This window comes from Tenacibaculum caenipelagi (assembly GCF_004363005.1).
Classification (GTDB): Bacteria; Bacteroidota; Bacteroidia; order Flavobacteriales; family Flavobacteriaceae; genus Polaribacter; species Polaribacter caenipelagi.
Map to the genome: position 1 here is coordinate 173,015 of NZ_SNYH01000003.1, position 53,330 is coordinate 226,344.

Annotated in this window: 84 protein-coding genes (2 of these 84 running past the window's edge); 8 read left to right on the forward strand and 76 right to left on the reverse strand. The window is 31.2% G+C overall.

The genetic code is table 11. The features are described from left to right. The 23 genes from DFQ07_RS07195 to DFQ07_RS07290 form a co-directional block, all read right to left on the reverse strand. Positions 1–1,506 carry the start of a phage tail tape measure protein gene (locus DFQ07_RS07195; RefSeq protein WP_133535615.1) on the reverse strand. Its footprint begins 2,406 nt before the window's first position, so only the first 1,506 of its 3,912 coding nucleotides appear in the window; the start codon lies at positions 1,504–1,506; its stop codon lies off the left edge, out of view. Further along, the gene (locus tag DFQ07_RS07200) at positions 1,499–1,981 is read right to left on the reverse strand and encodes a hypothetical protein (RefSeq protein ID WP_133535616.1); all 483 of its coding nucleotides are present in this window, start codon (positions 1,979–1,981) and stop codon (positions 1,499–1,501) included. Before DFQ07_RS07200 ends, DFQ07_RS07195 begins: the two co-directional genes overlap by 8 nt. Positions 1,982–2,042: 61 nt before the next feature. Beyond that, entirely contained in the window at positions 2,043–2,501 is a 459-nt protein-coding gene (locus DFQ07_RS07205; protein ID WP_133535617.1) for a hypothetical protein, read from the reverse strand. Further along, the gene (locus DFQ07_RS15535) at positions 2,440–2,634 is read right to left on the reverse strand and encodes a hypothetical protein (RefSeq protein ID WP_166627740.1); all 195 of its coding nucleotides are present in this window, start codon (positions 2,632–2,634) and stop codon (positions 2,440–2,442) included. Before DFQ07_RS15535 ends, DFQ07_RS07205 begins: the two co-directional genes overlap by 62 nt. Position 2,635: 1 nt before the next feature. Then, on the reverse strand, positions 2,636–3,502 hold the full coding sequence (locus tag DFQ07_RS07210; RefSeq protein WP_133535618.1) for a hypothetical protein: 867 nt from the start codon (positions 3,500–3,502) through the stop codon (positions 2,636–2,638). Between the two features lie 12 nt (positions 3,503–3,514). Next, entirely contained in the window at positions 3,515–4,012 is a 498-nt protein-coding gene (locus DFQ07_RS07215) for a hypothetical protein (protein ID WP_133535619.1), read from the reverse strand. Continuing rightward, positions 4,009–4,593 carry a hypothetical protein gene (locus DFQ07_RS07220; RefSeq protein WP_133535620.1) on the reverse strand — a complete coding sequence of 195 codons (585 nt, stop codon included), beginning with the start codon at positions 4,591–4,593 and terminating at the stop codon, positions 4,009–4,011. The genes DFQ07_RS07215 and DFQ07_RS07220 overlap by 4 nt, the downstream gene beginning before the upstream one ends. 1 nt (position 4,594) lies before the next feature. Next, the gene (locus DFQ07_RS07225; RefSeq protein WP_133535621.1) at positions 4,595–5,608 is read right to left on the reverse strand and encodes a hypothetical protein; all 1,014 of its coding nucleotides are present in this window, start codon (positions 5,606–5,608) and stop codon (positions 4,595–4,597) included. 111 nt (positions 5,609–5,719) lie between these two features. Next, complete coding sequence (locus DFQ07_RS07230; RefSeq protein ID WP_133535622.1) at positions 5,720–6,544, reverse strand: hypothetical protein; 825 nt, start codon at positions 6,542–6,544, stop codon at positions 5,720–5,722. A 9-nt stretch (positions 6,545–6,553) separates the two neighbouring features. Beyond that, complete coding sequence (locus DFQ07_RS07235) at positions 6,554–6,898, reverse strand: hypothetical protein (RefSeq protein WP_133535623.1); 345 nt, start codon at positions 6,896–6,898, stop codon at positions 6,554–6,556. Continuing rightward, entirely contained in the window at positions 6,876–8,519 is a 1,644-nt protein-coding gene (locus tag DFQ07_RS07240; RefSeq protein ID WP_133535624.1) for a hypothetical protein, read from the reverse strand. Before DFQ07_RS07240 ends, DFQ07_RS07235 begins: the two co-directional genes overlap by 23 nt. Positions 8,520–8,595: 76 nt before the next feature. Continuing rightward, complete coding sequence (locus DFQ07_RS07245; RefSeq protein WP_133535625.1) at positions 8,596–10,014, reverse strand: terminase large subunit; 1,419 nt, start codon at positions 10,012–10,014, stop codon at positions 8,596–8,598. Beyond that, complete coding sequence (locus DFQ07_RS07250; RefSeq protein ID WP_133535626.1) at positions 10,014–10,601, reverse strand: terminase small subunit; 588 nt, start codon at positions 10,599–10,601, stop codon at positions 10,014–10,016. The genes DFQ07_RS07245 and DFQ07_RS07250 overlap by 1 nt, the downstream gene beginning before the upstream one ends. Then, positions 10,602–10,757, reverse strand: coding sequence for a hypothetical protein (locus DFQ07_RS15540; RefSeq protein ID WP_166627741.1), 156 nt, complete (start codon positions 10,755–10,757; stop codon positions 10,602–10,604). It abuts the gene before it with no gap. A gap of 8 nt (positions 10,758–10,765) precedes the next feature. Then, positions 10,766–10,990 carry a hypothetical protein gene (locus tag DFQ07_RS07255; RefSeq protein ID WP_133535627.1) on the reverse strand — a complete coding sequence of 75 codons (225 nt, stop codon included), beginning with the start codon at positions 10,988–10,990 and terminating at the stop codon, positions 10,766–10,768. 42 nt (positions 10,991–11,032) lie between these two features. Then, complete coding sequence (locus tag DFQ07_RS07260) at positions 11,033–11,365, reverse strand: hypothetical protein (protein ID WP_133535628.1); 333 nt, start codon at positions 11,363–11,365, stop codon at positions 11,033–11,035. A gap of 67 nt (positions 11,366–11,432) precedes the next feature. Then, positions 11,433–11,840, reverse strand: coding sequence for a transcriptional repressor (locus tag DFQ07_RS07265; RefSeq protein ID WP_133535629.1), 408 nt, complete (start codon positions 11,838–11,840; stop codon positions 11,433–11,435). After that, positions 11,833–12,219, reverse strand: coding sequence for a hypothetical protein (locus DFQ07_RS07270; protein ID WP_133535630.1), 387 nt, complete (start codon positions 12,217–12,219; stop codon positions 11,833–11,835). The genes DFQ07_RS07265 and DFQ07_RS07270 overlap by 8 nt, the downstream gene beginning before the upstream one ends. Positions 12,220–12,470: 251 nt before the next feature. Continuing rightward, positions 12,471–12,599: a hypothetical protein gene (locus tag DFQ07_RS15825; protein ID WP_262708956.1), complete on the reverse strand. Its 129-nt coding sequence runs from the start codon at positions 12,597–12,599 to the stop codon at positions 12,471–12,473. Positions 12,600–12,912: 313 nt separating this feature from the next. Continuing rightward, complete coding sequence (locus DFQ07_RS07275; protein WP_133535631.1) at positions 12,913–13,209, reverse strand: hypothetical protein; 297 nt, start codon at positions 13,207–13,209, stop codon at positions 12,913–12,915. A gap of 183 nt (positions 13,210–13,392) precedes the next feature. Then, a complete protein-coding gene (locus DFQ07_RS07280; protein WP_133535632.1) occupies positions 13,393–13,839 on the reverse strand; it encodes an ASCH domain-containing protein in 447 nt (148 codons plus the stop codon). A gap of 59 nt (positions 13,840–13,898) precedes the next feature. After that, complete coding sequence (locus DFQ07_RS07285) at positions 13,899–14,123, reverse strand: hypothetical protein (protein WP_133535633.1); 225 nt, start codon at positions 14,121–14,123, stop codon at positions 13,899–13,901. 35 nt (positions 14,124–14,158) lie between these two features. Then, on the reverse strand, positions 14,159–14,548 hold the full coding sequence (locus DFQ07_RS07290; protein WP_133535634.1) for a hypothetical protein: 390 nt from the start codon (positions 14,546–14,548) through the stop codon (positions 14,159–14,161). A 122-nt stretch (positions 14,549–14,670) separates the two neighbouring features. Between DFQ07_RS07290 and DFQ07_RS07295 the strand changes: the two genes are divergently transcribed. Next, positions 14,671–14,922, forward strand: coding sequence for a helix-turn-helix domain-containing protein (locus DFQ07_RS07295; RefSeq protein WP_133535635.1), 252 nt, complete (start codon positions 14,671–14,673; stop codon positions 14,920–14,922). Here the strand turns inward: DFQ07_RS07295 and DFQ07_RS07300 are convergent, their stop codons facing one another. The 34 genes from DFQ07_RS07300 to DFQ07_RS07445 form a co-directional block, all read right to left on the reverse strand. Next, positions 14,923–15,150, reverse strand: a complete 228-nt coding sequence (locus tag DFQ07_RS07300) for a hypothetical protein (RefSeq protein ID WP_133535636.1) — start codon at positions 15,148–15,150, stop codon at positions 14,923–14,925. It abuts the gene before it with no gap. Positions 15,151–15,273: 123 nt separating this feature from the next. Continuing rightward, a complete protein-coding gene (locus DFQ07_RS07305; RefSeq protein ID WP_133535637.1) occupies positions 15,274–16,086 on the reverse strand; it encodes a GIY-YIG nuclease family protein in 813 nt (270 codons plus the stop codon). A 101-nt stretch (positions 16,087–16,187) separates the two neighbouring features. Continuing rightward, entirely contained in the window at positions 16,188–16,595 is a 408-nt protein-coding gene (locus tag DFQ07_RS07310) for a hypothetical protein (RefSeq protein ID WP_133535638.1), read from the reverse strand. 57 nt (positions 16,596–16,652) lie between these two features. After that, positions 16,653–17,435, reverse strand: coding sequence for a DNA adenine methylase (locus DFQ07_RS07315; protein ID WP_166627743.1), 783 nt, complete (start codon positions 17,433–17,435; stop codon positions 16,653–16,655). Between the two features lie 135 nt (positions 17,436–17,570). Next, on the reverse strand, positions 17,571–17,822 hold the full coding sequence (locus DFQ07_RS07320; protein ID WP_133535640.1) for an ASCH/PUA domain-containing protein: 252 nt from the start codon (positions 17,820–17,822) through the stop codon (positions 17,571–17,573). Positions 17,823–17,849: 27 nt separating this feature from the next. Next, positions 17,850–17,999, reverse strand: coding sequence for a hypothetical protein (locus DFQ07_RS15545; RefSeq protein ID WP_166627744.1), 150 nt, complete (start codon positions 17,997–17,999; stop codon positions 17,850–17,852). Between the two features lie 3 nt (positions 18,000–18,002). Further along, positions 18,003–18,173: a hypothetical protein gene (locus DFQ07_RS15550; RefSeq protein ID WP_166627745.1), complete on the reverse strand. Its 171-nt coding sequence runs from the start codon at positions 18,171–18,173 to the stop codon at positions 18,003–18,005. Between the two features lie 50 nt (positions 18,174–18,223). Further along, positions 18,224–18,490, reverse strand: a complete 267-nt coding sequence (locus DFQ07_RS07325; protein WP_133535641.1) for a hypothetical protein — start codon at positions 18,488–18,490, stop codon at positions 18,224–18,226. Positions 18,491–18,501: 11 nt separating this feature from the next. Beyond that, positions 18,502–18,762: a DUF7352 domain-containing protein gene (locus DFQ07_RS07330; protein ID WP_133535642.1), complete on the reverse strand. Its 261-nt coding sequence runs from the start codon at positions 18,760–18,762 to the stop codon at positions 18,502–18,504. 12 nt (positions 18,763–18,774) lie between these two features. Next, positions 18,775–18,963 carry a hypothetical protein gene (locus tag DFQ07_RS07335; protein WP_133535643.1) on the reverse strand — a complete coding sequence of 63 codons (189 nt, stop codon included), beginning with the start codon at positions 18,961–18,963 and terminating at the stop codon, positions 18,775–18,777. Between the two features lie 12 nt (positions 18,964–18,975). After that, positions 18,976–19,173, reverse strand: a complete 198-nt coding sequence (locus DFQ07_RS07340) for a hypothetical protein (RefSeq protein WP_133535644.1) — start codon at positions 19,171–19,173, stop codon at positions 18,976–18,978. Positions 19,174–19,187: 14 nt separating this feature from the next. After that, positions 19,188–19,406: a hypothetical protein gene (locus DFQ07_RS07345; RefSeq protein WP_133535645.1), complete on the reverse strand. Its 219-nt coding sequence runs from the start codon at positions 19,404–19,406 to the stop codon at positions 19,188–19,190. A gap of 6 nt (positions 19,407–19,412) precedes the next feature. Then, positions 19,413–19,757, reverse strand: a complete 345-nt coding sequence (locus DFQ07_RS07350) for a hypothetical protein (protein WP_133535646.1) — start codon at positions 19,755–19,757, stop codon at positions 19,413–19,415. A 166-nt stretch (positions 19,758–19,923) separates the two neighbouring features. After that, positions 19,924–20,418 carry a DNA N-6-adenine-methyltransferase gene (locus tag DFQ07_RS07355; RefSeq protein WP_133535647.1) on the reverse strand — a complete coding sequence of 165 codons (495 nt, stop codon included), beginning with the start codon at positions 20,416–20,418 and terminating at the stop codon, positions 19,924–19,926. 119 nt (positions 20,419–20,537) lie between these two features. Then, positions 20,538–20,810 (reverse strand): hypothetical protein, encoded by a 273-nt coding sequence (locus tag DFQ07_RS07360; protein ID WP_133535648.1) that lies wholly within the window; start codon positions 20,808–20,810, stop codon positions 20,538–20,540. Positions 20,811–20,864: 54 nt separating this feature from the next. Next, positions 20,865–21,092, reverse strand: a complete 228-nt coding sequence (locus DFQ07_RS07365) for a hypothetical protein (protein WP_133535649.1) — start codon at positions 21,090–21,092, stop codon at positions 20,865–20,867. A gap of 113 nt (positions 21,093–21,205) precedes the next feature. Beyond that, positions 21,206–21,397: a hypothetical protein gene (locus DFQ07_RS07370; RefSeq protein ID WP_133535650.1), complete on the reverse strand. Its 192-nt coding sequence runs from the start codon at positions 21,395–21,397 to the stop codon at positions 21,206–21,208. Between the two features lie 2 nt (positions 21,398–21,399). Then, positions 21,400–21,723 carry a hypothetical protein gene (locus DFQ07_RS07375; RefSeq protein WP_133535651.1) on the reverse strand — a complete coding sequence of 108 codons (324 nt, stop codon included), beginning with the start codon at positions 21,721–21,723 and terminating at the stop codon, positions 21,400–21,402. A 136-nt stretch (positions 21,724–21,859) separates the two neighbouring features. Next, positions 21,860–22,042, reverse strand: a complete 183-nt coding sequence (locus DFQ07_RS07380) for a hypothetical protein (protein WP_133535652.1) — start codon at positions 22,040–22,042, stop codon at positions 21,860–21,862. Continuing rightward, positions 22,020–22,160: a hypothetical protein gene (locus DFQ07_RS15555; RefSeq protein WP_166627747.1), complete on the reverse strand. Its 141-nt coding sequence runs from the start codon at positions 22,158–22,160 to the stop codon at positions 22,020–22,022. Before DFQ07_RS15555 ends, DFQ07_RS07380 begins: the two co-directional genes overlap by 23 nt. 53 nt (positions 22,161–22,213) lie before the next feature. Continuing rightward, positions 22,214–22,912, reverse strand: a complete 699-nt coding sequence (locus DFQ07_RS07385) for a P-loop NTPase family protein (protein WP_133535653.1) — start codon at positions 22,910–22,912, stop codon at positions 22,214–22,216. After that, positions 22,905–23,654 (reverse strand): hypothetical protein, encoded by a 750-nt coding sequence (locus DFQ07_RS07390; protein ID WP_133535654.1) that lies wholly within the window; start codon positions 23,652–23,654, stop codon positions 22,905–22,907. The genes DFQ07_RS07385 and DFQ07_RS07390 overlap by 8 nt, the downstream gene beginning before the upstream one ends. Beyond that, the gene (locus DFQ07_RS07395) at positions 23,647–23,850 is read right to left on the reverse strand and encodes a hypothetical protein (protein ID WP_133535655.1); all 204 of its coding nucleotides are present in this window, start codon (positions 23,848–23,850) and stop codon (positions 23,647–23,649) included. The genes DFQ07_RS07390 and DFQ07_RS07395 overlap by 8 nt, the downstream gene beginning before the upstream one ends. Then, entirely contained in the window at positions 23,847–24,083 is a 237-nt protein-coding gene (locus tag DFQ07_RS07400; protein WP_133535656.1) for a hypothetical protein, read from the reverse strand. Before DFQ07_RS07400 ends, DFQ07_RS07395 begins: the two co-directional genes overlap by 4 nt. Further along, positions 24,083–24,253 (reverse strand): hypothetical protein, encoded by a 171-nt coding sequence (locus DFQ07_RS15560; RefSeq protein ID WP_166627749.1) that lies wholly within the window; start codon positions 24,251–24,253, stop codon positions 24,083–24,085. Before DFQ07_RS15560 ends, DFQ07_RS07400 begins: the two co-directional genes overlap by 1 nt. Before the next feature lie 32 nt (positions 24,254–24,285). Beyond that, positions 24,286–24,705, reverse strand: a complete 420-nt coding sequence (locus DFQ07_RS07405; protein WP_133535657.1) for a hypothetical protein — start codon at positions 24,703–24,705, stop codon at positions 24,286–24,288. Then, positions 24,702–25,307 carry a recombination protein NinG gene (locus DFQ07_RS07410; protein ID WP_133535658.1) on the reverse strand — a complete coding sequence of 202 codons (606 nt, stop codon included), beginning with the start codon at positions 25,305–25,307 and terminating at the stop codon, positions 24,702–24,704. The genes DFQ07_RS07405 and DFQ07_RS07410 overlap by 4 nt, the downstream gene beginning before the upstream one ends. 3 nt (positions 25,308–25,310) lie before the next feature. Continuing rightward, positions 25,311–26,258, reverse strand: coding sequence for a hypothetical protein (locus DFQ07_RS07415; RefSeq protein WP_133535659.1), 948 nt, complete (start codon positions 26,256–26,258; stop codon positions 25,311–25,313). A 4-nt stretch (positions 26,259–26,262) separates the two neighbouring features. Next, positions 26,263–27,069 carry a hypothetical protein gene (locus DFQ07_RS07420; RefSeq protein WP_133535660.1) on the reverse strand — a complete coding sequence of 269 codons (807 nt, stop codon included), beginning with the start codon at positions 27,067–27,069 and terminating at the stop codon, positions 26,263–26,265. Positions 27,070–27,205: 136 nt separating this feature from the next. After that, a complete protein-coding gene (locus tag DFQ07_RS07425; RefSeq protein ID WP_133535661.1) occupies positions 27,206–27,403 on the reverse strand; it encodes a hypothetical protein in 198 nt (65 codons plus the stop codon). A 92-nt stretch (positions 27,404–27,495) separates the two neighbouring features. Beyond that, positions 27,496–27,738 carry a hypothetical protein gene (locus DFQ07_RS07430; RefSeq protein WP_133535662.1) on the reverse strand — a complete coding sequence of 81 codons (243 nt, stop codon included), beginning with the start codon at positions 27,736–27,738 and terminating at the stop codon, positions 27,496–27,498. 99 nt (positions 27,739–27,837) lie between these two features. After that, positions 27,838–28,062 carry a hypothetical protein gene (locus tag DFQ07_RS07435; RefSeq protein WP_133535663.1) on the reverse strand — a complete coding sequence of 75 codons (225 nt, stop codon included), beginning with the start codon at positions 28,060–28,062 and terminating at the stop codon, positions 27,838–27,840. Continuing rightward, positions 28,062–28,349, reverse strand: coding sequence for a hypothetical protein (locus tag DFQ07_RS07440; RefSeq protein ID WP_133535664.1), 288 nt, complete (start codon positions 28,347–28,349; stop codon positions 28,062–28,064). The genes DFQ07_RS07435 and DFQ07_RS07440 overlap by 1 nt, the downstream gene beginning before the upstream one ends. 2 nt (positions 28,350–28,351) lie before the next feature. Beyond that, on the reverse strand, positions 28,352–28,669 hold the full coding sequence (locus DFQ07_RS07445; RefSeq protein ID WP_133535665.1) for a hypothetical protein: 318 nt from the start codon (positions 28,667–28,669) through the stop codon (positions 28,352–28,354). 146 nt (positions 28,670–28,815) lie between these two features. On the opposite strand from DFQ07_RS07445, the gene DFQ07_RS07450 reads away from it, so the two are divergent. Continuing rightward, on the forward strand, positions 28,816–29,178 hold the full coding sequence (locus DFQ07_RS07450; RefSeq protein WP_133535666.1) for a helix-turn-helix domain-containing protein: 363 nt from the start codon (positions 28,816–28,818) through the stop codon (positions 29,176–29,178). Here DFQ07_RS07450 and DFQ07_RS07455 read toward each other — a convergent pair. The 3 genes from DFQ07_RS07455 to DFQ07_RS07465 form a co-directional block, all read right to left on the reverse strand. Next, on the reverse strand, positions 29,159–29,365 hold the full coding sequence (locus tag DFQ07_RS07455; protein WP_133535667.1) for a hypothetical protein: 207 nt from the start codon (positions 29,363–29,365) through the stop codon (positions 29,159–29,161). The genes DFQ07_RS07450 and DFQ07_RS07455 overlap by 20 nt on opposite strands. Next, a complete protein-coding gene (locus tag DFQ07_RS07460) occupies positions 29,358–29,672 on the reverse strand; it encodes a hypothetical protein (RefSeq protein WP_133535668.1) in 315 nt (104 codons plus the stop codon). The genes DFQ07_RS07455 and DFQ07_RS07460 overlap by 8 nt, the downstream gene beginning before the upstream one ends. A gap of 223 nt (positions 29,673–29,895) precedes the next feature. Then, positions 29,896–30,117 (reverse strand): hypothetical protein, encoded by a 222-nt coding sequence (locus tag DFQ07_RS07465; protein WP_133535669.1) that lies wholly within the window; start codon positions 30,115–30,117, stop codon positions 29,896–29,898. A 387-nt stretch (positions 30,118–30,504) separates the two neighbouring features. On the opposite strand from DFQ07_RS07465, the gene DFQ07_RS07470 reads away from it, so the two are divergent. Beyond that, positions 30,505–31,131, forward strand: a complete 627-nt coding sequence (locus DFQ07_RS07470; protein ID WP_133535670.1) for a DUF4468 domain-containing protein — start codon at positions 30,505–30,507, stop codon at positions 31,129–31,131. A 254-nt stretch (positions 31,132–31,385) separates the two neighbouring features. Here the strand turns inward: DFQ07_RS07470 and DFQ07_RS07475 are convergent, their stop codons facing one another. The 11 genes from DFQ07_RS07475 to DFQ07_RS07525 all read right to left on the reverse strand — a co-directional run bounded on the left by DFQ07_RS07475 (position 31,386) and on the right by DFQ07_RS07525 (position 42,109). Beyond that, positions 31,386–32,516 carry an AMP-binding protein gene (locus DFQ07_RS07475; protein ID WP_133535671.1) on the reverse strand — a complete coding sequence of 377 codons (1,131 nt, stop codon included), beginning with the start codon at positions 32,514–32,516 and terminating at the stop codon, positions 31,386–31,388. A 23-nt stretch (positions 32,517–32,539) separates the two neighbouring features. Then, positions 32,540–33,484 carry a CPBP family intramembrane glutamic endopeptidase gene (locus DFQ07_RS07480; protein ID WP_133535672.1) on the reverse strand — a complete coding sequence of 315 codons (945 nt, stop codon included), beginning with the start codon at positions 33,482–33,484 and terminating at the stop codon, positions 32,540–32,542. A 2-nt stretch (positions 33,485–33,486) separates the two neighbouring features. Then, a complete protein-coding gene (locus DFQ07_RS07485; RefSeq protein ID WP_133535673.1) occupies positions 33,487–34,524 on the reverse strand; it encodes an o-succinylbenzoate synthase in 1,038 nt (345 codons plus the stop codon). Positions 34,525–34,535: 11 nt separating this feature from the next. After that, a complete protein-coding gene (locus DFQ07_RS07490; RefSeq protein WP_133535674.1) occupies positions 34,536–35,054 on the reverse strand; it encodes an SRPBCC family protein in 519 nt (172 codons plus the stop codon). Positions 35,055–35,080: 26 nt separating this feature from the next. After that, a complete protein-coding gene (locus DFQ07_RS07495; protein ID WP_133535675.1) occupies positions 35,081–35,758 on the reverse strand; it encodes a metal-dependent hydrolase in 678 nt (225 codons plus the stop codon). Positions 35,759–35,762: 4 nt separating this feature from the next. After that, positions 35,763–36,581: a DUF4349 domain-containing protein gene (locus DFQ07_RS07500; protein WP_133535676.1), complete on the reverse strand. Its 819-nt coding sequence runs from the start codon at positions 36,579–36,581 to the stop codon at positions 35,763–35,765. A 22-nt stretch (positions 36,582–36,603) separates the two neighbouring features. Beyond that, a complete protein-coding gene (menA, locus tag DFQ07_RS07505) occupies positions 36,604–37,554 on the reverse strand; it encodes a 1,4-dihydroxy-2-naphthoate octaprenyltransferase (protein WP_133535677.1) in 951 nt (316 codons plus the stop codon). 57 nt (positions 37,555–37,611) lie between these two features. Beyond that, on the reverse strand, positions 37,612–38,391 hold the full coding sequence (locus DFQ07_RS07510) for a (Fe-S)-binding protein (RefSeq protein ID WP_133535678.1): 780 nt from the start codon (positions 38,389–38,391) through the stop codon (positions 37,612–37,614). Positions 38,392–38,485: 94 nt separating this feature from the next. Further along, positions 38,486–39,805 carry a (Fe-S)-binding protein gene (locus tag DFQ07_RS07515; protein ID WP_243743947.1) on the reverse strand — a complete coding sequence of 440 codons (1,320 nt, stop codon included), beginning with the start codon at positions 39,803–39,805 and terminating at the stop codon, positions 38,486–38,488. Between the two features lie 42 nt (positions 39,806–39,847). Then, positions 39,848–40,813, reverse strand: a complete 966-nt coding sequence (locus tag DFQ07_RS07520) for an MlaD family protein (RefSeq protein ID WP_133535679.1) — start codon at positions 40,811–40,813, stop codon at positions 39,848–39,850. 66 nt (positions 40,814–40,879) lie between these two features. Further along, complete coding sequence (locus tag DFQ07_RS07525) at positions 40,880–42,109, reverse strand: N-acetylmuramoyl-L-alanine amidase family protein (RefSeq protein ID WP_133535680.1); 1,230 nt, start codon at positions 42,107–42,109, stop codon at positions 40,880–40,882. A gap of 94 nt (positions 42,110–42,203) precedes the next feature. On the opposite strand from DFQ07_RS07525, the gene DFQ07_RS07530 reads away from it, so the two are divergent. Both DFQ07_RS07530 and DFQ07_RS07535 read left to right on the forward strand, forming a co-directional pair. Next, positions 42,204–44,906, forward strand: a complete 2,703-nt coding sequence (locus DFQ07_RS07530) for a putative LPS assembly protein LptD (protein WP_208107680.1) — start codon at positions 42,204–42,206, stop codon at positions 44,904–44,906. 51 nt (positions 44,907–44,957) lie between these two features. Further along, positions 44,958–45,338, forward strand: coding sequence for a Rid family detoxifying hydrolase (locus tag DFQ07_RS07535; protein ID WP_133535681.1), 381 nt, complete (start codon positions 44,958–44,960; stop codon positions 45,336–45,338). Between the two features lie 59 nt (positions 45,339–45,397). On the opposite strand, the gene DFQ07_RS07540 is transcribed toward DFQ07_RS07535, so the two are convergent. From DFQ07_RS07540 to pfkA, 3 genes are all read right to left on the reverse strand, one after another. Then, a complete protein-coding gene (locus DFQ07_RS07540; protein WP_133535682.1) occupies positions 45,398–45,760 on the reverse strand; it encodes a methylglyoxal synthase in 363 nt (120 codons plus the stop codon). 68 nt (positions 45,761–45,828) lie between these two features. Continuing rightward, positions 45,829–46,821 (reverse strand): type I glyceraldehyde-3-phosphate dehydrogenase, encoded by a 993-nt coding sequence (gene gap, locus DFQ07_RS07545; RefSeq protein WP_133535683.1) that lies wholly within the window; start codon positions 46,819–46,821, stop codon positions 45,829–45,831. Positions 46,822–46,850: 29 nt separating this feature from the next. Next, positions 46,851–47,834 (reverse strand): 6-phosphofructokinase, encoded by a 984-nt coding sequence (gene pfkA / locus DFQ07_RS07550; protein WP_133535684.1) that lies wholly within the window; start codon positions 47,832–47,834, stop codon positions 46,851–46,853. A 129-nt stretch (positions 47,835–47,963) separates the two neighbouring features. Between pfkA and DFQ07_RS07555 the strand changes: the two genes are divergently transcribed. Continuing rightward, positions 47,964–49,691, forward strand: a complete 1,728-nt coding sequence (locus DFQ07_RS07555; protein ID WP_133535685.1) for a sodium:solute symporter family protein — start codon at positions 47,964–47,966, stop codon at positions 49,689–49,691. 20 nt (positions 49,692–49,711) lie between these two features. On the opposite strand, the gene DFQ07_RS07560 is transcribed toward DFQ07_RS07555, so the two are convergent. Continuing rightward, on the reverse strand, positions 49,712–51,082 hold the full coding sequence (locus tag DFQ07_RS07560; RefSeq protein ID WP_133535686.1) for a tetratricopeptide repeat protein: 1,371 nt from the start codon (positions 51,080–51,082) through the stop codon (positions 49,712–49,714). 211 nt (positions 51,083–51,293) lie between these two features. Between DFQ07_RS07560 and DFQ07_RS07565 the strand changes: the two genes are divergently transcribed. Then, entirely contained in the window at positions 51,294–51,635 is a 342-nt protein-coding gene (locus DFQ07_RS07565) for a DUF2853 family protein (protein WP_133535687.1), read from the forward strand. A gap of 89 nt (positions 51,636–51,724) precedes the next feature. Continuing rightward, positions 51,725–53,149, forward strand: a complete 1,425-nt coding sequence (locus DFQ07_RS07570) for an L-serine ammonia-lyase (protein ID WP_133535688.1) — start codon at positions 51,725–51,727, stop codon at positions 53,147–53,149. Positions 53,150–53,152: 3 nt separating this feature from the next. Here the strand turns inward: DFQ07_RS07570 and DFQ07_RS07575 are convergent, their stop codons facing one another. Next, positions 53,153–53,330, reverse strand: the end of a protein-coding gene (locus DFQ07_RS07575; protein WP_133535689.1) for a SanA/YdcF family protein. It continues 461 nt past the right edge of the window; only the last 178 of its 639 coding nucleotides appear in the window; the start codon falls outside the window, past its right edge; it ends in the stop codon at positions 53,153–53,155.

Sequence of the window (53,330 nt, forward strand, 5' to 3'; positions counted from 1 at the left end):
TCTACTTTCTAAGATTCTAAAATGAGCATCTAGGGATTGTAATTGTTCATTTACTAAGTCATTTAAAGCACCACTATTTTCTCTTATTGCATTAGCATTTTCTTCAATAAGATCTGTATTGTTAGACAAGACAACCCCCAATGCCGCCGATTGTTTTCCAAATAATTCAGAAGCTAGTTTAAGTAATTCTAACTCTCCAACATTTTTACTTTTAGCTTTATTTAACTCTTCTAAAGCATCATTCAAACTCTTACCTTTTGATGCCAGTTTTTGTTGAGAAGTACCAAGTAAACGACCAGCTCGTTCAGCTTTGATTCCGTTATCTGCTAAAATTCCAATTAATGAACCTGTATATGCTATATCCTTATTTAAAGCTTTAGATATAGGCGCAAGGTATTGGAATGAATCTCGCATTTTTTGGAAATCAAGAGATGTGGAAGTTCTGATTGTTGCAATTATATCAGCATATTTTCCTGCTTCATTAATACTCCCTCCAAAAGTGTTAAGCATTTGAACTAAAAACTCTCCTGCTTCATCAGAAGCAGCATTTAAACCAATAGATAAATTATTAACTGGCTCAAGTAAAGTTTCTATTTCTTTATCAGTTTTCCCTAAAGTAGCAAGAGATTCTGCTAGTTTTGCTACATCTGTTGCAGTGTTTACAGAAGCTCCAGCTACGGAGATAATTTTATTCTCTAATGACTCTAAAGACTTTCTATTTGTTCTGTAGATACCTGCAATATTGCTCATAGTTTTACTAAAACTTCTAACAATATTGTTTGCTTCTCGCATTGTTTGAACAAACAAAAACAAACCTCCTGTAAATCCTAAAGCAGAAGCCATACTTCTTGCAGCATTTGCTGCGGAAGCCATAGCCTTACCATAATTACCTACATTTCGTTGAAATTGCCCTACATTAGCATCTACACGTTTTAAGGTACTGTCTAACTTATGTATATCTGCTTGTAGTCTCCTTGCTTGATTACTACTTTCACCTTGTGTTAATGCAACATCTTTGTATCTTCTTCTTAATTGTAGAAGTCTTAAAGACTGTTTCTCGTACTCTGTTGATAAAGTAGAAGACAGAGTAGCAGCTTCTCTGGCTCTTTTATTTAACACACTCAATTCATATCTTTCTTGTACAGTTAATTGAGTGCTCTTTTTTTGAGCCTGTTGTTTCTTTTTTTCTATATCTAGGGCTAGTTTTTCAGTCCTTAATTTTTCTGTTTGAATTTTTTGTGCTTCTATTAAAGCTCTATTTCGTTCTTTTTCTGCTTCTGAAGTTAGTTTAGTTAATTTAATTTCTCTTTCTTTTAAATCAATAAACTCTTTATTGTTTCCTGCTTTTTTAAAACCTTTAGAAAGAGTATTAAACTCTAACGCATGCTTTTTTAGCTCCTCTGTTTTATCAATTGCTATTTGCAAGTTTTTAGCATAATCGACGCCCCAACGAATTACATCATCATTGGCGAGTTCTTTCCTAGTGATAGTTCCTCCTTTAGCCATTGTTGCTTTCTAAAAGTTTGATTTTGTTTTTTACTTGCTTTTTAAGAGATAAAAATTTAAAAACAGATACAGATTCATGGTCCAGATCATATCCTAGAATTATTGAATAGCTTGATAGAATATCATAAATATTGAATTTCTCTTTCGTTTCTTTAGGTAATTGAGAAGAGAAAGTATTTGCTCTAACAAGCAAGTCATTTGCTTCTTCTTTAATTGTTTCTAGATCTTCATCATAATTATCTTTTGAAACAACATACCCTTCACTCTTTAAGAAACTGACTAAATCGTTATCATAACCGCTTTTTAAACAATCAATAGCTATAACAACCGCTTTATACTTTGAAATTAAGTATTCTAATTTCTTTTTGATATTTAGTTGATTGTTCCCTGGTTCTTCACTTAATTCTGAATACTTTTCATATAGTTGGTTCCATATGTCTTTCAATTCATTTTCACTTAAGCCTTCATCAGACAATAGTTGAAAATTGTTTGTTTCGAGTATTTCAAAAAATACAACAACAGGTATTTTAAGCGTTCTATATACCAAGAGTTCTTCTAATTTCTTTTTGTAATAAAGGCAGTAACTTTTTTTGAATTACTGCCTCTAAATTCTTATCAGTTAATCCAAATATTTCTCCGTATTCAGCGACTAACAGAGGTGTTTTGCTATCTTTTGAACTAAAAACTGCTTTGTCTTTTTTGGTTTCAATAAAAAAGCCTTTATAAAAATCTCCAGTATCTTCTAATGTGTATGGAGTTCCTGCTTTTTTTCTTCCTCCACTTATTTCTTCAGTTAAAGGAGAATAAACACTTCTTTTAGTTCTTTTGTTAAATAACCTTTTACCTTCTGAATCAACTCCTTCTGAAAGTTGATTCTCTGTATTTATTTCAATTAAATCTTTCTCTATTGACCTTATCGAATCAAATAGTATTTTACTTATCCTTGTAGGATTTAGTTTTTTTACTCGATCTAGCTGCTCTTTTAGTGTCGCCATCCTTTCCTTGTGCTACGTTATATGCTTCTGTCATTTCATCTTCTGTAAAATGATTAGCAAATACTTTTGAAAATTCATCAAAAGAGTGCTTTTTAGCACTCTCTGTGAATTCTGTGTTTTTATACTTTGACATATTAAATCGTAACAGTTACTTTATCTGCCTGATACATTATGTTGGTTTTTTCAACAACAACCGTAGCAATTGTTCCTGAAACAAAACCAGTTCCATTAAGTGTATAGGTGTTTTCATTTGCTGTTAAACCAGAAACTGATTGAGGAGATCCATCATCTTTTAAAAATTCGAAATCTGCTTGAGCTAATCCAGTTACAGGAGTACCGGCACTTCTTTCAGTAGCTTTAACAACTAACTCTGTTGCAGTTGGTGTTCCAACAACTTCTAGTAAAACAGTGTAGATACCTTCAAAATCCTCTAAATCAAAATCAGGCTCCAGAATAACTCCGTTTTCTTCAAAATCTCGATAATTAGAATAGATGAATTCAATGTCAGTTGAAGCTGGAGCTTCAAAAGTTGCATCTTTTCTTATACCTACATTATAATTGCTTAGTAATTGTCCTTGTAATTTACCGTCTGGTGTTAAAACTCCTTTGATGTAACCATCATCTGTAAATTCTAATACTCTGGTGTATTCAGAATCTTCGTAAGATTTATAAGCAGAATGGCTGTGAATACCTAAGTGATGTGTAGCTTTTTTTCCTTTTCTTGCTGCTTTTGTTTCTAATTTAATTGTTCTACCTTCGTAATAGGTAGCTTCAGTATTAGAATTCTCTAAATTAGCTTCAATGCTTCCAAAAGGCACCACATCTTTATTTTTTTTGGCTGTATTCCAATTAGTCAAACTTTTTGCATCATCTAATGTGATCTCAAAGCCCCCTCTTGTTAGAGCATATCTAATTGTTGCTCCTTCCAAAACTTCTTTTGCAACCCCTGTGTTTTTGGTTGCTGAAGTTGTTACTCCATTTATTTTAATTAATGTTGCCACGTCTTTAAATTTTTAAAATATTGTAATATTATTGTTATACTTATGCTTAAATGAAAATTTGATAAAATGGTAAGGCTGCATATCTATTAGTTTAGTGTCAAAACCTTTCAGAACGTCTTGTCCTTTTAAAATTTCTATGCTTTTGTATACCTTCTTTTTAAGAATACTTAGTATTTCCATTTTAACCTCTTCATCTGCTCTATGAGAGATTTCAGGTTTTATTTTCTTGATGTTAAGTATGAATACTATATCTAAATCAGTTGTTAAATATTTAGATTGTTCTATTGAAAGATTTGAGTCTAAAAAAAAGAATCTACCATGGAATTTTTCATTTAATCCTAAAGCATTTTTATAATCTTTATTCTTTTTAAAAATCAACGGTTCTTTATTTACGATTTCAGCTCTTCCATAAGCCTCTATATTCCAGTCTGAAAGTTTATTACTCAAGAACTTTTGAAGTTTTTGAATTTCAAAATCAATTCCTACAGGTTTATCTTTTAAGTATATCATCCTAGAGTTACTGCTTCTAATGATTCTGCCTCATTATTATTAAATAATGTTTTTATATACTTAACTTCTCTTCTGTATCTGCTTGTGTATCCAGAATGAAAAGGGAAATTCGGGTTTTTATAACTACCTTCATCATTTGAACCATTGAGGTCTAGTCTCCATTGACTTATCATCTTATCTGTGAAGTAAGAAATCTCATTAATTCTTTTAGATGAAAGGATAATTTCTCCAACTTTCAAAACCATTCTCAGATATATTGCTTTATCAAAAGCAGCTATATTTCCAAGTATTTTTATTTCATCGATTTCACTTTCTCCTTGAAATACATCGTTCAACACTTCTAAAACATTAGATTCTCTTAAAATAGTTAAGTATTGATTAAACATAGTATCATCAATATCTTCAATAGGTTGTGTATCTCTGATATATAATATTGACACCATGGAATGAGCATCTTGATAAACTAAACCACTTTCAGTTTGAGTATTATCTGCATTCATTGCCTCAAATGTTTCATCAATTGGCTTTCTAAACCCTACTCTATTTTTTAAGAGAATCTTTATGTCGTTAAGTGTCGCCATCCTATAATTGTCCTACTTCAAAAATTGTAGATTCGTTTGCAGTACTTAATTCTGCTTTATTGAACGATAAATCAACAGAAAGTTCCCAGTTAATTACCACGTCTTGAGTATCTCCTCCTGAAGCTGAAGTATCTGCTCTATCAGCATAAGCATGAACAGCATAAGTAAGCCCTGTAAATGGATCAACAATACTTCCGTAACCTCCTAACGCACTTTCATAATCTCCTTTTCCTTGTCTGTTCTGTTTAGGAATCCAATCAACTACACCGATTGTTGCTTCTGGAATAAAGAAAGATATACCATTTCCATAATTAGCATCGGCTAAATCAACAGCTTCAAAATGGTTTAAACCACCAAATTGAAACCCGAAGTTTGTTGCGTTTGATTGCCCTTGTGATGCTAAGTACTCAGCTTGCGCATATAAAATAGGGTCTAAAATTACGTCTGCCATTCCTTTGTAGTGATTCTGGCGTAACATAGACTTACCATATTGGAAAAACCTGTCTTTGTTTGCTGCTGTAATCTCAAACACTTTATTTGTGTCATTCCAACCACCGTTTTTAGTTGCAGTATTGACTAATGATTTGTTTGTTGCTAAAAAAGCTTGAGAAGCGGCATCAGCATCTTCATGAATGTTCTTAAACATGTTCTCAAATTCATTTGCTAAAATTTGAGCTTCCTCGAAAATGTTGTTGTCTGCTCTTTTTAATGAAGTTTGAGCATTATCAGTAAAGGTTTGCCAATTAAAAGCTACTTCACTAGAATCTCCAACAGCACCAGTATGGTTATGGGTTCTTGAGTTAGTAGTGCTTCGTTTAGAACGATTAAAGAAATACCCTTTTTCTGGTCTTTCTTCTTTTGTTCTTAATTCTCCAATATTCGGGAGGGATAAATTTGTGTTTTTTCTAAATGCTCCAAATACGCCTGCTGATTTAAGTCTTTTTTCTGGTGCAGCAAAGCGTTCTGCTAAGATTAATTTTGCCTCTGCAAGCACAGAAGCTGCATAATTTGCCATTATATTTAATAGTTTAAATTAATAAATATGGCGGTATCTTGCCTTTCTTCTGTGCCTGTATCTTGGCTTAATTCTTTTTAAGATTTTAAGGTAATCTTGAACCTTTGATTTCTATTGCTCTGGGTTTTTATTTTCTTTTCTCCAAGCTGCATAGTCTTCTTGATATTTTGGATCGTTTAAAGACTTTTCTGGATTTTGCTTTTGCCATTGCTCTTGAAAACTAGAAGCTGATTTAGCAGAGTATCCTCCTGAACCTCCTTCGTTTCCTCCACCTCTACCTGGAGTGCCTGAAACATATTTGTTTTCTGCTGCCCAATTCATAAAAACAGTTTTTAATTCAAGTGGTGAAGCTGTTTTTTCATCCTTCATGGTTTCACCATTAAATTTAACAACAGTTTTCCCTTCTTCAACTGCAACTTGATGTTTTGAATTAAACAATGTTATTACATCTTCTTTAGGAATAACAGTATTAGCAGGAATAATATTCATTAAACTATTTGTAGTTTTCAATGAATTAACAGTTCCCTTTAAAGTGTCTCTTTCACCAGTAATTGTTTCCAATTCTACTTTATGAGCTTTTTTCATTTTCTCAATATCAGTTGTCAATTCGATTACTTTTTTATCTGGTTTATCAAAAGACTCTTTTACTTTGTTTGAGTGAAATTCAAATAATGAATCAAAATCTTTCCCTTCAAATTCATATCCTAATTCTTTCTTTTTGTTTTTAACTTCCATTTCTACTCCTGCCGTCTTACCTTCATTGTATGAAGTAGTTTTTTCGTTTTGAATCCTTTGATTCAATTCGTCATCCGAAAAAACATTTACTTTTTGTAAGGTAATATCCTCCTCTCTTTCACTTTTAATCTTTGCTTCTAAATCCGAAGCTGGAACACCTGCAAATTTTGCAAATGCTTCAATTGTCTCTTTTTTTAACATCTTGTTATTTTATTCTACGGTTAAATTGTTAATCCATTCTTTTACTACTTCTCTTATGTCTGCTACTTTTGTTGCTTCACCTAGATCAATGTTGTTTTCTTTAGCATACTTTTTAAGTTTGTCACCATTGGCATTGTCTACATTGAACTCTTCCTCTTTCTCAGATTCTTCCCAAATATCTAGGATTCTTAAGCCTTTGATTTTTTTTAACTCTTCTTCTGAAGTTGCTTTTTCTCCTTTACTTATTAGTTCTTCAGCAACATTATCTACAACAGGTCTTGGATTTCCAATTGTCTCTCTTTTTTCTTCTTTTCCGTTTCTAACGGTTATTTTAATCTTCTGAATTGTTTTCATTTTTTTTTGGTTTTGATTCTACAAATTTTTGAAACTCTTTTTTTAGCACTTCAATGTCTTTTGTCCAATCGATTTTAGTGACAATCCACTCAGAGAAGTACAGTTTTTCACTTATCTTATCAACTCCTACTTGATTTGAAGTAAGAGCATCTAATTCTTGTAATGTAAAATGAACTAAAGGCTCAATTTTGAATTCTTTAAGTTTTTGCTCGTACATTTGAGTGTCGTTTTGATACTCACTTAGCAAATATTGCTTGTACAAGTAATCTAATGTTGTTATTGGAGCTTTAGATTCTTTAGCTTTAGTGTATTTCTCCCAAATAACATCTGGATTTTCACAAACAAATCTTTTTCCGTTTTTGATTGATACACTTCCATACTCATTTCCAAACATCCATTTAGCGATATAATCAACAACTCTCTCTTTAATTGTTTCTTCTGTTACTGAAAAATTATGAAGCTGAGTATTTAATGGCTGAGTATCTATAAATCTTCCTGTTGCTGTCTCTGACTTTTCTGCTTCTGAATAAGTGTTTAAAATGGTGAATTCCATTTTTTTCTCTAACTTATCTAAGGATTCTTCCATTTTACCCCATGCCTCAATAGGTGGTGCAGCAAATCCTGCTACATTTGGAGCCAGTATAGGTGTTTCTTTATTCTTAGGCAGTGGCAACATTATGCCGTCAGAAACATCAAGTTTTAAGTTGAACTTTTTACCAGCACATGATGGGCAAGTTTTATGGTCTCCTTCTCCATCTTTTATTTTTCCTGACCCTTCACATCTTGTGCATTTACTAACATATTGCCAGTACTTAGGATAAGCGTGTAAAAACTTGAATATTGAAAGTACAGAGCATTCTCTAACATACTCTTTAAGTAAATCTTCTATTTTGTTTATGAATGACTTTCTTCCTCCTGTCTTTTTATCAATTATATCTGATACTAAAATTGCAGGAACAAAACCTTTGTTGTGGAATAAAGCATGTTGATTATCTTCGTTTTCAAACTCCTTCAAATTATCTCCTTCTAAATAATAAAGAGCATCTTTTTCATCATCAACAACTCTAAAAACATCTAATTGCTTTTTACCTATACTAAACTTTCCGTGTTTTAAAACTAAATAATCAAGTTTACCCCATTTTACAGTGTAATCGTGAATTACATTTATTGATTTGTATGTAGGATAAGAAACTGGAGTCTCATTTTCTTCTGCTTCAATAAAGATTAAACCATTTGGATCCGTAACATAAGCTTCAAACCAATAGTCTTGCATCCATTTGTTCAGTGATATTCCTTCTGGAAGTTTTGAGATTATTTCTATTAAATCTTTTTTGTTAGAATCAATTTCAATATCTAAAGTGCTGCTTCCTCCTTTTGCTGAAAACACTTTAGTAAATTGATTAAGTAATCTATGGATGAAGTCCTTTGGTGAACGCGCTATCTTTTGTCTTAGCTTTTTTTGACTTTCATTTTCAAAGTTTGTGATTTTCTCGATCTCACTTGTAATATCTCCACCGTTATAATACACATCTAACCTTGTAAAATCAGACTTGTAATCTCCAAGGTTTTTGTTTCTAGGCGTCTTGATTATTTCATGTATAGAATCAGTGTCTAATATCATCTTAATAGATTAGTTATCACAAATATAAAATCAAAGGCTTGCTGTTATTGGTACTAAATAGTTTATATTAGTAGTTTTAGTAGAATATGTCATATCCCGAATTATGACTCATGTGTCCATATCTAACAGCATCCCAAACGTGATTATACTTATCTATTGGTTGATTTATTTGAATACCATTAACTTCCTTGAACTTGTAGTTTTCTCTTTCTTTTTTGACATGCTTCCATAGCTTATTTTTAACACAATGAATTTTCTTTCTTTTCATAGAAAGAAGCCAGAACATAATAGATTTTGTTTTAGATATTTTAAAGGCTTCATCCCATCCTAAGTCAACAAGTCCTTGAACCATTTCAACTGTTCCTTTATTTTCTCCTGTATATTTATCTGAGCTATCACATGCTAACGGTAAATGTTTCTCCACACCACATTCCAACAGCATTTCGTCTAATCTATCAGGTGTTTCAACTGATTCATATATTAAAAGCTCAAACCAGATGTTATTTTCATCTTCAGCATATCTTACTGTTGCATTAGGGTCAGCCGTAAAACCGAAATCATTTGCGTAAGTGTAAGCGACATCAGGAAACTCTTCAATCCAAGTAAGCTGATTAAATACAACTCCTTTCATGGCTCCTCTTAGTCCTAAACCGTAAACTTTCCAATCAAACACACTAGCTGTTCCTTGTTTTACATTTTTGGGGTGAGGTGGTGGCTGGTTCTTTTCGCTAATAGATTCTCCATTATACAAAACATCGTCTTCTGTTACCTCATAAGAGCCAGGTAACCAAGGTTCATAAGCTAATATTTCATTTAACTCATTAGGTGAGATATATTTATTTTCTCTGAAAGTAGTTTTTAGGTAGTTTACATCTTCTCTTGGAATTACAGTATTGAAAACCCAATGGTCTGTAAAACATGGGTTAAAATCCATCCACCAAAATATTCTACATCTCATTTTAACCTGCTTAAACACCTCTTCTCTAATAAACATTACTTCATTAAAGAAAGCATAATCACAACCTCCTCCAAACTTACCATCTCCTAATAGATTTACTTTAGTGTTTAGTATTTTAAATGAGCTTATTTCTTTAGCTCTTTCAAATGGATTATCTAATCCAAAAAGATTTAAAATCCTCTTGAAATCATCATATAATGTTGTTTTGAATTCGTTGTATGTTTCCCGGTAGACATTTATTGTACATCCGTCCTCTTCATGCTTTATTGTAGCTAAGTAGATTATAATGAAAATAGAACCCCATGTCTTTGTACTTCTTGAAGAACCTTCTAAAACAGCACCGGTATAGCCAGATAAGAGCTTGGGCTTTCCTTCTTTATCAAAACCCCATTTCTGCCCGTTAATTGAATCATGAAGTATTTTGTAGTTAGGACTAGTTTTATCATTAAAAACTATCAATCCATCTTTTAACTCATCAATCTTTTCTTCTTCAAGTAATTGCTCTAATTCTAATATTTCATCATCTGTCAACCCCACTATTCAGATTGTATTTTTTTTCTTAATTCTTGTATTCTTGCTTTTCTTTCTTCTTTAGTTAGCTTTTCATTCTTTTGATAGTTGTGTTCTCCATAAAGACCTTTATGTTTAGCTAACATTTCGTAAGCTTTTTCTTTATTAAAAAACTCTATGTGAATACCATTTTTAGTTTCTTTTATTGATACTATTGACCTTCTTTGTACAGGGGTTAGTTCATCTAAGTTTTTTATAACAACCCCAGTTCTTGTCATTGTCTCAATTATATCATTCCCTTCTTCATCTTTTGTTTTATAAGGTATTTCAATAGAACCAACTGTTACAATGTTTGTGACATCCAACATTGCCATTGCTTCAAGCTCTTTGATTATGTCGTCTCCTTTTAATCGACTATTTTCTTCATTTTGTTTTTGTCTTTCTGAAACATACTCCAATACGTTAGTAATTGTTAGTATTTTAGAGAAATTAACTTTAGCAGTTTCTTCACTTACAGATGGATAAAACTTTTGATAAGCTTTAGTTCCGTTAAACCCATTGACAAACCACTCATCAATTATTAGCTTGTATTTTTCTAAAGTACTTTCCTTCATTTATTCTTGCTTTAAAAGTTTTCCTGTTTTTTTACAAAAAGTATATCCAAACTCATTTGCTAAGGGTTCAGCTTGTTTAAATGTTTTTTCTGTATCTTTTAACTGTTTCTGAATTAATGTAGATATTCTTTCTAATTTTTCTTTGATTTGAATCATCCTAAACTTTATTTATGAAATTTACTGGTTTGGATTAATCTTTGATTTTGGCTCAAATTGTTTATTGCGGATTTTGGTTTATCTATTGATTCTCTAGCTTTTTTACAAGCTTTCAAAAAATCTTGTTCTAACTTTTCCTTGTTATTATGAACTGTATTAACCTCTGTCTTTCCTGATGCTTCACGTAATATCTTTTCACGGTATGTTCCTACATAAACCTCTTTATTACTCATACTTTCATTGTTTTTAAAATGCCCCGAAGGGCATTGTGTTAATTAAAAATCTATCCTCCTAATAGTACTAAATGTCTTTCCGCTTTCTGTCATTATATAGTAAGTACTAGGACAGTAAATAGGCGTGATTACATGCTTAAACTTACCTTTCTCTTCTTTTTCAGAAATAATAAACATATGAATGTCTTTATGATTATCTTTTGGATGGTCTTTTAAAAGAAGGTTATACTGTTCACTCATTGGGGTTTTATAAGTCTTATCAATTTCCTCTTCTTTTGTCAATTTCCTATCATCATAAACCAAATGATAAACATCACCTAAAATTTCATTGCTTTGTCTGTTTTCTGACGTGACACGTCTTAAAATAAATGGCATATATGTATGTGTTTATGTATTGCTTACTCTTTAAAGGATTTTCGGCATTCTCCTATTTGTTTATTATTTAATTCTGTAATTTGAATATTACTTGCTTAAACGAATTGTTAACATATATAACACTATCCGATTTAATTATTCTACACTCTTTAAAAACCTTTAGAGTTTTATATAAAGTTGCTTTTGATACTCTATAAGTGTTTTCCATTTTGTATAGAAGCTCTTTACTTGTAAAAGGTCTTTCATACTCACATATCTTTTCTAGTATTGCATACTTCTCAGGAGTCTTTCTCAAACTATTATTCTCTAAATAATTATCTAAGCTCCTTTTGTGTTTATCAAATAAGCTACTTTTACTTTGATTAACTAATTTTAAAACAGTAGCCCCTATAAGGGTGCAGTCGTTTGTTTCTTTCATCTCTCCTCCTATATCTACAAAAACTTTATTTTCTCTTATTTCTATTAGTTTACTCATTTTTTTGAGAATTTTTTTCTATTCGATCATAAGGAGGCATGGTTTCTAATCTTATCGCTTTAATTGTTCTTTTACCTAGAACAATTGCTTTTACAACTCTATGGCACCCATCAGCTATTGTTCCATATCTATCTAGTATAATAGGATGCTTCAAGTCTGTATCTGTACATCTTTTGGCGTGGTGAATAAAATCATCTAAATCATTTATCTCCCAAGTACTACGTCTAAGATCTATTCCAGATAAAGGCATGTCAAATATTGGATATTGTTTTGAGTGTTCTATAAGCTTAGTGGCTGAATACACATAACCATCTGTATCTTCATAGTAATTTTCTTCTAAGCTTACTTTTTCAATAGGTACGGTAGGTATATTATTCATGACTCTTTTTCTTTTTATCTATTAAGGAAGCAAAAAATGACAATGTGATAAATGCAAAAAAGTTTATTACAAATACTATTAATCCATAGTCAGAATAACCAAAACATATAGTCCTTACTATTATCACTATTCCAAAAATTATTTGAAGCAAGAACACTACTCCAAATATTTGTAAAATTGTTTTTGTCATGATTTTTAAATTATTAGTGTTTATCGGGGCTTAATCTACTTGCTTCACCGTGTAAATACAATTAAATTTCGTCAAAAACAGAAGTTCCATTATACTCTGAAAAAGTGTAGTAGAAACCTGATATTATTTTATCTGAAACTCTATTGCACTCTTGCTTATAAACATCTTCTATTTGTTCATCTATAGTCATTTTATTTAGATACTCACACCTCTTTAATTACAAGAGTGGATAGATTTTTGGCTTGCGACTGTTGGCGTTAAACTGGCAAATACCTCACGTTACTTAATACCATCGAATACTGTCCAGTTCCTCTGATTTATCTAACTACGTGTTTTTAACCCTTGTATTGAGTTTTATAAATTTTTGAAGATTCACTTTTATTTTCTCCTGTGATGAGGATAGACGTTTATACGCCAATGAAGAAACGCTGTTAATTTAAGCCGCGAATGTGCCGATAACTATAACAAATATAGTACTTTACAATAAAAAAACAACTATTATTTTAGTTGTTTTTTTTATATATTATGTCTTGTAATTCTTGTTTAACCTTCTTAGTTCTTTCTACTTCTGCCCCTTTTGTGATTGCGTAACTCAGTCCTAAGTTTTGAAGTTTTAACACAAGTAGCTCCTCATTAATTTTATTTTCTGAAGCTAGTTTTTCTTTTAGATCAGTAACTTGTTTTAACCAGTCATTATATTTGTATGCAATTGAAAAACCGTATTTCTTAAAATCTTTATTGTTTTTAAATTCTTCTAGTTTATTAAACAATGTTTCTACTTTCTGTATTGTTTGTTTCATGTTCAAATTTAATATTTCTTATATTTGTTTTATGCTATTATTTGTAGATCCAGAAAAAGTTAAAATCCCCTTGGGTGAATTGAATGTTAGTTTACAGGATTTAATTCTACTATTTGTGTTTTTTATGTTATGGTGTGTTGGGTTGATCTTAAACGAACATATCAGAAGAAAAAAGAATGATTTTTAAAAATTGTTTTTAGGGAAATCCCATAAAGATAACTTGCCTTTTACATTAAGGATTGGTTCCTTATATGAAACAGGATTTGCAAGAACCCAATTATAAATTATTTTGGTGTCTCTATTAGTATGGAATTCATTTCCAACAATTACTCCATTAGTTTTTTCTGCCCAAATAGATTCGTGATTAATTACACAATCTATAATATCAACCTCACCAATGATTGCTCCAAAAGGCATATAATCTACTTTTTGTGGCATTTCTTTAACTTTAGAAGTGATGTACCATGCTTGCTCTTCTGTTAAAATATTTGGTAAGTTTCCTGCTTTTTTTAAAGAGCTATGAATATAAATACGACCTCTGAAACTTGTTTTCCATGTCCTGTTCTCTATGTCTTTGATTCCATTAGCTATTAATGACGCCCAAGGTTGCTTTATTGACAATGCTTTCATTTTATAATACTCTTTAGTTTAAATATCGGGATGATGTTATGTTTTTTTATATTAATGCATTAACACGGATAACCTTCATGTAATTCTTTACTTTCATCAGTATAAAAAAACTCATCAAACATTTCACACTCTTCATTATCACATTTGTAAATATCTCCCATTTTTTTGTAGTTACTTGCAGGGTAATATATTCCGTTTCCTGCTGTACCATAAAAACTTTCAGGTCTTCCAGTATAATAATAATCATGATAATGTAATTCTTGTTCACAATGTGGACATTCCATAGTTGTAAAATTATGATTGAAAATCAATCGTTTGTTTAATTATAATCTTTTAGCTTAATTTTTTTTATATACTCCTTGCTTGTTTTATGAATAAATTCTTCCAATGCTTCTTCATTTAGTCCTGATAAATCTATTGAATGAAGTGATAAAACACATAATAAATTTCTCTGTAACCTTTTCAAAAGGTTTAATTCTTCAGTTGTATAGATATCAGTGATTTTTTTAAAAGATTGTGTATGCTTATCATGATACTCTCTTTTTCCATCATCATTGATAATATAATATCCACTAATAATATCATTTGTGTACTTTCTTACTTTTACAACTTCATAAGTATTTCCAATTGTGATTTTCTTTTTACTCGATTTGTGTTTATATACACACTCTATACGTTCCCCTACTTCTATTTGTCTGATTTGAGTCATTTTAAAAGTTTTACTTTGAATTACCCTTCAAATTTAAAGTTTATTTTTGAGTTGATAAAATATTTTTAAAGTTTATTTTTGAAATATTTGTATTTTTAAAAGTTTTACTTTAATTTCACTTTGTGAAACTACGATTAAAAGAAGTCGCTAAGACAAAAAATGTATCTATGGGTGAGATAGCTAAATATCTAGAAGTTACTCCTACCCAAGTATCTTACTACAATAAAGGGACTAACCAGATTCCTTTAGATAAACTTCAAAAAGCTGCTGATTTTCTTAATTGTGACTTATTAGAACTAATCGAACCGTCTTCTCCAAATTTTGCTCATTTTTATAATTCAAATGGTGAATGGTGGGGAATTAGAAAAGAATAATTACTCTTTGTTTAAAATTAAATCCAGCATCATCATCTCTCTAAAAGAAAATGTTTTTGGAATTGATTTGTCAATATACATATTGAAACTAACCAATTTATTGTTTTGCTCTAAATATGTAAACTCTACTATAATAATTCCTTTCTTATAAATACGAGTGTACCATTTATCGTATTCGTACTCTTTATCAAATTCAAAACCCGCTTTTTTTATATCTTTTTCATTCATGGATATTGTAATCTTTTAATTTATCTATATCTGTTTTTGTATTTTCCTCTTGGTGTTTTGTAATCTCCTAAATCGTCAATTTTTTTGACTATAAAATAAGCTAATAAGATTGTTATCATGAATTTATCTGTTTTCTATTAACACAAATATATCTATTTGATTAATGTTATTATTTAAAACTTCTTTATTGCTAATTACTGAGTTGAATCCATTCTTTATACTATTAAACTTTAGCATGTATTCTGATTCTACCTTATTAACCTGACTATCTTCTATGTTACTCGGTAATTCTTCCAATACTTCAAAAGTCCAATCACTCAACTTTGTTTCTCTTAAATACAATCCAAAAGGACTATAACTTTTCGTTAAGTGATTCCACCATCTAAAAAAAGGTGCATTTCTTGTTTTACCTACATAACATTTGTCTGTTGCTTTCTCTGTGCATTTATAGATATAAATAGGACTTTCTTTAGTTATGTAGTATTCATCATCTGGAAACTCAACGTTATTCCACTTTTCCTTTTTGAAATTTTCATAACATACATCGTCATCACTTGAACAAAACATAACATCTGACCCTAAAAGCCTTTCATCTATCCTTGGTTTTGATACATATTTATTCTCATGTACTTGTCCGCATTGTGAACATTTCCATTCTCCTTCTTCAATTAATATTTTTTCATATTCATAAAGGGGGAAAATAACTACATAGAAAAACTGTGCTTCATCTTTAGTTTCACGTTGATAAACTTTATCTTTAGGGAAAAACTGAGGATATTTACTCAATAATATTTCTTTAACCTCATTCTTATCTTTTGCTTCAATAAGTGGTTCCCTGATTATAGTAACAGAATCAAAAGGATTAGTCCACCCATATTTATCTTCTATTACAGCTAAAGATTTTACTACCCTTATAAATGCTTTAAAAAATCCCATTATCTACTGTTTTTTAAAATAGTCTCTAATAATCGCCCCAACGAAAAAGTATAGGGCGATTATTATTGGTATACCTACCAATAATAAAATTGTTGCTTTCATTATTTTGACCTTGCTTCTAAAAGAGGTAAACCAGCTTCAGTAGGAACGTATATCTTATCTCCCTGACTATTTCTTATAGCATCAATTTTCAAGTACTCTAAATATTCTTTATTTCCTTTCATTGATTCTCCAATTATTCTATTTGCTTCAGCTACACCTTTTGCTCTCTCAATTTCTGCCTGCGCTTCTGCTTTAGCTATTTTTACTTTAGCTTCTGCTTCTAACGTTGCGCTTTCATTTTTTGCTTTTGCTTCTTCAATCATTGCTTTTTTACTAGATTCAGCCTCTAATAAAATTGCTTTTCCGTTATTTTCAGAATCTAACAAATGTTGTTCTCTGCTAAATTCATAACAAGATGTAAATGTTAATGATAATACGATTAGCGTTAAAATGTTAATTTTTTTCATTTTGATTGTTTTTAAAGTTTTTAGCGATTTCATTATTAGTAGGTATCGCTATTTAACCTACAGATTTAATGAATACGTTACCTTTTTTGGTTTTACGTAATTCGTGATTAATATTTCTTGTCTTCTGTTTTTTAAATTTCTTCTTTCCTCGAGATAGATTACATTCATTTTGTAATCGGAAGCAAAATCTAAAACAGGTTCAGTTGCAAATTCAGACATTGCAGAATTAATACCTGAAGTATCCATTATTTTAAAACAGTCCTCAGTATCATTAACAGTCCATTTATTTACCTTGTAAGTATGTTCTGTACCTAAGTAAACAGGATCTAGATAACACAAACAATCACTTTTAGGTGTTACTTTGTCATTAAATGAAATTTTTCCTAATACCTCACGAAAATCAACGTTTGTAATTTTTGCGTTTTTAAGCATTTGAAAAGTTGGTTCAATACGATCAATTAAATTTCTTTTACAATGACCTATTCCAAGTCTTATAGTATCTCCTTTCCCCATGTAAGTAAAATTAGATAGCAATAAAAATCTAACTGCTTTTCTAACTGGATCTGTTTCTTCATTTTTTAGGTAGTACTTGATCAAACTTTCCGAAACTGGCAATAATTCCAATTGCTTTTTTAATTCTTCTTTTTGATCAAGCATTACCAAGTACAAATTTGTTACGTCTGAATCAGCATCATTAAGTATTGAAAACTTAGGAGTAGGCAAATAAAAATAACTACCACCTGCGCCAAAGAATAACTCAATTCTCATTCTATGAGGTAAAAAATTCGCATGAAGCTGTTTTGCTAATTTGCGTTTATTTCCTAGTCTTGTTAATACCACTTTATCTACTGTTTTAAAAAAATCGGTACAAAAAGCATTGGCGCGAAACTTCCCGATAAATGTTTACTTATATTGCTTTCCACCCATCCGAAAGGGACCTTGTGCGCAATTTCTTTTGTAGCTCAATAGCTACAATTACTTTATAATTTCTATACTCATTGCTACATAGTCTTTCTCTAGACCATAATTACCTCCTTGTAGTATGTGAGTAACTTTTACGTTACATTCTTTACCTGTGTATTGTTCTGTATATGGACACCACTCTTCTAAACACAAAGTATCGCCATCTTTGTAATCTCTATCGTTTTTGCGTAACTCTACTTTTTTAAATCCATTCTCAACTTGATAAAAATGAATTGGTAATATTTTAAGATTGTGTATTTTCATCTTTTGCGTTTTTGCGTAGCTAGATTGCTACTGTATTTCTGTTTTTATCCTTTCTCTCAATGATGATGCTATATGCTTTTCATCAACGGTTTCATAAACCATTCTCAAAAGAGACTTTAATTGTCCTTCTTTATAGGCTTGATTTGTCGTTTTTTCAATTATGCTTTCTAATCCCATTATCTACAGTTTTATAATCTTAGCTAACTTCTGAACCTCCTCATTTTCATCTTTCCATTTTAAATTCCATCCAAGAGGAAAATTCTTGTTTAAAAATGCTCTAGCTTTTTTTAGCTTCATTTGTTTTTCTGTTAATTTTTTCATGTCTTTAAAAATGCGAGCAGATCTGCTCATGTTTTTTGTGCGCTTATAATTTGTACTGGATCTAGTCCATATTTTAAAAGCTACTGTTTAAAGTTCATTGTTCCCATCATAAAATCAACATAGGAGTCTATCTGATCTTGATCGTTATGATATTGATGTTCCTGAGCCATTTCAATTGCTGTTCTCATTTCCCATTCATTGGTTGGATATGGAGAATAAAAATTGTGTACCCATTCTCCTTCCTTAGCTAATTCACAAGCGACGTCTTCTTTTGAAGCTTTTTCAAAATCAGAATCAGTTAAATGTGTATTCTCTATTAAATATGCTTTTGCCTCATCTGTTGTCATGATTTCTACTGTTAATTTATTCGTTGAAAAACATGCCATACAGATTGTTCTATAAAAGCAGTTCCTAAATATTTCCTATTGAAATTATCAATTGGATTACCTGTGCTAAAAACCTCTAATTCAATTTGTTCAGTTTTCGCTTCTGGATCAACTAAAGCCCAAATAAAAATTTCGTAAAACTGGCTATCAACTTTTAAAATTTCATAGCCTTTTGGTAATTCTAAAAATTGAAAGTCTTTTATATGTAGCTTGTATTTATATATTCTTTTCACGTTTTCTACTGTTTAATTAATATATCCTGTTTCGAATTCATTTTGCAACAATGAACACACACGTCTTAATTCGTTCTCAATTGCTTCATGTTTAATCACATCTAAAGTCATATTTTGTTCTCTACAAAAAATTACTCTTTGATGATGGAAATCTTCACGTTTACGAATTTCCTTGATTACTTTTATTGCTTTACCGCTCATTTTCACTACAGATTAAATGTTATCTTCTCCTAACACAAGACAATCTTCAAAAGCGAATGGTTCGCCTTCATGTCCTTCAGAAAATTTCACATTTCTAACTTCCATTTCTTCTAATGGCTTGAATTGAAATTCTCCATCAGTGTCTTCAATTAAAACTTCCATATGCTCTGGATAGCTTTCTAATTTCATTTTTAATTCTTTTACTGTCATGATTTCTACTGTTTTTAACCTCTTGTTATTTCTCCTGATTTCTGTTTGAAATCATCTGGTATTACGGTAGAAAAGTTATATCCATCACCGCATTCAATATCTTCAGAATAATCACCAATTAATATACATGGGTAACTTCTTATTACTCTGTTAATCCTACCTTCGTATTCATTCCCAAAAAAGTCAAGTGCTTTACTCAATTCACTTTTACTATTCAATAATATTTTTTCCATTATCTACTATTTAATTAGTCTTTGTTTTTTTACATATTCAAGTCTTTCTTGAAATGTAGTTTTAGGAAGAATGACAGATTCATCTTTGCTTGTTTCAGTTAGTAAATGGTATTCTTCATTTATATATTCACTAAACATTCCATCACAAACACCTTCACTTCCTGCGTCCTCAAACATTTTTAATTCCCTAGCAATGTCTTGGCAAGATGTATGAGCTTTCCAAGTATAAATTGTTCCTTCGTACACATTTGTTTGTGATTCGTAAACCTCTCCTTTTGGGATTACACCCCAACAAAAATTGCATCGGTGCTCTTTTCTAGCTTTAGGCTTTGAACTGTTTAATGTTTCCATAGTTTGCGTTTTTGTGTAGCTCAATAGCTACAGTTTAAATTCATTAATTTTCTCTCTCAGTTCTTCAAATGTTTCTTTTGTTAAATATTTTTTTGTACTATTTATCACAATCATCACTGGATAGGTCTTACCGTATTTTGTTATATGTTTTAGATATATCATTTAACTACACTTTTAATGAACAGTACATTTTGCCGAGACCGTTCTTTTCGGCATTTTTTAAAGCTTGAATAGCTTTAGATCCTATTGCAAATAATGTGGTACCATTTGCAGGTTGATTCCCTAACTCACCACTTGGTTTGATAAAGCTTATTCTTGATTTAGTGAATAAGTGAGCGTCTGAATTATCAGCAATTAATTGCCACCATGAAGCAGAAGTTCTATCTGGAAATAAAGCAATTCCATTTCCGTGATGGATAAATTTATTTATCCAAGCTGTTTTTGTTTTTCTATCTCCGAAAGGTGGATTCATCCAAACAAAACCAATCCAACCGGTATTTAAACCATCATTTTTATTAGTGAAAAATCTTGTTGCAGGAACATTACAAAAACTTCTATCTTCTGGACTCGCTACATCTAAATCAAATTTGACATCTAGCGCATCAAAAATAAATTTTGCCGTGTACCACTCGTTAGATTTTCCTTGTGCTTCGTGTGACATCTTTAACTACTGTTAATTTGTTTCACTGTTAAGCCATTCTATACATTCTGAACACAAGTACACAGAATTATTATTATCTCCACAAGCAGCACAATTATTTCCTTTATTCATACTACTGTTTAATTGTATAGTACACCCATTCCTGAACAAACAGGACAACCACCACCTTGGCAGTTATAACATGGGTAACTTTCTTGTTGTTTTACTTCTTTACATAATTCATGTCCGAAAAGGCGCATAGCATCCCTTTGGTTAAATTCATCTGCGTTTAATCTGCGTGCGCAATTTTCGCAGTAATGTTTTCTGCTTCCGTAGTTGTACCAATTTGCTTTTTTTCCTGTGGTGCAACTACTCATGTTGCATGTTCCGTTTAATTCGCCTTTATCACTCATACTACAGTTTTTTAAATGCCCCGAAGGGCATTTTGTTAACTTCTAGTTTTGATATTAGCACATGCTTTGAGCTTCTATATTTCCACTTAAATATGTTTTATAATACACACCACCACTCCACTCTTCGTGATAATACCCTCCATCATCCGACTTGACAGCCCAATGAACCCCTTGAAATACTCCTGAACACACAGTAGAACCCGATTCATATCTCCCTCCTTTAACTTGTTGTTGTTCAGAAATACTTAATGGTTTTCCTAATTCTAAAATTGATTTTTTCATGATTAAATGATTTTAAAAATTTGCCTACTCTATTAGCTTTTCGGCTTCCGCTTTTCGGTTGAAAAGCTTGTGAAGTATTATCTTTGGAGTCCTACGTCGAAAGTTTTGGTGCTTCACCTAGCTTTTGTTTTAGCTCTCGCTTCGGCGGGAGCTTGTTTTATATACTGTATTTGATTCTTTAATAATTCTAAATATTTTGCTCTTGCTTTATGAATTACTATTACCATTTGAGATTTGGTTAACCCTAATTCAACCATTTCATCAATCCATCTTTGAGCCATTTCTTCTTCTTTTTGGTTTGCCATAACTACTGTTTTGGTGAACACTTAATTGCATACACTAAATCAAAAGACGCTAACTCAAGAGCATGAATATGAACCTCTGGTGCATCACCAATACCGCCTGAATTATCTGGATAAGGTATATGAATGAAAAAATCATTTTCATCTAAATCCATATTTGGAAGAGTAAATACATATCCAGTATCAGTATTCTCTTTATCTTTCCATTGAATTTCTACTTTTCCGCCTGCATCTACTCGACCAATTATTTTTTTATTCAATAATTCAAAATTGTCATATTCAAGTGCATTGGTTCTTTGGTGAATTAATTCTTGTATTGTTGTTAACATGGTTATTTTATTTAAAGTTGTTAATATTAGTTTTACTACTATTTAAAAACACAACGAGTTACTGATACTCCGTTTATTGCTCTTGAGTTCTGAGGCGTACGTAATATTCGCCCTTTCACTCGTTGTGCTTGGTTTTTTAATTGGTTATGCTTCTTAAGACCATTGCTTTCCCTTCTTTTATCCAGACTTTTCCTTCATTTATTTGAATTTTCTCTAGATTCCTTGCGTCTAATAATGCTTTTTCTCCCTGTTCTTTTAGATATGCTTGAGTGTATTCCTTAGTAGATTTACCTCCATCAAATTTTTTCTTTCTTGCCATAACTTTTATGTTTTTCTAAACCTATTAATTGCTTTAGTTCTGAATTTATGTAGCCTATCCATTGATCAACACTACTAGTTTTTCTTTTTGGAAATACTACTGTTTGTATTCGTATCATAATTACCTAGTATTGGTTTGTAATAATTTGAAATAGTTTTTTATAATATGATTTTACTTTTCGTGCCTCAAGCTTTCTCCTTTCCAAACTAATATGTTGCACATTTCAGGTATCCTATCAGCTATTCTAGAACCATATCGTTCTAATATGTTTGACATCGATAAATTTGTTGTAATGATGGTTAAAGATTTCCCTTTGTGTCTTTCAAATAATACTTCCTCCATTAACTCGTAAGAGTTAAAAGCCTTTTTTTCAGCACCTAAATCATCAAAATTTATTTTTCCTTTATAAAAACTTTTAATATTGAAATCAAGATGATCTTTCTTGGAAGACAACATATACCCGCTAACCATACTAATACAACTTACTGTTCTAAAATGCATTCTAGCGTATCTGTGTTTTTTTATCAGCTCTCTGCCTGCTTTAGACAATATTTCAAAGAGTTTACTTTTTCCTACTCCTATTTCACCAGAAATAAATAACCCCTTGACTAATGAAGGTTTGTTTTTTATAATTCCATTTTTATCAAAGTTTTCATCCCCAGCAAAGTATCTTAGTATTGTAAAAACTATTTCCCTATTGAAATCGTTAATCTTAAAAGCGCATTTAGATTCTTTGCAATAATCTTCTGGTTTGGTCTCTAATATTTCATTGGAAGCTTTTTTAAACTCATTCCATAAAATATTTTTATCTATCGATACAATCTCTTTATCCACTCCAACCACTTCTTGAATGATGCATTTTTTATTCATATTCCTTCATTTTTTCTATAAGTGACTCTCTGTTCAAAGTTTCGACAGTACTCTGTTTAGTTTCTGACTCTAGTTTTATTTTTTTATCTACCCAATCTGTTTCGTCCCAACTTGATTGGTACCCCCACCATCCATGTATCTTTTCTTTTGTGTGTTTTTTGTAATCGAAGTATGCAAGTGTTTGTTTTTTAAAATTTTCAAATTCATTTTTGTTTTTTAAACTTCTTAGAAAACCATGAACTTTTATTTTTTGAGATTCTGTAGTTTGTGAAAAATAATTACAAATCAATTTTTCAAAATCACACATCTCACTTGTTTGTTTGTTTATTGGTTTATTGGTTATATGGTTTATTGGTTTATTTATACTAACAGTGCCTTGTAATGTGCTTTGGCTTTGCTTTATACTTTGGATTGATGTTGCTTTGTCTAGTGCTTTGGTTGTTGCTTTGGTATTATTTACAATAGCAACTATATTACTAGTATGTTGGTTTTTTGATTCTTCAATCATATCTATGAACCCCCAATTAACTAGATCAGTCAATCCCTTTTTATAAGTTTTCCAGTTTTTTACTCCAATAGCCTCCATTACCATGTGTGATGGAAGACCAAATTTTTCTTTCCATCCAAGCCTATTACATTGCTCAATTGCGAAAAAGTATATAGCAGTATGAATAGGTCTTATTAATTCTGGGTTTTCAAATGAGAAATCAAACCATTGCCTACTTAATTCATAACTATTCATAATCTTCTATTCTATCGGGGTAATTAATTTTGTTTTCAACTGCCATTTCAATTAGCTTTATAGTTGTTTTTAATGGCGTAACAACTTCTTTTTGAATTTTCTTATAATCCTCCTTATTGTAACTCTTTATGCATAGTAATTGAGCATCCTCCGCCTCTCTAAGTGTTGTTTTCAATAAGTTTATAGGATAATTCATATTCTTTCTATAGTCTTTGCTATAAGATTATTAAAAGTGTTTGTTTTACTTTCCTGGGCGTTTGATATGAACTCTACAGAAAGTTTGTCTCCTTCCTTTAAATACTTCCCTATCTCTTTTAGTTTTCCTCTTAACTCAACCCACATTGAGTTGCTTCCTTCTTGAATTTTAACTTTCTGCTTTGGCGGCTTACTTTCATACTTTACCTGAATAACAACTCCCTGTACTTTCATTATTTTATTACCATTTGTATTTTAAACTTGTATAGGTTTCTTAACTTTTTTAGAGCAAAGCTTTTTTCTGCAATAAGAGCATCTTCATTAGTAGCATAAATACCTACTATCTTCTCTTGTTGATCTACATAAGAAGCAAACTCTTTTACTTTCTCTATGTATTCTTCCATTTTTACCCCCCCCCGTTTTTGAAGTCATGATATTATTTATTTAAAGTGTTTATATCAACCGCTAATCCTTTTTCTATTAGTCCGAATACGTCGAAGTGCCACTCAAATACTCTTTGAATACTTGTATATGATAACATTGTTAATGGATTAAAATCGTTTCTTAATATTTGTGACCTCTCATTTTCATTAAACGTTTCATACAAATCAATCCACCCATGTTCAGTTAAAAAACGTTTTTTCAAGTATGATAGTGGTCTTAAAGCTAATTCTAAAGCGCAATCATTACAGTCTGCGTCTAAATAAAAATCATACCCTTGTGTAGTTGTCAGTAAAACATCTGGATTCACATGAAGTGAATCTATAGTGTCAATAATTTTTGTAATTTCATCAGTAATAACGCATTTTACTTGATGTTCTAAATAAGGTGTAATATGCTTTGATTCTAATTTCATAATTCTTTAAGTTTTTGGTTATAATAGTTGCGTATTCTTTTTAATTCTTCTCGATCCCATTTATGGTTTATCTGCTTATCTAAAGCTGCTATTTCGTTTAGATTTTCAAAACGTTCTTTACCTATTCTATTAGGAAGCCGTACCCTGTATTCACTTTCGTTTCCTTTTCTCCTTATGTTGCATTGAACACATTGACCGTGAATATTATCTTCGTTGAATTTTATACTTGAGAATAATTCTGCTTTATAAAAGTGTCCTGCTTGATGATCTTTGTGATAAGGTTCACCACAGCTTATACATGGCTTTCCTATATCTCTTAATCTTATGTACTTATGACAAACATCCCTTACCGATTTCAACAATGAAGCAAGTCCATTTCTTTGCTTTTTTTCTTCCTTTACTGCTTCTAATTCTCTTCTTTCTTTTGTTGCTTTTAGTTCGGCTTTTGCTAATTTTATCTTTCCATTTTCAGATGTTAAGAGCCAATTAGCATAACAACACATTTTTCCTAAACCGTAAACCCTGTACTTAGTGATTTTACCACATCCATATCCTTTTGCTTGTCCTGTTCCTTTACAGGGCTTTGGTTTTGGTTCTATCATTATTTAAGCGACACTTTTAGTTGACTTTAATTCGATTAACTTCTTTTGATTCTCGGGTATAGAAAGAAGAACTTCATTCATGTAGTCTCTAGCTAAATCAATCATTTCCTTTAATTGTCTATTTCTAATTTCACAGTAATTATGTTGAAATACTTTTACTCTCATTTCTTCAGGAATTTCAATAAAAACACCTTCAAACCACTCTAATTCTACAAATGAGTTGTTTTCACAAAAACTTTCTAATCCTTTTAAAGTAAAAATGTGATTACAAACTGTTTCAACAATCAATTCTTTACTTTGTTCGTTTCTAACATTACCTTCTTGATCTAAAACATTGTGCTTCCAGTCCAATCTCTTTATTTCATCATTAACAAGCTTATTTGGTGTATCTACTAAAACATATACAAGCTCACTCTCTTTAAGATCCCATAAGTCCATATAACAATCTAATTGCCATATGTAGCCTTTGTTATTGATTTTAGTGTCCATTAATGGGAAAGTCTCGTAAGACCATGAAGATTTTATGTCTCTTATTTTTCCTTGTGAATTATCACATTCGCCTGAAAAATATTTATTGGTTCTTCTTTCTTTGTTTTTTAGTAGAAGTTTGTCTAAAACATTTGAATAAGTTGTAATTGATTTATCCTCCTGGACAAGACCTTTATCAAGGTATTTTGCTTGAATTTTTGAACTTCTTTTAGTTAACTCTTCAAAGACTAATTTTTCTAAATACTTTTTTGCTGCATCAGTTAAAGTGCATTTAGCATCCTTTCTTTCTAATAATCCTCCTAATGTTTTAACTTGATTTAAAGTCAAAGGTTTTCCATCGCCTTCGTGTCTAATTTTTAGTTCATTTAATGTCTTTTCTTGATTTGCAGTTAATGGTTTAGGAACTCCCCCCATGATATTAACTACTGCGTGCGGTCTAAATAGATAATTATCGAAGTTCATAACTCTATGCTTTTGTTTCTTGATTAAATACTATTTGATTTTCAGCTTCTGTTATCTCATCAGAAAAAAGCTTTAATTGCTCTTCGTCTAATGAGTTTTTAATTTCTTGAAGTTCTTCGATTGTTTCTGCTTTTTGAATGAAACTTGAAATGCGCTTGTCCTCTTCATTTACCACCTCTACATCTATTGTTTGAGAATCTAAATCTTGAATATCCCCATCAGAGATTTCTGATCCAGTAATTGTACTATATAACCATGCCCTTGCTTTTCTTGTAGCTTTACCAATTATAGCATCAGTTCCCATGAATTTATTAACCTTAATAGGTATTTCAATTTGTCTTTCTCTTTTTGTAGAATTATTTATTGACCAAAAAACATTCATAACAATAGCTGCACTTGTATTCTCTTTGTTTACCCTTGGTAAAGAGGGGACTATCTCATAAGACAACCCTTTGTAGTTTGATAATAAATAACCTAACCCTTGTTTTGTAGGATATGTGTTTCCAGCAATAATGTTGAACTGATTTCCATAAGGCTGTAGACCCATTAAAACTGCTTCTATTAAACAATTTTTTACTATCGCTTCTGAGTACCCTCCATTATTGTCTTTATCTGTTTTGAAACCAAGTACATTTCCTTGAAGCTGCATGATAGGTTTCATGTATTCAGGTGTAAGTAATTGTTTAAGTTCTGCAGTTGCATTAGCTATCATATAAGCTCTTTCAAAACCTTTAAGATTTTCTTGCCCTAATACTGAAACAACACTATTATTTAGTTGTTTTGCAATTTTAAGTTGTGTGTTTTTTTCCATTTCCGATTGTTTTATGTCCGTTGAAGGGTTTGAAGTTATCGCCCCCATACAATCGGACTGTTAATATTATTTGTGTTTTATTTATTGTAAAAGAAGCATCCGTAAAACTCCTGTTATTGTTTTAGGACGAATTATCTTACCTTGGTACTGCAAAGCCTATTACAACTCTTTTTCCTGATTCATTATCAGTGTAGGATTCATAGGTGTAGCTTCCAATATCTTTAGCATGGTTTTCTGCCTCATTCCTTACTTCTACACTCATACCAATAAAAAGCTTTGTTAATCCCTTTTCTATTCGTTTAGTAATCTCTACTCTTTCTTTTGTGTAATACATGTGTTAGTTAATTTTGATTAGTTATTCTTTTATTAATTGGTTGGTTATACCTTCCTCCTACAGATTCCCCCAAAGCTTTCAGAGGAAGGCAATCAACTAACCAAACTTTCATTATTCAAAGTGATGTAATACCCGTTATTTGTTTTTATAGATATTTCACCTTTTCTTAGTAACTCGTTAACTATTTTAATATCCTCATAGTGGTACAAATATTTCTTCCCGACCTTAAAAAAGTTAACTAGCTTTAATTCTCTTAAAGACTGCATTATTTGTCCATTGTATGAGATACCTATCTCATCACAAAAAGCTTTACCTGTTACATTTAATGGATTCATAATTTGTTCTTTATTATTGTCTTGTTTAAAGAAGGAAGGGAGTAGCCAACCCTTCCTCAGTGTGTGTTCCTTTTAAATAAGGTTGCTACTTTTTTATTTTTAATTTTCTTGTGGCACTCCGTTTTGCTTCTGAATGTACTTTTGCATGAAATCAATCGTACTCCCTAGCTCTTCATCTGGCACTCCGTAATTACTGGCTTTAGAAAACCAATGGTTTTTCATAGTATTTACTTTTCTTCCGTTCTTTTCTGATAACTTGATCATGAAGTCAGATTTATCTTCAATCTGTCTTAATAAATACTCTATGTTATTTCCTTCTGTCATTATGCTACTGCTGTTAAATTTGCTTTTAGTAATTTTATTTCTAATTGATTTTCTATTAAGGATAAGCCACTTCTTAACCCAGATATGTAGCTTTCTGTATCGTTATAATAGTGCGTGCTAGAATTAGCAACAGAATACATCCATACACCCATATCCTTATAGGACTCATACACTTCTACTAGCAACCTTCGCTCGTTATTAACTATAGATTTTTTTGTAGTTACCACAATTTTGTAGCGGTTACCATTTGTTAAATACCCAGTAAAATTGTTTGCTATGATTTTCATAATTAAAGGTTTTGGAATTCTAAGTTGTTAGTTATTTGATTGATAAACTCATCTTCTAAACTCACCTCTCCATTGTGTGAATTAATAACAACATTGATACTTGAAACACAATCAAATTTGAAATCTCCGCCTCTCCATTCAACTAAAACCTCCCCACTTATTACTACATAAAAGTTTTGCGTTTCAAAATTTATTGAGAAATCAACTGTAGAATAAACATCTCCATCATACTCTGGATAATCTGTTTTAATTGGAAACAAAGCATTCAACACCTCTTGCTTTTTTGTTAATGTTATACTATCTAATACAATTGTTTCCATATTTTGTATATCTTTGTTGTTGTTGTTGTTGTTGTTGTTGTTGTTGTTGTTGTTGTTGTTGTTGTTGTTGTTGATACAAACATACGATACATATTTCGTATATACAATATTTATTTCGTATTTTTACGAAAAATAATTGCTTTTTTATGGAAATACATAATAGGATTGAACAAATAATGAACTCTAAAGGCTTAAATTACAGATCTTTAGGGATTTTGATTGGATATTCTGACTCGCAAACAAGAAACGTTGTGTTAGGGAAATCTATACCAAAAGTTGACTTTATACAAAGTTTACTTCGTGTTTTCCCTGAAATTGATGTTAAATGGCTTATAACTGGCGAAGAATCAAATTTTAATCAAAAAGAAATAGCTCCTAATAATATAGAAGCTATAGCTATAAGCGTATTTGATAATTGGGATATATTTATGAAAGACAGATTGTTTAAAGCTAACTTCGAAAGTAAAGCTGCTTCTTGGGCTTTAAATATTAAGAAAGAGCATAGTTAACAGGTATATGTCTTAAGTACATACCTTCGACCTGTTCTTGTGTCATAGAACATAATTCTTTAGTTAATTTTTCTTTTTCCTTCTCTGCTTTTTCTTCTAATTGTTCAATAAGATTTCTTTTTGAATCTTTAATTCTATCAGAAATTAAATCAGAGTTATTAAACTTATCTTTGTAATTATTACTCATTGTCTAAAGCGTTTTTAAGTAAGTTTAATGATTTTTCTTTATACATAAGTTTCTTTTCCTCTTTTATCATATCCTCATCTTCTAAATCTCCTAAAACAAAATCAAACAATTTTTTAATTAAAGTTTTAAGTTTGTCTTCAGAATATAATAGTGCTTTCTGTATAAGGATAAGAACTCTTCCTGATAATATTGATAAAAATATCATGCTAGACCAATAATAATAAGGAGGGAAATCAGGTGTGCCCCATAATTCTTTTTTGGGAACCAAAATATGAATAACAAAAAAACATGCTACGAATAATACCATGAATGATATTAATCTAAACACGTTTTTGTATTCATTACTTATCTTTTGGCTAGAAAAATATAACAGCAACCCTGCGGATAATAAACATATTCTATTTCCAATTGCGTAAAGAAAAGAAGACATGTATGTGTACCCAAACCACCCTTCAGTATCATTTATTCCGTAGAATATATGCAAAAAAGGAGCTAAACAGCCAATTAAACATAATATGGTTAAATATACACTACTCTTGGTCGTCAGGAACGCCATTGCAGTTTCTATCGTTTGGCGGGCACTCTTTTTCAGGGTCGATAAGTTTAGCAATTTCTTCAGTTTGGATAGAAGATAAAACTTGTTGTAATTCTTGTGTTTCTGTTTCATTTGGTAAGTTTTCTTCAGTATTATCTGTACAACTTGATAACATAACCATTCCGAATAACGCGATTAATAAAAATACTTTTTTCATTTTACTTAAATTTTCAGATTAATATTCAAGTAAAAATAAGCATCTATCAACTATCATTCAGTTAGTTGCATCATTTGTTTTGATAAGTTTTTAACAATTAATATTTAAGGAAAAAAACTAAATAGTTTTTTCACAATTTTTTTTTATTTAAAGAAAACACCATACAAACATAATTTATTTTTTGAATTTGTAGTGATGAAATGTTAAAATTTTGATTTTTTAACATTTATATCAGGGTTTTCCCTATATGATTCTAAAGTTGACTAAGGGAAAACCCTGAGTTTTATTTAACATTTCTTTAACATTTTAAATGTTTTACGGATTACCTTTTTGAAATTAGTTTTTTTTAAATAGGTTTACAATATTATAAACCAAATTAACCAAACTATGAAAAAAATACTGCAACTTATATTTTTATTTACTTCCCTAGTTTCTTCAGCTCAATTAGTAATTGACGATATAGGTTATAAACCAATATATACTTCTGTAAATGAAATAGACCTAAAAAAAGAGGAAATTAAGTTAAACACAGAAACTTGGTTGGTTGAAAAATTTAAAAACACTAACAATGGTATTAAACTGAATAATGATGAAAAGATTATTGGAAAGGGTTCGTTTGAAGGGTTGTTAATCAACGGTATCGGAGGTAAAGGAAGTTGTTCTATCAATTATATTATGAACATTGAATTCAAGGATCAAAAGTATAGATTAAAAATACATTCCTTTTCTTTTGATTCGCAAGAATATGGTTTGTTTGCTCTACAATTGTTTAAATATTCCACAAAAGATTTAGAAAGTTTTAAAGAGTCTATTTTAACTTATAGTGAAACAGAATCAGGATCTTTAAAAAAAAGGCTTATCAAAATGTCAGAAAACCCAAAAAAACTATTGAAGTTCTATGAATACACTAAAACAAGAGATGATTTTATGTTAGATCAAATAAAAGCTGAATGCGAACAATTAAATGCCTCTCTGAAAACTAATTTAATAAAACTACAAAAAGAAGAATGGTAGGATATAGTTTTAGATAAAAAAGCACTTATTTTTGAACTAATATTGAACAAATAATATATTAATCAATAAATAAAACCCAGTATATATAAGGATTCAAAAATATACGATGACGTTAATAACGTATATCATTCAATGGAAGAATAACAAATAGATAAAGAAGAAAACTACAACGCCGAACAATTTGGCATGAGTTCATCAGACTATAAAAAAGCTTTTAATACTAAAGCTTTTTTAAATGTTGACAGGTAAAATCCTTATAAACCTACTAAATCCAACGTCTTTTTACGTTGGATTTTTTTTGTTTCAGTTTCTATAAATTTATCCACGAAATAAATTTCTTTTGGAATTTCGTATTTAGAGAGTTTTTTTAGACTTTTCACTTCAGTTTTTAAAGACTTCTCGACTGCGCTCGAAGTAACACCTTCAACAATCAACACCAACTTCTCTCCTAGTCCTTTATCAGGAATACCTATAACAAAAAAACGGTTAGTAATAATTTTAGAGAGTTTTTCTTCTATTTTCTCTGGATGTAATTTAACTCCTCCTGAATTGATTACATTATCGTAACGCCCTAACCATTCAAATTCGGTTTCAGAAACCAAATGAACTACATCATTTGTGACAATTCTTTCTGTTGATACTTTTGGCGCATCAATCACTAAACAATTTCGACTGTCTTGAGAGAGTTGTATGTTAGGCAATGCCTTATAACATTCGTCATTACGAACAAATTTCATTTGTGAAGTAATCTCTTTATCGACAGATTCCTTCATCATCCCTCCTCGCAATGACGTATAATTATTCAACTTTTTAACAGCAATATGTGTAATTGTTTCTGTCATTCCATAGGTAGCAAAAACTTGAGTAGGTAAATTCTGAATTTCATCTATCAAGTCGTTAGACACTACGCCGCCTCCAACAATCAGTTTTTTAACCTTATGCAAATCTTCTAACGAGTTTTGCAACTGTAAAGGTACCATTGCAGAAAAATCATAGACTTCTTTATCTGTTCCTTCTAATGGATTGGAAACAGCTTCTACTATATCTAGTCTCCACCCCAATGTTAATGCACGGACTAACATCATTTTCCCTGCAATGTAATCGGTAGACAAACAAAGTAAAGCTTTAGTATTTTCTTTTAAATCGAAGAAAGCTCCTGTTGCCTTAGCAGAATTTACCATATGCTTTTTTTTTAGCGGAATTGGTTTAGGTTTTCCTGTAGAACCAGAAGTTTGCACTACCACAAAATCATCTGCATTAAACCAATCTGACAAAAAGGAAAAGACAGAACTACTAGTTGTTTTAGAAAAACTCAACAGTTCTTCTTCCGAAGTAAAAGAAACTCCGTTTAGTTGAAAATTTTTATGAAAAGTGAGATTTTTCAATATAGCAAAATGATGTTTTATAGTTACTCTTCAGTAATTACTGGTTTTTCAATCCGCCCCAATAACTTTTCTTTCCAGTTTTTCCACCCATATTTTCTTGAAAACAATATCAACATCAACGGATATAATACCAATACTGGTAAAAACATCTCAACACCGACAGAAGGATCTGAAGTATCTACAAACAAAGCATCTGTTTGAAAAACAGTCCAATCAGTAGTTACTAAAAAAGCTGCCACTATATTGTTAATAGCATGCAACCCTAAAACTAACTCAGTACCTTCATCCATTAACGTTGTAATTCCAAAGAAAAAACCTGTTCCTATATAGAAAACCATAGAAACATACCCTAATTTCTCTACCTCTGGGTTTGCACCATGCAACAAACCAAATGCCACGGAAGTAATAATAAGTGGCATCCATCTATTTTTAAACCAAGTTCCTAAGCCTTGCATAAAATACCCTCTAAACAATAATTCTTCAAAACTTGTTTGTATAGGTAAAAACAAGAATGATACAATTACCAACGTAAAAAACGGAATAGGTTTAAAATTCCATGTGTAATTTTCTGGAGAGAAAAAAATATCAGAAGCTACAATAGAAATAGACACCAATCCCCAAACTATGAACCCAAACCAAAAACGTTTCCAGTCTATTTTTTTTCTACTGGTTACAACTGTTTTTACAGCTCTCTTATGTATGTATTTTACCCCAAGTAATAAAGAAATCAACCCAAAAGCAAACATGATAACCATCAGAAATAGAAATAAATTTTTATCAATTCCTAAAGTCATAAAACTATTCTCAGCTGCTCTTGAAAACTCAGCCATATTTTCTGAATACAAAACTGCAGTTACTGCTAACGGTATCGCGCCTATAAACTGCCATCCAAATAGAACTATAAAAATAACTACCAAGTATAAATACCACTGATTTTGCCCTTTATATGCTTGTTGTATAAAATTCATTGTTAAATATTAAAATACCAGGTTTTATTCTTGTTGTAACCTAAACTTCCATTCGAAACTTCTAACGGACTCTTAAAATTATTTGTAAATAAACTTCCCGTTCCTAACCCTTGAGGTAGTGGATTGTTTAGTGTGTACGTCCATTGTGCAATTGCATTCAATCCAATATTACTCTCTAAAGCTGAAGTTATCCAGTTTCCAGCTTGGTTATTAGACGCAATTTGAATCCATTCGTTACTTCCTTGAAAACCTCCTACCAAACTTGGTTTTAAAATAATGTATTGTGGTTGAATTGTAGCGATACATTTTTCTTTTTCTTCGGAAGAGAATATGCCAATTAATTCTTCGTCTAGAGCAATAGCTAATGGAGTTTTTTCACACAAACTTGCCATTTCTTGCCACTGTCCTTGCTTTATAGGTTGCTCTATAGAATGTAAGTCTAACTCAGATAATCGTTGTAATTTTTCTAAAGCATTCTTTGGTAAAAATGCTCCGTTAGCATCAACTCGAAGCTCTATTTCTTTAGCTGAAAATTCTTTTCGTATTGATTTTAATAATTCTATTTCTGTATCAAAATCAATCGCCCCAATCTTCATTTTTATCGTGGTAAAACCTTGTTGCAGCTTATCTTTTATCTGCTGTTGCATAAAGGCTTTATCTCCCATCCAAATCAATCCATTGATTGAAATTTGCTGTTTTCCTTTGGTAAATTCTGAAGGAAATAATTCAAAAGGATTTTCATTTTCTAATGATAAAAAGGCTTGTTCTAACCCGAACTGAATTGATGGAAACTCAATAAGCTCTGGCAATAGTTTTTCTAAACCAAGAGTTATATTTTGACAAACCCACTGAAGTTTTTCTTCGTAACCCGGTCTGTCATCAGCACTTAACCCTCTGAATAAACCACATTCTCCAAAGCCTTGTTTTCCTTCTTTTTCCAAAATTAAAAACCATGTTTCTTTAGTTCTTAAAATTCCTCGTGAAGTACCACTAGCTTGTTTAAAATTTAAAAAGTATTTATGGTAGGTTGCTTTTATCAATCTTTGTTTTTTTAGTTATGAGCTTCAGAAGCTTTTTTAAACTGTTCTAAATATTGTTGACTTATCCTTCTTGGTTTTCTTTTAAAATATGGCAACAAACAACTCATTATATACGATTCACTAGTACTTGTAGTCGTTTGTATTATTTTGGTACTATTACCTTCTGAAGAAAACACATAGTCATCTGTTTTTAGTATACTTTCAGCATCAAAATGAAATGTAATTCTTTTATTAGGATTATATGCTAGCACTTTTTCTGTCATAGTAACTAATCTTCCTTGGTTTTCAACAACAACTTTATAAGTACTTCCTACTTTTTCAGGTTTCTCTTCAAGTGTCTCAATAGACTTCATTTCTGGCATCCATTGCTTCATCAATTCAACATTTTGAAAATCAGCAAAAACCTCATTTACAGGTTTATTAATTTGTACTTCGTTAGTATATATTACTTCTTGTATTACTAATCCTGTTAAAAAAAACGTAAGGATTAGAGCAGTTATAATTCCTAAAATTATTTTAATGGTTTTCATGCTATATCAACCTATAAGGTGTAAAATTAAATTGTTATCGTTTGCCCAATCTCTAATATTAGTAGTTCTTTTTTAGCTTGAGCAAATTTTTCTTTAGCTTCTTCAATATCAATTTCTATTGGTGGAAATGTATTGAAATGACAGCCTATTATCTTATCGCAAATTACTAAATCACTAGCTATAATAGCATCATCTACTCCCATGGTAAAATTGTCTCCTAAAGGAAAAATGGATGCTGTTAAATTCGTAGTCATCGGAATTAATTGCATATCCATTGTTACTGCAGTATCACCTGAAACATATAGTGCTTTTTCACCCGCTTTGATTACAAATCCTCCTGGTTGTCCTCCGTATGTACCATCTGCAAAAGAAGAGGTATGAATAGCATTTACATATTTAGCAGAAAAGGTATCATTGGTATAAGTACCTCCATGATTCATAGCGTGCCCTTTCAACCCTTTAGTCATATAATATGATACAATTTCGTAATTTGAAATAATTGTTGCATTAGTTCTTTCCGCAATACGTTCCACATCTAATACATGATCTCGATGCGCATGCGTAAGTAAAATATAATCTGCTTGGATTACATCTATATTAATGTGAGATGCTTGAGGATTTTCTGAGATAAAAGGGTCTACTAACACGTACGTTCCACTAATTTCAACACCAAAACATGCGTGACCATAAAAAGTAATTTTCATGTATTTATTCTTTTCGCTTAATTCGTTTTCTTATGAAAACAATTAATAAAACTATTAAAAGTATAAATGGCCAAATATTTACCAAACCTATAAAAAACCATTTAACATTATTTATTCCATTAGTAAAAGCATCTGCTATACGTCTTCCAAATGTTTTTGAATAAGCTTTACTTACTTCTTCTTTATAAAATCGAATTGTTAAGGTTGAAAAAGATACTTGATTTTGTAAGTACTTCAAACGTCCTTCCATAGATTCAATTTCAGACCTTACATTCGTTAACTCTCGTTCAACTTCTAAAATTTCTTTTACTGAACTTGCTTTTTTTAGTATTTCACTATACCGTTGCTCTAGTTCTTTTTTTACTTTTAAACGTGCTTGTACATCCAGAAATTGCTCTGTTACATCATTTACAGAAATATTCTTATTATCAAATCTTTCTACTTTTGATGAAATTTCATTTAAAAAAGGATCAAAGTTTTCAGAAGGAATTCGAACAGTTAAATTAGACGTTATATTTTGGGAAGACTTGTACTCGTTATCAGCAGAAATATATCCGTTATATTTCTTTACTGCTTGCTCTATATGATTTCTTGTTTCTAATAAATCATCTGTTTCAAAAGAAATATCGCCTGTTTTAATAAGCTTTCTTTCAATTGTTACTTCTTTGTTGTCTGTTATATTTTCTGATGATTCTATAACTTCTTCAACAACGTCAAAATTTTTTGAATTTTTGAGACTTGCATAAGAGTTGGTGTTTTCTCCTTTGTTATTACAACTAATTAGTAATAGAACTGTCCCGAAAAAAAATGAAATAATTCTCATAGTGTTAAATTTTATCGGGAAGTTACAAAATTTGACCTAATCCGAATAAAATTGAAAAAAGAAAGGTGCTTAAGGCTACTTTTTTCAACTCTCCATCCAACAATACTTCTTCCTTATTTTTATATACGAAAAGTAAGTGCTTTACCAAAGGAAGATAAGCGATTACGAATAAAAACTGGCTTGGTGATTGGTATTTAATTACTACATACAATAGTGCAAATACAAAAGATGCGCTAATTAAAAAATAATGGTACAATTTTGCTGATTCTGCACCCATTTTTACAACCAACGTATTTTTACCTGACTTCGCATCATTCTCTCTATCACGCATATTATTTAAGTTTAGTACCGCTGTACTAAGCAGTCCAACTGTGATTGCTGGGAAAAAAATGACGAAATTTAACTGTTTTGTATATAAAAAATAAGTTCCTACTACTGAAAGCAAACCAAAAAACAAGAAAACAAAAACATCTCCAAATCCACTATAACCATAGGCTGATTTACCTACCGTATATTTTATAGCTGCTACAATAGAGGCTATTCCTAATCCAAAGAAAATAACAGAATATAAAAAGTTGTCTTTTCCAAAAGATATATATATAAGTAATAAAGCAATCATAAATGTAATTGCTCCCGTTACTATCATTGCTTTTTTCATTTGTATCGGGGTAATAGCTCCCGAAGCTACCATACGTGCTTCTCCTTCTCTTTGATTATCTGTACCTTTTACTCCATCTCCATAATCATTTGCAAAATTAGACAATACTTGAAAACCGATAGTGGTTAAGATTGCTAGCCAAAATATTGAAGACTCTAAAACATTACCTTTTCCAACACTAATAGTTGTGTTAAAAAGTTCAGAAGAAACCTTAAAAAAAGACTCGTTTAATCCTAAAAATGCCCCGACAATAATACCTGAAACAGACAATGGTAAGGTACGTAAGCGCGCTGCTTTTATGTAGTTTTTAATCATTCTTAAAAAATAAGATTCCCGCTTTCGCGGGAATGACAATATTGATACTTTTTGTTATTATAAATTATTTGCTTCTGCAATTAATTCTGCAATATCTTTTACTTCAATTTGTGCTTCTTTTTCTTTGAATTTTACACCATCAGTCATCATCGTATTACAATACGGACAACCAGTAGCAATAATTTGAGGGTTGGTTTCTAATGCATCTTCAGTTCTTAACACATTGATATCCTTATCTCCTTTTTCTGGCTCTTTAAACATTTGCGCTCCACCTGCTCCACAACACAACGCTGTTGATTTATGACGCTTCATCTCTGTCATTTTTACTCCCAAACGACGAATTAAATCACGTGGACTCTCATAAACTTCATTAGCACGTCCTAAATAACATGGATCGTGATAAGTTAAACGTTTACCTTTTAAGTTCTCATCTTCTACAGTTAAACGCCCTTCTTTTATTAATTTACTAATATACTGTGTATGGTGGTATACTTTATAATTCCCTCCTAACTCAGGATATTCATTTTTTAAGGTATTGAATGAGTGCGGGTCACAAGTAACAATCGTTTTTACTTCGTAAGCGTTTAAAACCTCTATATTAGTCATTGCTTGCATCTGAAATAAAAACTCGTTTCCGGCACGTTTTGCAGCATCACCCGTTGAACTTTCTTCAGTACCTAATACGGCAAAATCTACCTTAGCTTGTTGTAATATTTTTACAAATGCTCTTGTTATTTTTTTTGCTCTATCATCATAACTTCCTGCAGCTCCTACCCAAAACAACACTTCTGGTTGTTTTCCTTGAGCCATCATTTCTGCCATTGTTGGTACGTTCATAATTCTTTATCGTTTAATTGTTGAACTGTTTTTGTATAAAACCTCTAACTTCTGAGGTTATGTTTTTAATTTTTGAAAATCGAATAATTAACAACTATTCTTCGTCTTTCCAGTTTAATCTATCCATTTGACTATACTGCCATGGTGCTCCGTTGTTTTCAATATTGGTCATCATCATATTCAACTCTTGTGGAGCAGCAGATTCTTCCATTACTAAATAACGACGCATATCCATAATAATAGATAACGGATCAATACTTACAGGACACTCTTGTACACACGCGTTACAACTTGTGCATGCCCATAATTCTTCTGGAGTAATGTAATCATTTAATAACTGCTTACCATCATCTACAAACTCTCCTCCATTGGCATCTATATTTTTCCCTACTTCTTCTATACGATCACGTGTTTTCATCATAATAGCACGTGGAGACAATTCTTTTCCTGTAAGGTTGGCAGGACATGCCGATGTACAACGTCCACATTCTGTACAAGTGTACGCATTCATTAATTGTACCCAGTTTAAATCGGTAACATCTGAGGCTCCAAATTTCTCTGGTTCTCCTTCCTCTGCTCCTTCTTCTGGCATAGCATACGGATCAGCATCTGGATCCATCATCATTTTTACTTCTTTGGTTACTGCTGCTAAATTATTGAACTGCCCTTTTGGGTTTAGATTTGCAAAAAACGTATTTGGAAACGCTAACAAAATGTGTAAGTGTTTTGAATAGTATAGGTAGTTTAAGAAAACTAAAATACCTACTATATGTAGCCACCAAGCTGTTTTTTCTATTACGTGTAAAGCTTCTGGAGAAAATCCTTCAAACCAAGGTGCTATAATTTGAGAAATAACATTCCCTACTCCTGCCTCTTGAAAATGTATATCTGTAGCGTTCATTACTAAAAATAAAGACATCAATACCATTTCAAAATACAAAATGATGTTACCATCGTTCCTTGGCCAACCTTTCATTTCTTTGTTCCAAAAACGTTTTACCTTTTCAATGTTTCTACGGAACCAAAAAACAGTTACCGCTACTAACACTAAAAACGCTAATATTTCAAAACTACCAATTAAAAAGCCGTATAAAGCATCTCCTATAATTGGTTGAAAAACACGATGTGTACCGAACAACCCATCAATAACAATTTCTAATAATTCTATATTAATTAAAATGAAACCTACATACACTATAATATGTAAAATTCCTGAAATTGGACGACGCACCATTTTGTATTGTCCTAAAGCTATTTTAGCCATGTTTTTCCAACGCTCAGGTTTTCTGTCATTTCTATCAATATCTTTTCCTAATTTAATGTTTCGTATCAATTTACGAACATTCATTACAAAATACCCGATACCTGCAATTAAAATAAGTGCAAAAAAGATGTTTGGTACGTATTTCTCCATCGTTCTTTAATTATTAAGTTTTGTTAGATTTATAAATATAAGTTACTTATTACTTACATTTTTGGTGTTATTTTCTTCGTTATATGCTTTTGCTTTTTTACCGAATAATGAAAAATGTACAAATCGTTTAGGATTTAATTTAAACTCTCTCAACAACTCTTCCAATTCTTTTGAAGCATTTGTTAGGTTCGTATACATTTTTTCATCTGTCATTAGCTTTCCTAATGTTCCTTTTCCTGATTTCATATCAGCTAACAAACTATTTAGGTTTGTTAATGTAGTTTCTAATTTCTTAGCTGATTCTCCTAAATTTGCTTTGGCTAAATCATCTGACACTTTTGAAAAGTTATCTGTGATATTTTTAGCATTTTGTAAAGTAGAATCTAAATTTGTTTTATTATCAGCCAATAAAGAATTTACCGAAGATAATGTTTTACGAACATCTGAGATAGTTCCTTCTAACCCTAATATACTTCTGTTTAAACTTTTACGAGAGTTTTCGTCTAAAACCTGATTCAAACCAATTAATAAAGAATCGGCTCCAACCAAAACATTTTCAAGTTTTGCTTGAATTGGGTTTAATTTTTCACCTACAGAAGAAAAAATATCAGACTCTACTTCTCCTTTTAAATAGTCACCCGACTTAGCTATCTCACCATCATATTTAGGTACAATCGCTAAATTTTGGCCTCCCATTAAACTTGCAGAATAAATCTTTGCAATACTGTTTTTAGAAAATTTAAAATCTGTCTCTAACGAAATTTTCACTACCAATTTTCCTTTCTTAGCAGCATCTTGATTAAAGTAGATTTCATCGACTCTTCCTACCTTAAGACCATTTATTGTAACTAAACTAGCCTCATTAAGACCATTTATATTGCCATATTCAACAAAAAAATGTCTTTGATTAGCACTAAATAAATCTTGTCCTTTTAAGAAATTATACCCCCAAATAAATAGCGCAATAACAACTACAGCAACAATTCCTGTTTTAAGTTCTTTAGACATCATAGTATATTTATACGAGCGAAAATAATAATAATTTTGCGAGTATATATATAGAATACCTCTAAATTAATGGTTTTTCAAAGCTTCTTTAATTGAAATTCTTTCCCCATTTTTAAAAGCAACCACCCAAGCGTCTTTATACCCTTTACTTTTTGCTGTTGCTAAAACTTTTTTAATTTCAGAAAAATTTGAAGAATTCCCATAATAATACTTATAGTAATCATCTAAAAATAAAGACTCTACATTTTGTAATCCTTTAAAACTATTGGTAGGTAGTTTTTTTCTTGAAGCTGCTATTTGCACTTTAAACTCTACTTCAGATGAAGTTTTCTTTGGAGTTGGCTCTACCTCCTTCTTTAAAGTTTCTTCTTTTTGAGGCTTTGACTCTACTACCTCTTTTTTAACAACCTGTTTCGCTATTTCTTGTTTTGTATCAACTGGTGTAGAAGTTTTCTTTGCTGCTTTCGAGTTTTCAGCTACAATTGTTCCTTGACTTTGAATAGTATTTAGTTTTAAACTTGTTATATATTTTTTTATCGCATTGGCTATAGCTTTAGCCATTTTTAACTGCCCTGATCTCGTGTTTAAAAATTTCCCTTCTGCTTTGTTCGTTAAAAAACCTAATTCGACCAAAACACTTGGCATTACCGTTTCACGCAATACTAAAAAGTTATCTTGCTTTACCTTTCTATTATTTCTCTTTAAAGCCACAAAGTTATTCTGTATTAAACCAGCAATAGCTAAGCTATAATCTAAATTTTCCTCTTGTAGAACAGACAAACCAATTAATGATTCTGGAGAATTTGGGTCGTAATCGTAGTTTTGTTTGTAATTATCCTCTAATAAAATTACCGAGTTTTCTCTTTTGGCTATTTCAAAGTTTTTATCATTTCCTCTTAACCCTAAAACAAAAGTACTGGCTCCATGTGGATCTGGTCTTGTGAAAGCATCACAGTGAATAGAAACAAATAAATCTGCTTTTTTGGTATTCGCAATTTTAGCACGGTTATGCAACTCAACAAAAACATCTTTTTTACGAGTATACATTACTTCTATATCTTTTGATGTTGATAGTTCTTTTCCTACATCTAATGCTACGCGTAATGCTATATTTTTCTCTCTATACCCATTTCCTATATTACCAGAGTCTTTTCCTCCATGACCAGCATCTAGTACAACAGTATATTTTTTTTGCGCTAAAGCTGATGATATACAGCCTAATAAAATAGCACAGGAGGTTAATATAATTAGAGAAAATTTTGAGATATTATATTTACGGAAATTTAAGAATTGCATCAATAAAATTTAACTATTTTTGGATTTTAAAATATAGGCTCTCAAATAGCAAGCCAAAGTTTTTAAATATAACACAAAAATAGTATTAATAATATTGCGAGCAAATCCAACTTACATACTTTTAGCTTTCTATCTTTTTTGTTATCAATTAAGTTCTGCACAAGATTTTGGTAAAACAGGTATCACCCCTCAAAAGCCTAGTAAAGACTCTATTTTTAATAGCTCAAAAGACTCCATTATAGGGTTAAAAAACAATACTCTTTTAGATAAAAAAAGAGATACTATTGTAAACGATTCTATCAAACCCAAAGAAGTAATTGACGGAATTATTACTCATAATGCGGAAGACTACACTATACAAGATGCTAAAAACAAAACGATCACCTTATATAATAAAGCTCATGTAACCTATACCGATATTGATTTAAAAGCTGGAATTATTATTCTAGATTATAAAAATAACATGGTATATGCTAAGGGAATTAAAGATAGTACAGGCTACCACCAAAGACCTGAATTTAAACAAGGAGGTCAAGAATCTGAACAAGATTCCATTTTGTTTAATTTTAAAACAAAGAAAGCTTTAGTTTATGGTGTAAAAACTGTTCAAAGTGGTATTATAACCTACGGAGAGAAAACAAAACGAGTAAACGATTCTACCATTTATATGCGCAGATTACGTTTTACTACTTCTCAGAAAAAAATTCCCGATTACTATATCCAAACAAACAAAGCTAAGTTAGTGCCTGGTAAGAAAATTATTGTGGGAGGAAGTAACTTAGTGTTAGCCGATGTACCAACACCTGTGTACTTGCCTTTTGCTTACTTTCCTTTAACAGATAAAAGAACCTCTGGTTTTATTATTCCTTCATGGGGAGAAAGTAACAACCAAGGTTTTTTCCTACAAAATGGTGGTTATTATTTTGCCTTAAGTGATTATTTTGATTTAACAGTTTTAGGTGATTTATACACCAATGGAAGTTGGGGATTAAACTCTGCTTCTAACTACTATGTTCGTTATAAGTTTAGTGGAAACTTTAGCGTTCGCTTTGAAAATATTATCCAAGGAATTCGTGGTTTGAGTGATTATAGTAAATCCACTAATTTTAATATTCGTTGGAGCCATAGTCAAGATGCTAAATCGAGTCCTAACTCTCGCTTTTCAGCTTCTGTTAACTTGGGAAGTAGTAAATACTATCGTCAATCGTTAAATGAATATAATAGCTCACAATTTTTAAACAATACTCTGAGCTCTTCCATTTCATATTATAAAAAATTTGTAGGTACTCCATTCAATATGAATGTAACTGCAACGCATTCTCAAAACACCAATACTGAATCAATTACTATGACACTTCCGTCTTTACAGTTAAATATGGATCGTATTTACCCTTTTGCAAGTAAAGGTGTTAAAAAGAATCCTATCCAAAAAATGGGATTGAACTATAGTATGCAAGGGCAGTACCAAATCAACACGACTGATGATGAGTTCTTCACTTCAGAAATGTTTAAAACAGCAAAAAAAGGTGTGCAACACAACTTGAGTACTAATACTAGTATGAAAGCTTTTAAGTATTTTACTTTGTCGCCAAGTGTTAACTACAAAGATGTTTGGTATTTGGATAAAATAAACAAGCGATATGACCCAACAATAACTAATAAAGATGGTAATTTAGGTGATGTTGTTAATGATACTATTAGTGGCTTTACTCGCTTTAATGAATATAGTTTTGGCGTTTCATTATCTACAAATATTTATGGAACTTTTAACTTTAAAAAAGGTAGGTTAAAAGCTATTCGTCATACTATAAGACCTTCTATTTCTTATGGGTACCGTCCTAATTTTGCTGATGATTACAACCTACAAGTACAACAAAGTTCTGACCCAAATGACTTGTTAACCTACTCTCCTTTTGAAGGTGGAATTTATGGAACACCAGGAAGCGGAGTTTCAAACTCAATAGGAATCACTGTTAACAATGTTTTAGAAGCCAAAGTAGCCCCAAAAGACTCAGATAGTGATGAAGAAGATAAAAAAATAACCATTCTAAACAACTTAAACTTTAGCACTAGTTATAATATTGCTGCTGATAGTTTACGTTGGAGCCCTGTTAGAGCAAATGCTGGAACGAGACTTTTTAAAGACAAGTTAGCTTTAAACATGAATGCTACTTTAGACCCTTACCAAGTGAATAATAAAGGACAAAGAATAGATGAATTTAACTCCAATATTTTTAGACTTACCAATCTTGGTGTGACTGCTAATTATTCTATTTCTAGTAAAGATTTTGAAAAAGATAGTGATAACAAAAAAGAGAAAGAAAATAAAAATGGTAATGGTGCTCAAGACACACCAGATGTATTCGGTGAAAATATAGGAGCTACAAATGAATTTTCTAATACTCCTAATAATAAACAAAACAAGAAAAACGAAACAAAAGAAACTGAGTTATATAAAGCAAAAATACCTTGGACACTTAACTTAGCCTATAGCATGAGTTATACCAACAATGGTTTAACAAGTCAAATAGGGAATAATACATTGATGTTTAGTGGTGATGTTGAATTATCTCCTAAATGGAAGGTTGGTTTTTCATCAGGTTATGACATAAAAGACAACGCTTTCACCTATACTCGCTTAAGTTTTTCAAGAGACTTAGATAGCTGGAGATTTAACTTTAATTGGACTCCATTCGGAGTGAACTCTTCGTACAGCTTCTTTATCGGAGTTAAATCTTCAGTATTAAGCGATTTAAAATGGGATAAGAACAAACCACCAGATAGAGTACTTTTTTAGGAATTAAGAAAATCGTTTTATTACACCTTAGACTTTAAAACTTAAACAAAAATGAAAAAAATAATCACAACAGATAAAGCTCCTGCTCCAATAGGTCCATATAACCAAGCTGTACTTAGTGGAAACACTTTATACACTTCGGGGCAAATAGCTATTAACCCAGCTACTGGAGAATTAGTTTTAGATTCTATTGAAGCGGAAACCAAACAAGTAATGCAGAACATGAAAGAAGTGTTAGCCGCTGCTGATATGACTTTTGAAAACGTGGTAAAAACTTCTATTTTCATTTCAGACATGCATAATTTTTCAAAAATAAATGCTGTTTATGCTGAATATTTTGATGAAGCTACAGCTCCTGCTCGTGAAACAGTAGAGGTTGCGAACTTACCCAAGTTTGTAAATGTTGAAATAAGTATGATTGCTGTTAAGTAAACCTAATTCTTAATAGTTAATATAAATAAAAAAGCTACTTTTAAAAGTAGCTTTTTTATTTATATCGCTTTGATTAACAATTCTGCTGTTGCAGGATTCGTAGCTAACGGCACATCGTGTACATCACACAAACGCATCAACATAGAAATATCTGGTTCGTGTGGATGCTTTGCTAATGGATCTCTAAAAAACAACACCATTTGACATTTTCCTTCTGCTACTCTACCTGCAATTTGCGCATCACCTCCAATAGGACCTGATAAAAATTTTGTTACTTCAAAACCTGCTTTCTCTGCTTTCTCTCCTGTAGTTCCAGTTGAAATTAATTTTATACGCTTTTGATGCAATACTGCTTTGTGTTCGTTCAAAAATTGAACCATTTCTGCTTTCATTCCATCATGTGCTATAATTGCTATTTCCATAAAGTAGTATTTAAAAAAGTACTCCCGCCAAAAAGCGGGAATACAATATTACAAAATATTTTATGCTTTTATAAAGATGCTGAATACTCTAATAAATCTACAATCTTAGTCGCATATCCAAACTCATTGTCGTACCATGAAATTACTTTAAAAAAGTTTTCATTTAACTCTAAACAAGCATCTGCATCAATAACAGAAGTTCTGGTTTCTGAAACAAAATCTTGTGATACTACCTCATCTTCAGTATACCCTATTATTCCTTTTAACTCTCCTTCTGAAGCCTCTTTTAAAGCATTTAAAATTTCTTTTAACGAAGTAGCTTTTTCTGTTCTAAATGTTAAATCTACCAAAGAAACATCTGCTACCGGAACTCTTACCGCCATACCTGTTAGTTTTCCTTTTAACTCAGGAATAACCGTAGTAACAGCCTCTGCTGCACCAGTTGATGTTGGAACTATGTTATTTAATACAGATCGACCTCTACGCCATTTTTTATTAGGCCCATCAACTACATTTTGTGTAGATGTTGCTGCATGTACCGTAGTCATTAACCCTTCCTTAAGCCCAAAATTATCGTGAATTACTTTAGTTAATGGCGCTAAACAATTTGTAGTACAAGAAGCATTCGATATAATTACTTCATCTGTTGTTAAATCTTTATGATTAACTCCCATTACATACATATTTGCATCTTTAGAAGGTGCTGAAATAATTACTTTTTTTGCCCCTCCAGTAATATGCATTGCTGCTTTATCTTTATCTGTAAAAAAACCTGTAGATTCTATTACATATTCAGCTTCAACTTCATTCCACTTTAAATTTTCTGGGTTTCTTTCTGCTGTAATTCTAATCGTTTGTCCATTTACTATTAAATTCCCATTTCTCACCTCTACTTCTCCATCAAAACGTCCATGAACAGAATCGTACTTTAACAAATAGGCTAAATAATCTACTTCTAACAAATCGTTAATGGCCACAACTTGAACGTTGTCTCTTTTCATCGCTGAACGGAAAGCTAATCTTCCAATTCTTCCGAACCCGTTAATTCCTATTTTTATCATTTAATTAAAAATTTTGTTTTCATATCTAATTAAGTCGTCATTATATCTGATACTCTTAATAATTCAGTATCAATATTATGTTGACCCTTGACAGCTTTTTCTAAATCTGTTGCAATTACTTTATTATCTTTTAAACCAACCATAAGGTTTGTTTTTCCATCAAGTAGTAACTCTATGGCACTTACCCCTAATCTACTAGCTAGAACCCTATCAAAACAGGTTGGTGAACCTCCTCGCTGCATATGTCCTAACACAGAAACTCTTACTTCATATTCAGGTAAATTCTTTTCAACATAATCAGCTAATTCAAATACATTTTTTCCTGTTTTATCTCCTTCGGAAACAACTACTATACTTGATGATTTCCCTGATCTTCTACTTTTTCTTAAAGATTCTAACAATCTTTCTAGCCCTAAATCTTCTTCTGGAATTAAAATCTCCTCCGCTCCTGCTCCAACGCCAGCATTTAAAGCTATAAAACCAGCATCTCTACCCATTACTTCTACAAAGAAAAGACGGTTATGAGATGAAGCTGTATCTCTAATTTTATCTATCGCATTAACCGCAGTATTCAATGCTGTATCATAACCTATAGTATGACTGGTTCCTGAAATATCATTATCTATAGTTCCTGGAATACCTATAACAGGGTAGTTATACTCTTTATTGAAAATTACTCCTCCCGTAAAAGATCCATCTCCTCCAATTACAACCAAAGCCTCTACATCGTGTTTTTGCAAACTTTCACGTGCCTTTTGTCTTCCTTCTTTGGTTCTAAATTCTTTGGATCGTGCCGATTTTAAAATTGTTCCTCCTTTTTGAATGATATTATTCACACTTCGTGCAGTTAAAGGAACTAAGTCTCCTTCTATCAATCCTTGATATCCTCTATAAATTCCCATGCACTCTATTCCATAATAAGCACATGTTCTTACAACCGATCTAATTGCAGCATTCATCCCTGGGGCATCACCCCCAGAAGTCATAACAGCTATTTTTTTTATTTTTCTCATAAAACGAACATCAAATTTACTCAATTTTAGTCATTTTAAAGCACAAAACAAAAAATTCATTTTCGCATTTAATTCAAATTTAACGTTTCATTTTATTTAGTTACTTTTAGCCAATAAATTATACAAACTATGCTATTAACTCCTCTTGATTACGTTATCATTTTTGGATTTTTCGTTCTTTCTTTACTTATTGGTCTTTGGGCTTCAAAATCAGCAGGAAAAAACAGTGCTGAATTCTTTTTATCAGGAAGAAACATGCCTTGGTGGTTATTAGGGGTTTCTATGGTTGCTACAACATTTGCTGCCGATACACCTGGTTTAGTAACAGAATTAGTTCGTAAAAATGGAGTGTCAGGAAACTGGGTTTGGTGGGCAATGTTACTTACTGGGATGCTCACCGTCTTTTTTTATGCTAAACTTTGGCGAAAATCGGGAATTACAACCGATTTAGAGTTTTATGAATTGCGTTATTCAGGAAAAATGGCTAGTTTTTTAAGAGGTTTTAGAGCTATTTATTTAGGTGTTATTTTTAATGTAATTACTATGGCAGGTGTATGTTTAGCTGGAGCCAAAATTGCCAATATTTTACTAGGAATTTCTCAAAGTGAAATGTTATTATACTCCTCTATTATAGTAGTTATTTACTCTTCTTTAGGAGGATTAAAAGGTGTTTTACTTACAGATTTTGTTCAGTTTTTAATAGCAATGATTGGTTCTGTTTGGGCTACTATTTATATTGTTAATTTGCCAGAAATCGATGGTTTATCTAATTTATTAAGCCATCCAAATGTAAGTGCTAAATTAACCATGCTTCCTGACTTTTCTAATAAAGAAGCTTTAATCACTCTATTTATTATCCCATTTGCTGTACAATGGTGGAGCACTTGGTACCCTGGTGCTGAACCTGGAGGAGGCGGTTATATAGCTCAACGTATGCTGGCTGCTAAAGATGAAAAAAACGCTACTTGGGCCACCTTATTTTTCAATTTTGCTCATTACGCTTTACGTCCTTGGCCATGGATTGTAGTCGGTTTAGCTTCTTTAATTATTTTTCCTAGTCTAGATAGTATCAATCAAACATTTCCTAGTTTAGCTACTGAGATGCAAGGACATGATGTAGCCTATGCTGCTATGATGACCTATTTACCTGCTGGTTTATTAGGAATTGTGTTGACTTCTTTAATTGCTGCTTTTATGAGTACTATTTCTACCCAATTAAACTGGGGAAGTTCTTACGTAGTGAATGATTTTTATAGTCGTTTTATTAATAAAAATGCTTCTGAAAAACAAAAGGTTATTGTTGGTAGGATATCAACTGTAGTTTTAATGTTCTTTGCTGCAATATTTTCATTTTATCTGCAATCGGCTAAAGGTGTTTTTGATTTGCTTTTACAAATTGGCGCAGGAACTGGTTTATTATTTATTTTACGTTGGTTTTGGAGTAAAATAAATCCTTATAGTGAAATTGCTGCCATGGCTATTTCGTTTATTATCGCTGTATTCTTTTTTATTAATGGTAAACTTGAATCCCCTATTGTTGAAATTGCTGGTTACTGGCAGTTAATTACAGGTGTTTTTGTTACTACTATTGGATGGGTTACCGTAACTCTTTTAACACAACCTACCGATGCTAATACTTTAGAAAAATTTAATAATCTAATTTTTGAAGGAGAGAACAAATTTAAAAATGTTGGTTTTAAAATTGTAGGATTTGTAACAGGTACTATTGGAGTGTACAGCTTTTTATTTGCTACAGGAAACTGGATTTACGGAAAAACCACCTTAGCAATAATACTTACCGTTACAACAGTTATTTGCATCTTAGTTTTAAGACGAATTTGGAAATTTATTTCATAAAAAAGCAACAGTAATTCTACTTACTGTATTGCCTTTTTATATTTTGAAATAATATTTTGTACTCTTTTATTCTCAAATACTGAAGGATACAATTCTTTAATAATCGTGTGATATTCAAAATCAATAGCTAGTGCATTTTTCAAATGTGTTAAGCTATATTCTTCTTTACCTAAAATCAGAAACAATCCGCAAAGTCTATATTCAATCTCTGCAAATTCTTTGTATATCTTTTTTGCTTGAATAAGTATTTTTAAAGCTTCGTTAAACTCTCCTAAAAACAATAAAATATCAGCCAATGCTACATAGATTTCTATTTCCTTATCTCCTAATTTCAAACAAGTATAAAAAGCGCTTACTGCCTCTTCATAAAAATTAAGTTTTAAGTTGATATCTCCGTAGCGTCTCCAATACAATGCATTCCCTTCATCAATTTGAATTGCTTTGTTAATATAAAACAAAGCTTTTTGATAATTCTCTTGATTGTAACAGGCGTTCGTTAATAAAATCCAACCTCTATCTAAAAGCGGATCTTCATGAACTGCTTTCTTATAAAAATTAATTGCTGTATGAAGATTGTCTAACTTTTCGTAACATTCTCCAATCCTCACATAAGCATACGCCGTAGGATCGTCTAACTCTAAAGTAACTAAGTAATTCTCTATAGCTTCTTCATAACGTTTTAGTTCTTCTAAGACTTTTGCCTTTTCTAAATACCCACCAATAAAACTATCGTCAATTAACACAGCATAATCAAAAGCAGTAAGAGATTCTTTAAACATTCCTAACTCGAAATATTGTTTCCCTAACTGATGCCATGCAACTTCGCAATATGGATTTTTATCTAAGTAAGCATTTAAAAATTGAATTGCTTCTTCATGGTTTTCTTCCATATCAAAGCAATAAACAATATTGTATAGAGAAGAATAATCTTCGTAATCTACCTCAATACATTTAGCAAAGTTTAATCGTGCATTCTCAAAATCATCTAAATACAAGTACTCCATTCCAATCATTGACCATATATCAGAAGGATCTTCGATATACTGTAATGATTCTTTTAAGATTGAAATAGCTTCGGTATGTTTTTTCTTTTTAGATAAAATAATGGCTTTTTGTATAAACACTTCATCGTTATGAGGCTCAACAGCTTCTATGTTCGATAGCATTTTAATCGCTTCATGCAATTCATCTTCAAAAATTAAGATTTCTACTTTCATTAATTTTAGTTGAATTGATGAGGGATGTTGCTCTAAACCTAACTGAACAGCTTTTTTAGCTAAAGAGTGTTTACCTATATTTAAATAATGTTCTATGATTGTTTCAAACTCAACGGCGTCAAAAAAATATACTTCATTGGTTTTCAACATCGATTCAAATTTTGACAGTGACATAGGCTAACAGATTTGAATTTACATAAAGTTACAACAAGAACAGTGCCTATTTACCTTTTGCTATAATTGTTTTCAACAATTTAATTAACAATATAAACTATGCTAGCATATTTATTTTTAGCATTTAAAAGAAACGATAGATAATTTTTCTATATTTGAAAGAACTAAAAAATTCAATTGAATTTAACATCTAATTTTCAAACAAAATATCATGAGTAAATTTGACGAAAAAGTAGCCCTTTACAAAAAATTTATGGACGATAGAGATATTCGTTCAAATACTGAATTATTAACGGCTGTAACCAAAGGTTTAGGTCCTTCTATTTATAAAAATGATGCTGAAACTGTATCTGGCAGCGATGCTAAAGAATTAGAAACAGTAAAGAAAAACTTTTTAATAAAAAAATTAGGATTAGCTGATAGCCCTGCTTTAGATAAAGCCATTGAAGAAGTTATGGAAAGAATTGGAAAATCTGAAAGAAATAAGTACCGTGCAGTTGTATACTTCATGTTAGTTAAGAAATTTAACAAAGAATCTGTATACGGAATGTAAGAACGTATATCTTTATAAAAATTAAATCCTGTATTTACATTTGAATACAGGATTTTTTTATTTTAGCCATCAACAAACAACGTATATATATGTCGCAATTCATTAGTGTTTTTGATATGCTTAAAATTGGAGTGGGACCTTCTAGTTCTCACACTTTAGGCCCATGGAGAGCTGCTCAACAATGGATACAAAAATTAAAAGACACCAATGAGTTTCTTTTAATAGAAGAAATAAAAGTTGACCTGTATGGTTCTCTTTCTTTAACAGGAAAAGGACATGCGACAGATTTAGCTGTTTTATTAGGATTAAGTGGTGCTGACCCAGAGTATGTTCCTATTGAAAGTATCGACGTAATTATTAGTGATATTCAAAATAAAGAACAACTATTTTTCAACAATGAAAAAAATATTCCATTCTTTAAAGACTCAGTAAAATTTAACAGAGAGTTTCTTCCTTTTCATGCTAACGGAATGACTTTTAGAGGCTATGCTCAAGGTGTAGAGATTTCTACAGAAACCTACTACTCTATCGGTGGTGGTTTTATTATTCAAGAGGATGACAATCTTGCTGAAGATATTGAAATTAACAAACAAAACTTTCCTTTTCCTATAAACAGGGCTACAGAACTAGAAGCTTATTGTGAAAAAAAAGGATTAAACATTTCTGATATTGTATACCAAAATGAATTAGTTATCAATTCTGCTGAAGATATTGATAAAGAATTGCATCGTATATGGAACACTATGTTAGAATGCATGTATATTGGCTGTCATACACAAGGTATATTACCTGGAGGATTAAACGTAAAACGACGTGCTTTTGAAACACATACAAAACTGATAAAAGATGCTGAATATACCAATCAAGAAGAATGGATTACTGCAATTAGAAGTACAGAAGTTAAATTCCGAGAAATTTTAAAATGGGTAAGTTGTTTGGCCCTATCGGTAAATGAAGTAAATGCTGCATTAGGTAGAGTAGTTACCGCTCCAACTAATGGAAGCGCAGGAGTTATTCCTGCTGTTTTAATGTACTACCTTGTTATTGAAAACCATGAAGCAGGTTTTGAGGAAGTAAAAAAATTCTTACTTGTTGCTGGAGAAATTGGTAGTATTTTCAAGAAAAACGCCACTATTTCTGCTGCTATGGGTGGTTGTCAAGCAGAAATAGGGGTTTCATCTGCTATGGCTGCTGCTGCATTGACTGAATTATTAGGAGGTACTCCTTCTCAATGTTTGGTCGCTGCTGAAATTGCTATGGAACATCATCTAGGATTGACTTGTGACCCTATTGGTGGTTTGGTACAAATTCCTTGTATTGAACGAAACGCCATGGGTGCCATCAAAGCAATTAATGCTGCCGAATTGGCCTTAGAAACAAATCCAAAAGAATCTAAAGTTCCGTTAGATAAAGTAATTGACACCATGTGGGAAACAGCTAAAGACATGAACCGAAACTATAAAGAAACTTCTGAAGGTGGTTTGGCTATTACAGTACGTTTAGCTGATTGTTAGTTTTTATTTTATTTCGACTGGCTTTCCTAAAAATTTAGGTTTTATATTAAAGAGAATATCAACAAATACTTTTACTCTCGCAAGGTATTCTCTTAGTTGAACTTTTATCGCTTTTTTACCAGAAACTCCTTTCGCGTTAAAACCTATGGCTTTAATGTAATAGTGATTAGCTAAATACAAT

Coding starts and splice junctions, on each gene's coding strand:
- DFQ07_RS07555 (WP_133535685.1), top strand. CDS start 47,964: ATGCTATTAACTCCTCTTGATTACGTTATCATTTTTGGATTTTTCGTT.
- DFQ07_RS07480 (WP_133535672.1), bottom strand. CDS start 33,484: ATGAATTTTATACAACAAGCATATAAAGGGCAAAATCAGTGGTATTTA.
- DFQ07_RS07225 (WP_133535621.1), bottom strand. CDS start 5,608: ATGGCAAATTATGCAGCTTCTGTGCTTGCAGAGGCAAAATTAATCTTA.
- DFQ07_RS07265 (WP_133535629.1), bottom strand. CDS start 11,840: ATGAGTAAACTAATAGAAATAAGAGAAAATAAAGTTTTTGTAGATATA.
- DFQ07_RS07565 (WP_133535687.1), top strand. CDS start 51,294: ATGAGTAAATTTGACGAAAAAGTAGCCCTTTACAAAAAATTTATGGAC.
- DFQ07_RS07415 (WP_133535659.1), bottom strand. CDS start 26,258: ATGAACTTCGATAATTATCTATTTAGACCGCACGCAGTAGTTAATATC.
- DFQ07_RS07300 (WP_133535636.1), bottom strand. CDS start 15,150: ATGAATGAAAAAGATATAAAAAAAGCGGGTTTTGAATTTGATAAAGAG.
- DFQ07_RS07230 (WP_133535622.1), bottom strand. CDS start 6,544: ATGTTAAAAAAAGAGACAATTGAAGCATTTGCAAAATTTGCAGGTGTT.
- DFQ07_RS07465 (WP_133535669.1), bottom strand. CDS start 30,117: ATGAAAAAAGTATTTTTATTAATCGCGTTATTCGGAATGGTTATGTTA.
- DFQ07_RS07405 (WP_133535657.1), bottom strand. CDS start 24,705: ATGAAATTAGAATCAAAGCATATTACACCTTATTTAGAACATCAAGTA.
- DFQ07_RS07540 (WP_133535682.1), bottom strand. CDS start 45,760: ATGGAAATAGCAATTATAGCACATGATGGAATGAAAGCAGAAATGGTT.
- DFQ07_RS07570 (WP_133535688.1), top strand. CDS start 51,725: ATGTCGCAATTCATTAGTGTTTTTGATATGCTTAAAATTGGAGTGGGA.
- DFQ07_RS07385 (WP_133535653.1), bottom strand. CDS start 22,912: ATGAATAAAAAATGCATCATTCAAGAAGTGGTTGGAGTGGATAAAGAG.
- DFQ07_RS07255 (WP_133535627.1), bottom strand. CDS start 10,990: ATGAGTAATAAAGAGGTTTATGTAGGAACATACCGTGAAAAGATATTA.
- gap (WP_133535683.1), bottom strand. CDS start 46,821: ATGATAAAAATAGGAATTAACGGGTTCGGAAGAATTGGAAGATTAGCT.
- DFQ07_RS07285 (WP_133535633.1), bottom strand. CDS start 14,123: ATGGAATGTCCACATTGTGAACAAGAATTACATTATCATGATTATTAT.
- DFQ07_RS07365 (WP_133535649.1), bottom strand. CDS start 21,092: ATGAAAAAATCAATTTTAGAATTAGGAAAACCATTAAGTATTTCTGAA.
- DFQ07_RS07240 (WP_133535624.1), bottom strand. CDS start 8,519: ATGATATTAGACACTGATTCTATACATGAAATAATCAAGACGCCTAGA.
- DFQ07_RS15825 (WP_262708956.1), bottom strand. CDS start 12,599: ATGACTATAGATGAACAAATAGAAGATGTTTATAAGCAAGAGTGCAAT.
- DFQ07_RS07355 (WP_133535647.1), bottom strand. CDS start 20,418: ATGTCACACGAAGCACAAGGAAAATCTAACGAGTGGTACACGGCAAAA.
- DFQ07_RS15555 (WP_166627747.1), bottom strand. CDS start 22,160: ATGATACGAATACAAACAGTAGTATTTCCAAAAAGAAAAACTAGTAGT.
- DFQ07_RS15540 (WP_166627741.1), bottom strand. CDS start 10,757: ATGATTCAAATCAAAGAAAAATTAGAAAGAATATCTACATTAATTCAG.
- DFQ07_RS07495 (WP_133535675.1), bottom strand. CDS start 35,758: ATGAAAATTACTTTTTATGGTCACGCATGTTTTGGTGTTGAAATTAGT.
- DFQ07_RS07310 (WP_133535638.1), bottom strand. CDS start 16,595: ATGAAAAAAATTAACATTTTAACGCTAATCGTATTATCATTAACATTT.
- DFQ07_RS07270 (WP_133535630.1), bottom strand. CDS start 12,219: ATGAATAATATACCTACCGTACCTATTGAAAAAGTAAGCTTAGAAGAA.
- DFQ07_RS07305 (WP_133535637.1), bottom strand. CDS start 16,086: ATGGGATTTTTTAAAGCATTTATAAGGGTAGTAAAATCTTTAGCTGTA.
- DFQ07_RS07350 (WP_133535646.1), bottom strand. CDS start 19,757: ATGGAAACATTAAACAGTTCAAAGCCTAAAGCTAGAAAAGAGCACCGA.
- pfkA (WP_133535684.1), bottom strand. CDS start 47,834: ATGAGAAAAATAAAAAAAATAGCTGTTATGACTTCTGGGGGTGATGCC.
- DFQ07_RS07340 (WP_133535644.1), bottom strand. CDS start 19,173: ATGACAGTAAAAGAATTAAAAATGAAATTAGAAAGCTATCCAGAGCAT.
- DFQ07_RS07290 (WP_133535634.1), bottom strand. CDS start 14,548: ATGACTCAAATCAGACAAATAGAAGTAGGGGAACGTATAGAGTGTGTA.
- DFQ07_RS07235 (WP_133535623.1), bottom strand. CDS start 6,898: ATGAAAACAATTCAGAAGATTAAAATAACCGTTAGAAACGGAAAAGAA.
- DFQ07_RS07320 (WP_133535640.1), bottom strand. CDS start 17,822: ATGAAAATACACAATCTTAAAATATTACCAATTCATTTTTATCAAGTT.
- DFQ07_RS07510 (WP_133535678.1), bottom strand. CDS start 38,391: ATGAACGTACCAACAATGGCAGAAATGATGGCTCAAGGAAAACAACCA.
- DFQ07_RS07490 (WP_133535674.1), bottom strand. CDS start 35,054: ATGAAAACCATTAAAATAATTTTAGGAATTATAACTGCTCTAATCCTT.
- DFQ07_RS07390 (WP_133535654.1), bottom strand. CDS start 23,654: ATGAATAGTTATGAATTAAGTAGGCAATGGTTTGATTTCTCATTTGAA.
- DFQ07_RS07430 (WP_133535662.1), bottom strand. CDS start 27,738: ATGAATCCATTAAATGTAACAGGTAAAGCTTTTTGTGATGAGATAGGT.
- DFQ07_RS07520 (WP_133535679.1), bottom strand. CDS start 40,813: ATGTCTAAAGAACTTAAAACAGGAATTGTTGCTGTAGTTGTTATTGCG.
- DFQ07_RS07215 (WP_133535619.1), bottom strand. CDS start 4,012: ATGATATACTTAAAAGATAAACCTGTAGGAATTGATTTTGAAATTCAA.
- DFQ07_RS15535 (WP_166627740.1), bottom strand. CDS start 2,634: ATGTCAAAGTATAAAAACACAGAATTCACAGAGAGTGCTAAAAAGCAC.
- DFQ07_RS07220 (WP_133535620.1), bottom strand. CDS start 4,593: ATGGCGACACTTAACGACATAAAGATTCTCTTAAAAAATAGAGTAGGG.
- DFQ07_RS07470 (WP_133535670.1), top strand. CDS start 30,505: ATGAAAAAAATACTGCAACTTATATTTTTATTTACTTCCCTAGTTTCT.
- DFQ07_RS07450 (WP_133535666.1), top strand. CDS start 28,816: ATGGAAATACATAATAGGATTGAACAAATAATGAACTCTAAAGGCTTA.
- DFQ07_RS07250 (WP_133535626.1), bottom strand. CDS start 10,601: ATGAAGGAAAGTACTTTAGAAAAATACAAGCTAATAATTGATGAGTGG.
- DFQ07_RS07335 (WP_133535643.1), bottom strand. CDS start 18,963: ATGAGCGGTAAAGCAATAAAAGTAATCAAGGAAATTCGTAAACGTGAA.
- DFQ07_RS15545 (WP_166627744.1), bottom strand. CDS start 17,999: ATGGGATTAGAAAGCATAATTGAAAAAACGACAAATCAAGCCTATAAA.
- DFQ07_RS07395 (WP_133535655.1), bottom strand. CDS start 23,850: ATGAATTATCCTATAAACTTATTGAAAACAACACTTAGAGAGGCGGAG.
- DFQ07_RS07525 (WP_133535680.1), bottom strand. CDS start 42,109: ATGCAATTCTTAAATTTCCGTAAATATAATATCTCAAAATTTTCTCTA.
- DFQ07_RS07440 (WP_133535664.1), bottom strand. CDS start 28,349: ATGAAAATCATAGCAAACAATTTTACTGGGTATTTAACAAATGGTAAC.
- DFQ07_RS07455 (WP_133535667.1), bottom strand. CDS start 29,365: ATGAGTAATAATTACAAAGATAAGTTTAATAACTCTGATTTAATTTCT.
- DFQ07_RS07360 (WP_133535648.1), bottom strand. CDS start 20,810: ATGAGTGATAAAGGCGAATTAAACGGAACATGCAACATGAGTAGTTGC.
- DFQ07_RS07410 (WP_133535658.1), bottom strand. CDS start 25,307: ATGATAGAACCAAAACCAAAGCCCTGTAAAGGAACAGGACAAGCAAAA.
- menA (WP_133535677.1), bottom strand. CDS start 37,554: ATGATTAAAAACTACATAAAAGCAGCGCGCTTACGTACCTTACCATTG.
- DFQ07_RS07370 (WP_133535650.1), bottom strand. CDS start 21,397: ATGGCAAACCAAAAAGAAGAAGAAATGGCTCAAAGATGGATTGATGAA.
- DFQ07_RS07500 (WP_133535676.1), bottom strand. CDS start 36,581: ATGAGAATTATTTCATTTTTTTTCGGGACAGTTCTATTACTAATTAGT.
- DFQ07_RS07420 (WP_133535660.1), bottom strand. CDS start 27,069: ATGGAAAAAAACACACAACTTAAAATTGCAAAACAACTAAATAATAGT.
- DFQ07_RS07515 (WP_243743947.1), bottom strand. CDS start 39,805: ATGGAGAAATACGTACCAAACATCTTTTTTGCACTTATTTTAATTGCA.
- DFQ07_RS15550 (WP_166627745.1), bottom strand. CDS start 18,173: ATGAGCAGATCTGCTCGCATTTTTAAAGACATGAAAAAATTAACAGAA.
- DFQ07_RS07205 (WP_133535617.1), bottom strand. CDS start 2,501: ATGGCGACACTAAAAGAGCAGCTAGATCGAGTAAAAAAACTAAATCCT.
- DFQ07_RS07400 (WP_133535656.1), bottom strand. CDS start 24,083: ATGAAAGTACAGGGAGTTGTTATTCAGGTAAAGTATGAAAGTAAGCCG.
- DFQ07_RS07425 (WP_133535661.1), bottom strand. CDS start 27,403: ATGTATTACACAAAAGAAAGAGTAGAGATTACTAAACGAATAGAAAAG.
- DFQ07_RS07275 (WP_133535631.1), bottom strand. CDS start 13,209: ATGAAACAAACAATACAGAAAGTAGAAACATTGTTTAATAAACTAGAA.
- DFQ07_RS07345 (WP_133535645.1), bottom strand. CDS start 19,406: ATGGAAAAAATATTATTGAATAGTAAAAGTGAATTGAGTAAAGCACTT.
- DFQ07_RS07280 (WP_133535632.1), bottom strand. CDS start 13,839: ATGAAAGCATTGTCAATAAAGCAACCTTGGGCGTCATTAATAGCTAAT.
- DFQ07_RS07435 (WP_133535663.1), bottom strand. CDS start 28,062: ATGACAGAAGGAAATAACATAGAGTATTTATTAAGACAGATTGAAGAT.
- DFQ07_RS07535 (WP_133535681.1), top strand. CDS start 44,958: ATGAAAAAAATAATCACAACAGATAAAGCTCCTGCTCCAATAGGTCCA.
- DFQ07_RS07445 (WP_133535665.1), bottom strand. CDS start 28,669: ATGGAAACAATTGTATTAGATAGTATAACATTAACAAAAAAGCAAGAG.
- DFQ07_RS07380 (WP_133535652.1), bottom strand. CDS start 22,042: ATGGCAAGAAAGAAAAAATTTGATGGAGGTAAATCTACTAAGGAATAC.
- DFQ07_RS07560 (WP_133535686.1), bottom strand. CDS start 51,082: ATGTCACTGTCAAAATTTGAATCGATGTTGAAAACCAATGAAGTATAT.
- DFQ07_RS07260 (WP_133535628.1), bottom strand. CDS start 11,365: ATGCCATTTATTTTAAGACGTGTCACGTCAGAAAACAGACAAAGCAAT.
- DFQ07_RS07460 (WP_133535668.1), bottom strand. CDS start 29,672: ATGGTATTATTCGTAGCATGTTTTTTTGTTATTCATATTTTGGTTCCC.
- DFQ07_RS07325 (WP_133535641.1), bottom strand. CDS start 18,490: ATGACAACAGATGAGGCAAAAGCATATTTAATAGAGAATACACATTTA.
- DFQ07_RS15560 (WP_166627749.1), bottom strand. CDS start 24,253: ATGGAAGAATACATAGAGAAAGTAAAAGAGTTTGCTTCTTATGTAGAT.
- DFQ07_RS07375 (WP_133535651.1), bottom strand. CDS start 21,723: ATGTTAACAACAATACAAGAATTAATTCACCAAAGAACCAATGCACTT.